The organism is Salipiger mucosus DSM 16094 (assembly GCF_000442255.1).
Taxonomy (GTDB): domain Bacteria; phylum Pseudomonadota; class Alphaproteobacteria; order Rhodobacterales; family Rhodobacteraceae; genus Salipiger; species Salipiger mucosus.
Window position 1 is genome coordinate 54,870 of sequence record NZ_KE557279.1, and the last position, 56,431, is coordinate 111,300.

Genomic DNA, 56,431 nt, shown 5'->3' on the forward strand with positions numbered 1-56,431 from the left:
CCTCGTGATTCCAATGCGCTAACTTGAAGGGATGATCAGTCCCATACCCCGACCGGCGTTGTTGCGCAACTCTCGGCTGAGGCGTGACTGCCCTTCCCCCCTGACGTTATGCCACGCGGACGATCTCGGCGGTACCGAGGGCGTTGAAGCGGTTCATGAGGGCGATGCGGATGTGGATTTCGGCTGCCTGGCGAGGGGCTCTGGCCATGATCCGCTCGCCGAGGGCTTTCAGGCAGCGCAGACCCGCCTCGATACGGCTGCGGACGTGGTATCCGGTCCAGCGTTTCCAGAACGCCTGCCCGTAGTGTCGGATCGCGCGCAGTGTCTCGTTTCGGGCGCGTACCGCAGGGCAATCGTCTTTCCGCAGGCAGCCTTTTTCCGGATCGGAATGATCGGAGCATCTTCACGCTCGATGATGGCCTTGTGGCAGCGGCGCGTGTCGTAGGCGCCGTCGGCGGTCACGGTGCCGATCTGCTCATCTTTTGGGATCTGACCGAGCAGGCCGGGAAGCACCGGGCTGTCGCCGTCGCGGCTGGGGGTCAATTCCAGGGCGCGGATGTCGGACGTGGCCGGGTCCATGGCCAGATGCACCTTGCGCCATTGGCGCCGGCCCTGTGGCCCGTGTTTTCGGGTCTGCCATTCGCCATCGCTCAAGAACTTGATCCCGGTGCTGTCGATCAGAAGGTTCAACGGACCTGCGACACGGCGATACGGAACCTGAACAGTCTGCTTGTCCGAGTCCCACCGCTCGCCGTCGCGGAGCCACATGCCGTTCAGGTTCATGCCCTTCTTGCTGGGGACTCCCGGTTCGTGATCCGGGTTAGCGATCTGTGAAAGGTCGGCGTATTCGAGGAAAACGACCTCGCGTCGGGAGAGTTAACGTCAGGTCGAGAGATGATTTGGCTCTAGTTGCACGAGATGGGAAATAATCTCCTTGGTGGCGACTATAAATTTAAAAGATATTTTAGCCTCGCGCTGCCAGTGTCGTGTTCGTGCCCGCTCCCCCGGTTGGCGCGCAAGGGTTCCCGGGCGCCGCTCCTCCCGCCCGGGAACCCTGACCGCATCACGTCGTCATCCGCATCTCGTCTAGCCAGTCCGCGTAGTGCTGCATCATCCGCGTCCGCCCCTTCCAGGTCCTCGGCCGAGTTATAGGCCCGCCGGACGTTGTTCTTGTCCTCGTGCGAGAGTTGCTTCTCGATCCACCGCTCGTCCCACCCCTGCTCGTTGAGGTTCGTCGAGGCTGTCTTGTGGAACCCGTGCGGGACGTGCTTGCCCTTTTAGCCGAGCGACTTCATCGCCGCCTCCATGGTGTTCTCCGACATCACCGGCCCGGTGCGGCCCTGGGCAGGGAACATCAGGTCGCCTTTATGCCCGGTGAAGGAGCGGAGGAGCTTGAGCGTCGCGAGGCTCTGCGTCGCCAGCGGGACGATATGCTTGCGCTTCCGCTTCATCCTCCCGGCGGGCACGACCCACAAGCCGTCTTCCCACGAGATTTCGTTCCACGTCCCGAACCTCAGCTCCGAGGAGCGCAGCCATGTCAGAGCGGTGAGCTTGAGGGCACATTGCGTGATGAAGCCGCCCGGGCAGTCCCAGACGGCGCGCATCAAGACTTCCACCTCGTCGCGCTCCGTGACTGCGGGGAAGCCCTGCTTCTTCGGCGCCACGATCGCGCCCTAGAGATCAGCGGCGACATCCCGGTCGCAGTCGCCGGTCGCGATGCCGCAGCGCAAAACACAGCTCGCCGCGCCGCGTACCCTACGGGCGTTCTCATACCGCTGGGCTGCATCCTCTTCGCGCAGGACTGGCGCCTTTCCTGATCCTCCTTACCTCCAGTCGAACTGGCAGGCCTCGCCTGGATCGAAGGTTAGTGGGACATAGGCGGCCGCAGACGCCTCCCGTTCCTCCCTGTTCCACGACGCTGCATATCGCCGAACTGCATCATAACCGCCGTCGTATCCGCGGGCCCGCAGCTCCTCGAAGATCCGGATAAGGGTCAGCCTCTCACGCTTCGCCTTCCGGGCATTTGCCGCCAGCATGTCATCGAGCTCACCCGTCCAGGGGCCGATCTTCGGCAGCGGCTGGATCATGCGCTCGTAGGTCAGTTCGGTCGCCCCGGACCGGATCACCTTGCGCACCGTGTTCCGCGAGACCCGTAGTTCGCGGCAGATCTGCTTGATCGACTTGTTCGGCATTGGCCTCGGACCAATGGCGGCTCAATGCCTCAATCCTGAAAATACGCCCGCCGCATCTTCGCAATCGTCTCCACGACCAACATCCCACACCGTGTTCCCCGATGACTTCGGGGGCATCATCCACGTCAGTGTAAGGGGGGCATTTTGGGACGCCGATCACCCCTCTAAGGGGTCAATTTTGCACGCCTGTTCACAGGAAGGTCTTTCGTAGCTTCTGCTCCAGCGATGTGATCGTGCGGGGGTTGGCCCCCTCGGCGCGGCGCTTCTCCATGAACTCGGAACACAGGTCGAACCAAGACTTCTCGGCGGCTTCCTCCTCCCCATCCTCGACCGCTTCGGGGTCGATGCCCCGCAGGACCATCCTCTTGATCTCGTCGCGCTGTTCGCGCGCGTCGGCCAGCTTGACGAGAGGATGGGGTCCGAGGGTCCGCTTTCTCTACGCACCGTTGAAACGGTAGCTGAGCTTCCACGAGCGAGCGCCGGAAGGGGTGACCTCGATGGAGAGTCCCTCTGAGTCGGCCTTGGAGTAGCGGGTGGATTTCGGTTCCAGTTTGCGGTTGACGGCTTCTGTGAGCATAAGTTTCTGTCTTTCTTTTGAGAATCCCGATTTTGTTGCCCCGACAGCGCCTACCCGGCTCGGGGTAACGCGGGGGTAACAGGTGACCCCGCGACAGGTCGCGACAAAAGGTGACAGTAAGGTGATATTCCCGAAAACAAGGCGCGCGAGCGCGTCTCGTCCTGAACTTTCGGGTTATGTCAGGGGTGGATGGCGGAGACGAAGGGATTCGAACCCTCGAGACCCTTCCGGGCCTACTCCCTTAGCAGGGGAGCGCCTTCGACCACTCGGCCACGCCTCCGTCGACGCGTATAGCCAAGGAAACACGGGGGTTACAAGGCGAAACTGCCCTCATCGTCAAAAATCTCCCTTCCGTCAAAAACCGCTTCAAGAGGCACTGAGAGGCACCAAGTTTGGGCAAGATCTGGTCAATTTCCCTTACAGCGAAAGCGCCCTCGAACGCGTCAAGCGTTTTGTGAGGCCGCGCAGGCCGAACGTGCCCTTGAATCTGCCAAGGTCGTTTCCGGCCGGGTCTGCACGATCCGATCTCCTTTCCAGAAGGAGGTTGGGACATGAAGACCAACAGCAAGGACCCGGGTTCTGCGAGCGCCGAAGAGCTCGCTATGTATTGGAGACTGCCCTCGGCCAGGGCTGCCCGTGAGCTCGCGCGGAAAATCGGCGTCCGCAACGTCGGCGGCCGATACGCGTGGTCTTCCATTTGGGCAGCCGAGGGGCTCGCGCCACCTCCACGATCGCGCTGGGACGAACTGAAGCTGCCACACTGCACGGCGGACGACGTCGCAGGCATCCTCGGGGAGTCGCCGCGCTCCGCCAGGCGACGCGGGTTGGCGAAGCCAGATGCGAGCTTTCCCGACCCTATCCCGCTACGGAAAAAGCCGATGCTCTGGCGAAGGGCACAGCTACGCGCCTGGCAGGCAGGATTGCCTGGGCCTGACTACAAGCGCGCCTCGACGACAGCGATGCTCTCGCCTGAAGCCTCGAAGCCCCGGCAGCGCAAGCCCGCGTGGAAAGTATTCGATCCGTGGGCTGCAGCACGATCTGCGGCCACCGGGAACGATTAGGCTCAGGACCCATTGATTTGGTTGGGCGATCGTGATTCACCGCTCGAAAATGAGCGGTGAACCTGTCTGATCTTTTCTGGTTGAGCGATGCGCAGATGGCGCGTCTTGAGCCTTACTTTCCGAAGTCGCATGGCAAGCCCCGGGTCGATGACCGGCGGGTTCTGAGTGGCATTATCTTCATCAATCGCAACGGCTTGCAGTGGCGCGACGGTGAGGCTCGAACCGCCACCGGTTCGAGGCCGACCCGAACGGGGAGTATGGCGCCCACAAGACACTCTACAACCGCTGGAAACGATGGAGCGATAAAGGCGTCTTCGCCCGGATCATGGCGGGGCTGGCCGCCGAGCGCGGCGAGGAGATGACTGTGATGATCGACGCCACCCATCTGAAGGCCCATCGCACGGCGTCCAGCCTGGGCGTTAAAAAGGGGGGCGTGGACGCCTGATTGGCCGAACCAAGGGCGGTATGAACACGAAGCTGCACGCCATCTGCGACAGATGAGCCATGTCGCGCCATTGGTCCGAGCGACAATGGAGAATGCCGGCCCATCGACCTGTTCCTGACGAAGGGTCCCGTCAGCGACTACATCGGGGCGCGTGCGCTCGTCAGCGGGCTGCCCAACGTCAAGTGGCTTCACGGAGATCGCGGCTACGATGCCGACCGGTTCAGAGAAGCCTTGCAGGACAAGAAGATATGTCCTTGCATCCCGGGCCGGAAGAAACGGAAGACGCCCGTCCGGCCCCCTTTCGTGACATTGCTGCGCAATGCACTGCCGGGCAATGGACAAGCGGCGGTACAAACGCCGTAATCGCATCGAGATCATGTTCGGCAGGCTCCAGGACTGGCGGCGCGTTGCAACGCGGTACGACCGATGCCCGAAGACCTTCTTCTCGGCGATCGCACTCGCCGCAACCGTCATCTTCTGGCTGTGAGCGGGAACGAGTCCTGAGCCCCGGCAATGCTGGCAAGGACTTGTCAATTCCAGGCCGGCATCCAGAAACGTCCTCTATTTCCAGTGATTTAAAGTCCTCAAGCAGGCGGACCACCTTCGACCACTCGGCTACGTCTCCGCTGATCCGTCTTGGGGGCAGACGCGGAGAAACAAGCCGATAATGGGGTCATGTTCGATTCCGCGGATACGGCGCGGGACGCCGTCGCGGAAAGCGCGAGGGCCGCGCCGGGGATGACCGGCGCGGCCCTGCGGGTACAGGCGGACGCCAGCCCAATGGTCGGCGTCCGTCCGCGCCGGGTCAGTCGGCGGCAACCGCCTCCTGGCGCTGCTCGCCGAGCTTGTCGATTCGCAGCTCCATCACGTCGCCGGGCTTCACGAAGCGCTGCGGGTTCATGCCCATGCCCACGCCCGACGGGCGTGCCCGTCGGCGATGATGTCGCCCGGCATCAGCTTCATGAACTTCGACAGGTAGCTGACGATCTCGGCCACGCCGAAGATCATGTCCGAGGTGTCGCTGTCCTGAACGGTCTTGCCGTTGAGATCGAGCGAGAGCTTGAGCGCCTGCGGGTCGCCCACCTCGTCCGCGGTCACGAGGTACGGACCGCAGGGGCCGAAGGTGGGGGCCGACTTGCCCTTGATCCACTGGCCGCCGCGCTCGATCTGGAAGGCGCGCTCGGACATGTCGTTTATGACGCAGTAGCCCGCGACGTAATCGAGGGCGTCGGCCTCGGAGACGTAGAGCGTCTCGCGGCCGATCACCACGCCCAGCTCGACCTCCCAGTCGGTCTTTTCCGAGCCGCGCGGGATGACGACCGGATCGAAGGGACCCGACAGCGCCGAGGTCGCCTTGTTGAAGACGATCGGCTCCTTCGGCGGCTCTGCGCCGGTCTCGGCCGCGTGCTTGGCGTAGTTCAGGCCGATGCAGAAGAAGTTCGGCACCGAGGCGAGGCAGGCGCCGACGCGCTCGTCCGCCGACAGCTCGGGCATGGCCGACAGGTCAAGCGCGCGGATGGCGTCCAGCGCCTCCAGCGACACGCCCTGCCCGGCAAAGTCCGGCACCACGCCGGAGACGTCGCGGATCACGCCGCCGTCATCCAGAACGGCGGGTTTCTCGGCGCCGGGAGCGCCCACTCTGAGAAGCTTCATGTCTGTCCTTTCTGCTTCGTTCCCTCCGGCGCCTCGGCTTCCGCCTTGCGCGCCGCGTTGTCGGCTTCCATCGCCGCGACAATGTCTTCGGCGAGGTTGCCCAGATGCTGGTCCAGCGCCACCTCGACCGCCACGGGGTCGCGGTCGCGCAGGGCCGTCATGATTGCGCTGTGGTGGCTGACCACCCGTTCGCGGTTGCGCCGCATGGTGGCCGACAGGAACCGCGCACGCCAGAGCCGCGCAAGGTAGGAGCGGTGGGTGTCGGCCAGCGCCGCGTTGTGCGCGGCCTCGGCGATCTTGCGGTGGAAGGCCATGTCGATCTCGAAGAGATCGAGCGCATCGGCCGTGTCGTAGGCTTCGGCGATCTGCTGGCTGAGCGAATCGAGTTCGTCGAGATCGGCCTCCGTCGCCTCGTGGCAGGCGATCTGCGCCGAGAGCTTCTCGAGCGCGAGCAGCACAACCACCTGGTCGTGGACTTCCTTGACGGTGGGCTGTGCCACGACCGGGCTGCGCGACGGGCGGAGGACGACCAGGCCCTCCTTGGCGAGGATGCGGATCGCCTCGCGCATGGGGGTCCGGCTCACGCCCAGTTCGGCCGCGTTGTCGCGTTCCTTGATCGTGGTATCCGGGGGCAACTTGCCCCGCAGGATATCGCGCCGAAGCTGGTCGGCGATATGCTCCGGCAAGGTGCTGTCAGACATCCAAAGGCGCTCCGTGTCCAAGACTTGCTTGGAGTTACTAGAGGTCCCCGCTGAGGGGAAGGAGACCTTGGCATGATGTTTTTGGTATACCAAAAATCGTTGATTGTGAAGCCCCGATTACCTTAGCGTCACGATCGGACGGCATGCCAGATGCCGTCCGGCGCCAAGGGAGGGCGCCGGTAACAGACTGCAAGAACGTCTCGGGAGGAGACCACATGTCATTGAAACTCTTTTTGAAAGGTGCCGCGCTCGCCGCGGTGGCCGCCACCCCCGCCCTGTCGCAGGAGGTCACCCTGCGCATCCAGACGCACTATGCGACCGAGCATCCCTCCGGGAAGATGGCGGCCCAGTTCGCCGATGACGTCGAGACCATGTCGGGCGGCGAAATCGACATCGAGATGTTCTACTCGTCCTCGGTCGTCGCCTCGACCGAGACCTTCGACGCGGCCATCAACGGCATCCTCGACTGCGACATGACCTCGGGCGCCTACCAGACCGGCAAGAACGCCGGCTTCCAGTTCGTCGGCGACATCATGGGCGGCTACGAGACTCCCTGGCAGCAGCTTTCGTGGCTCTACTACGGCGACGGCATGGCAGCCGCGCAGGAGCTCTACAACGCGCAGGGCATGCAACTGATCGGCTGGTGGCTCTACGGACAGGAATCGCTGTCGTCCTCGACCCCGATCGCGGGCATGGAGGATCTCGAGGGCTGGAAATTCCGTTCGCCCCCGGGCATGGAAACCGAGATCTTCGAGGAACTCGGCGCATCGCCCATCGTGATGGACTTCACCGAGATCTTCACCGCGCTCGAGACCGGCATCATCGACGGCGCCGACGCCTCGGGTCTCTACAACAACGTGGGCCTGGGCCTCTACGACATCGTGAGCCACGCCACCTACCCCGGCTTCCACTCGCAGCCCTCGGACCACCTGGCGTGCAACCAGGCCGTCTGGGAAGGTCTCAGCGAAAAGCACCAGCGGATCATCGAGACCGCGATGCAGAAGCTGACGCTGCAGGTCGCGCTGTCGATGGAGAAGCGCAATGCCGAGGCCGCGGCACAGCTGCAGGAGCAGGGCGTGACGCTGCATGACTGGTCCGCCGAGGATCGCGCGGCCTTCCGCGAGGCGGCGCAGTCGGCCTGGGACAGCTGGGCGGAGCGTACCCCCGAGGCCGCGTCGCTGGTCGAGAGCCACAAGACCTACATGCGTCAACTCGGCCTGATCTCCGACTGATCGCGGCCGGTCCGCGTTTCGCGACACCACATGCGGCGGCGCCCGAATCGGGCGCCGCCGTTTCCGTTTGGCAGATTCGCACCGCGCGCTTCGGAAGGGGATTCGCCGGGTGCGCTCGCCCCTGAAGAACGCTGCGACGCAGCAATCGTGCCCATGACGCCCCCTGCCCCGCGACCCCGCGCCGCAAGCTACGCCCGATCCGTCCCAAAAGCCTTGAATCAACGGCTTGACAGAATCGAAGCACCACAAAATCGGATTTGGTATACCAAAAAACCGTTGAAAGGACCGCACCGACTGCGCTAGCGTCCCCTTCGATGGTATACCATCTGGCGCATTGAGGGAGCGCCACGGAACCGGGGCGCGTGCCCCCTTCAGGGAGGAAACCTATGAAATTGAAGTCCGTTCTGAAAACCGCCGCCTGCGCCGCTGTCGTCGCAGTGCCGGCCATGGCGCAGGATGTCACCCTGCGCATGCAGACGCACTACGCGACCGAGCACCCCACGGGTCAGGCGCTGGCGCGTTTCATCGACGACGTCCAGACCATGTCCGACGGCAATATCGCCATCGAGATGTTCTATTCGTCCTCTGTCGTCGCAACGACCGAAACCTTTGACGCTGCCATCAACGGCATCGTCGACTGCGACGCCACCGGCGGCGCCTACCAGACCGGCAAGAACCCGGCTTTCCAGTTCGTCGGCGACCTGATGGGCGGCTACGACACGCCGTGGCAGCAGTACAGCTGGCTGTACTACGGCGGCGGCTACGAGGCGGCACAGAAGCTCTACAACGAGCAGAACATGCAGCTGATCGGCTGGTCGATCTACGGCCAGGAATCGCTGTCCTCCTCGACGCCGATCGCCGGCCCCGAGGATCTCGAAGGCTGGAAGTTCCGTTCGCCCCCGGGCATGGAAACCGAGATCTTCGAAGAGCTCGGCGCATCGCCCATCGTGATGGACTTCACTGAGATCTTCACCGCGCTGGAAACCGGCATCATCGACGGCGCCGACGCGTCCGGCCTTGCCAACAACGTGGGCCTCGGCCTTTACGACATCGTGAAGCACGCCACCTACCCGGGCTTCCACTCGATGCCGGCCGACCACCTGGCCTGCAACAAGGACGTCTGGGACGGCCTGACCGAGGCGCAGCGCCGGATCATCGACACCGCCTGGCAGAAGCTGTCCTTCCACATTGCCCTCTACAACGAGAAGGCAAACTCGGAAGCGGCCGCACAGCTGCAGGAGCAGGGCGTGACCCTGCACGCATGGTCCGACGAAGACCGCAAGGCCTTCCGCGAAGCCGCTCAGGTTGCCTGGGAGCGCTGGGGCGACAAGAACGAACAGGCCCGCGCAATCCTCGAGAGCCACAAGGCGTACCTCACGGACCTCGGCCTGCTGGGCAGCGACAGCTGATTCACGGCAGCGTCTGAACGCTGGCCCGAAACTCTGCGGCGGGCCCCCTAGGGGGCTCGCCTTTTTTGAACCAACCAAACCCGAGCATCGCCTTGGCGGGGAGCCCGAGCATGGAAGACACATCTCAATCGCAGTCCGTCTGGCTGGGATCGCTACGCGGTCCGGTCAGGCTGATCGCGATCGCGTTCGCGGTCGTGACGGCACTGCTCTTCATCTACCTCGTGGCCATGAAAATCATGGACCCGGAAAACGCATATGGCATGCACGAGATGATCCGCCCGGCAGGCCGGCCCATCGTGCAACTCATGCTGGCGGCCATCACCGGCACGCTGCTGTTCACCTCGATCTACCTGTCGGACCACATCGGCGCCATCGAGCCCGAACCGCACGGGTTCTTCGACATCCTGTCGCTGGTCACCTCGCGCCTGGCGATGATGGCCATCGCCATCATCGTGCTGGTGATGTTCTACGAAGTGGTCTCGCGCTACGTCTTCGAGGCGCCGACCCTCTGGGCGAACGAATTGTCGCTCTGGATCGCGGCCTTCGTGTTCCTCTTCGCGGGTCAGTACGCGATGCAGCAGCGCAGCCACATCCGCATCTACGTGATCTACGACATCATGCCACGCTGGATGCAGAAGACGGCCGACGTGATCTCGGTCCTGCTGATCGTGGGCTTCTGCGTGACGCTGGTCTGGGGCGGCTACAACGACGCCATGACCCGCTTCCTGCGCATGGAGACCTTCGGCACCGCGTGGGATCCGCCGATCCCCGGCATCGTGAAACCGGCGATCCTGATCATCATCGTCCTTGTGACCATCCAGTCGATCTCGAACCTGATCGCCGACTGGAACAAGGCGCCCGAGCACCATTCGCCCGCAGACGAGATCGACGAGACCGAGATCGAGAACCTGCGCCGAACCCTGGGAGAAGATAAATAATGGATATCGGGACACTCAGCCTGATCCTTCTGCTGGGCATCTTCGCCCTGCTGGCCATCGGGATGCCACTGGGCTTTGCCTCGGCCTTCCTCGCCGCGGTCACGCTCATGCTGAAGTTCGATGCGAGCATCCTCTTCGGCGACTTCGGCCGGGGGCCCTTCTCGGTGCTCGGCCAGGCCGTCTACCGGCAGATGACGAACTACGTGCTCATATCGGTGCCGTTGTTCATCTTCATGGCTGCCTTGCTGGAACGATCCGGCATCGCGAAGGACATGTACACGTCGCTCAACATGTGGCTGTCGCGGACCCGGGGCGGCATCGCCTTCGTGACCTCGATCATGGCCGTCATCATGGCCGCGATGTCCGGCATCATCGGCGGTGAAGTCGTGCTGCTGGGCCTCATCGCGCTGCCGCAGATGCTGCGGCTGGGCTACAACCAGAACCTCGCCATCGGCACGATCTGCGCCTCCGGCTCGCTCGGAACCATGATCCCGCCGTCGATCGTCCTGATCTTCTACGGTCTCGTCACCGAGACCTCGATCAAGGCGCTGTTCACGGCGTCGTTCCTGCCCGGCTTCATGCTGGCGACCTTCTTCATCATCTACATCTTCATCCGGACGCAGATGAACCCCGACGAGGCGCCGCTTCCGCCGGCCAAGGAAGGTGACCCGCAGGGCGGCGAAAAGGGCATGATGTTCCTGGGCTTCCTGTCGCGCTTCGGCATGTGGATCGTCGGCGTCATGATCCTGCGGGCCCTGTTCTTCACCGTCACCGGAGCCAACACGGTGCAGGAAGGCGTCGATCCGATCCTTCTGGGCATGGTGTCGGACATCCCCTGGCTGATCGGCGCCTTCGTGCTTTTCACCGCCATCGTCTTCCTGCTGGTGGGCCGCGAACGCACCGCCAAGGGCTGGGAGATGGGCAAGGGCCTCATCGCCCCCGTCGTGGTGATCGGCGTGGTCCTCGGCTCGATCTACGGCGGCATCACCGGCATCACCGAGGCGGCCGGCATGGGCGCCGTGGCGGTCTTCGTCATCGGCCTGCTCCGCCGCGAGATGACCTTCGACGTGGTCTGGGACAGCCTGATGCGCACGCTGCGCTCGACCGGCACGATCATCTGGGTGACCATCGGTGCCGCGGCACTGGCAGCGGCCTACACCCTGTCGGGTGGCCCGACCTACGTGGCCAACCTGATCGTGGGAGCCGAGATGCCGACAATGGGCGTGATCCTGGTCATGATGGTCATCTTCCTCATCATGGGGATGTTCATGGACTGGATCGGCATCGTGCTGCTCATCATGCCGGTGTTCCTGCCAATCGTGCTGCGGCTTCCGTCGGAAGAGATCGGTTTTCTCGCGTCGATCGACGCACGCTATATCCCGATCTGGTTCGGTGTGGTCTTCTGCATGAACATGCAGGTGAGCTTCCTGTCGCCGCCCTTCGGTCCGGCGGCCTTCTACCTGAAGTCCGTGGCCCCGGCGCACATCTCGCTCACCGACATCTTCCGCGGCTTCCTGCCCTTCATCGGGCTGCAGCTCCTGGCACTGACCGTGCTGCTGTGCTGGCCGCCGATCGTGACGCTCTTCCTCTGAGCGGCACCTGACAAGATCCCGCCGGGGCGCGCCTGTCGCGCCCCGGCGTCGCGCTTGCCGGAGCGCATGCCAATCCGGCCCCTCTTTCCCGCTCGGGCCCGCCCGCCCTGCCGCGGCCCGCCCGAGCCCCGCCACGCCAGACACCGTTTCCGGTAAGCCAGGAGGCTCCCATGAAGACCATTCGCCTGTCCGAGGACGACAACGTCGTCACCGCCGTCGCACCGCTCGAGGTGGGCGACGAAGGCGCGACCCAGCTGATCCCGCGCGGCCACAAGATGGCCGCCGAAGACATCCCCAAGGGCGCCCCGGTGCACAAGTACGCCCAGCTCATCGGCTATGCGGCCGAGGACATCGCCAAGGGCGCGCACGTCCACACGCACAACCTCGAGTTCCGCAACGTCGATGCCGAGTACGAGTTCGGCACCAACCTGCGCCCCGCGCCCGAGCCCGCGACGCGCGATACCTTCATGGGCTACCGCCGCGACACCGGCCGGGTCGGCACGCGCAACTACATCGCGATCCTGACCTCGGTGAACTGCTCGGCCACCGCGGGCCGCATGATCGCGCAGCATTTCACGCCCGAGCGGCTCGAGGCCTATCCCAACGTCGACGGCGTCGTCGCCTTCGTCCACGGCACCGGCTGCGCCATGGGCGGCGACGGCACCGGTTTCGAGTTCCTGCAGCGCGTGCTGTGGGGCTATGCCCGCAACCCCAACGTCGGTGGCGTGCTCATGGCCGGTCTCGGCTGCGAGGGCATGCAGATCGACTGGCTGGTCGAGGCCTACGGCCTGACGCCCGGCCCCCTCTTCCAGACCATGAACATCCAGGACGTCGGCGGCCTCCGCAAGACGGTAGAGGCCGGCATCGCCCAGGTCGAGGCCATGCTTCCCGAGGTCGACAAGGCCCGGCGCGAGGAATGCCCGGTCTCTGACCTGATGGTGGGCCTCGAGTGCGGCGGCTCGGACGCCTGGTCGGGCATCACCGCCAACCCGGCGGTGGGCCACGCCTGCGACCTGCTGGTCGCCCAGGGCGGTACCGGCGTGCTCTCTGAAACCCCCGAGGTCTACGGCGCCGAGCACCTGCTGACCGCGCGCGCGGCCGACCCCGCCACCGGCGAGAAGCTGATCGAGCTCATCCGCTGGTGGGAAGGCTACACCGAGAGGGCCGGCGGCTCGATGGACAACAACCCCTCGCCCGGCAACAAGAAGGGCGGCCTGACCACCATCCTGGAAAAGTCGCTTGGCGCCGTGGCCAAGGGCGGCACCACGCCGCTCATGGGCGTCTACAAGTACGCCGAGCCGGTGACGGCCAAGGGTTTCACCTTCATGGACAGCCCCGGCTACGATCCGGCCAGCGTCACCGGCATGATCGCCTCGGGCTGCAACCTGGTGTGCTTCACCACCGGCCGCGGCTCGGCATTCGGCTCCAAGCCCAGCCCCTGCATGAAAGTGGCCTCCAACGCCCAGCTCTTCGAGAAGCAGACCGAGGACATGGACGTGAACGCGGGCCGCATCCTCACCGAGGGCGCCAGCGTCGAAGAGGTCGGCCGCGAGATCTACGAGATGTGGCTGCGCATGGCGAGCGGCGAGATGACGAAGTCCGAGGCGCAGGGCCTGGGCGACTACGAGTTCGTGCCCTGGCAGGTCGGCGCGGTGATGTGATGCCGACCTGCGACCTCACGTCCGCCGGGCCCCTTCGAGGGGTCCGGCAAGCTCCCTTGCTCGACTTTGCGCACAGCCGCACCGGGGGGCACTCATGAGTGCCCCCCTGCCCCTCTGTGTGGTCGGCGGCGGCTCGATCGGCATGCGCCACATCGAGCTGACGCAGACCTCCGAGCAGACCCGCCTCACCGCCGTCGTCGAGCCCGTTGAGGCCCGCCGCGCCGAGCTGCGCGACATGGGCCTTCCGGTGGTCGCCACGCTCGACGAGGTGCCGGGCGACACCCGCGGCGCCGTGGTCGCGACTCCCACACCCGACCATGCCACCAGCGGCGCCTCGGCGCTCGCACGCGGCATGGCGGTGATTGTCGAGAAACCCGTCGCAGGCACGCTCGACGACGCCCGCACGCTGGTGGCTGCCGCCGACCGCGCAGGCCTGCCGCTCTTCACCGGGCACCACCGCCGCTGCCACCCCTTCTCGCTGCAGGCCCGCGAGGCGCTGGCGCAGATCGGCACACTCGTGGCCGTGCAGGGCTGCTGGTCGCTCCGAAAGCACGACAGCTACTACGAGGCCGAGTGGCGCCGCAAACCCGGTGCCGGCCCGCTGATGACCAACCTCAGCCACGAGATCGACCTGCTGCGCTTTTTCGTAGGCGAGGTCGAGGAGGTCACAGCGCTGCTCTCCTCTGCGGCCCGGGGGCACGAGATCGAGGATACGGCGGCGCTCGCCTTCCGCTTCGACAGCGGCGCACTGGGTTCGTTCCTGATGTCCGATGCCGGCGCTTCGCCCTGGTCCTTCGAGGCCGCAAGCAACGAGAATCCCGCCATCGCCGGCTCGGGGCAGGACTACCTGCGCCTGATCGGCAACGAGGGGGCGCTGGAGTTTCCCTCGCTCACGCGCTGGGGACGCGGCGCACCGGGCGAGATCGAATGGAGCAAACCGCTCGCCCGGACCCCGGGGCCCGAGCTGGCCGCGGTCGACCCGCTGCTCGCGCAGGTCGAACGCTTTGCCGCCGTTGTCGCGGGCGGCAGTGACGACGTGCTCTGCACCGGCGCGGACGGAATCGCCGCGCTCGAGATGACACTGGCCGCCGCCCTCTCCAGGCACCGCGGGCGGCCCATCCGCCGGGGCGAGGTCCCCGGGGACTACAACGGAACCTGAAGGAGGAAACGAGATGAGCCAACCGACAATCGGATTCATCGGAATGGGCCTCATGGGCCGCGCGATGGTCGAATGCCTGCAGGGCGCGGGCTACGCCGTGACCGTGCTGGGCAACCGCGACCGCACCGGCATCGAGGAGGCGCTCTCGCGCGGGGGCTCGGAAGCGGGCAGCGCCCGCGAGCTGGCAGAGAAGAGCGATATCGTTATGCTCTGCGTCGGCACATCGGAGCAGGTGGAAAGCCGGATCTACGGCGACGACGGTGTGCTCGCGGGCACCCGCGAGGGGCAAGTCGTCATCGACTTCGGCACCTCGCTGCCCGCCTCGACGCTCGAGATCGGCGCGGCCCTCGCCGAGAAGGGCGCGACCTACCTCGATGCACCGCTGGGCCGAACGCCCGCGCATGCCAAGGACGGCAAACTCAACATCATGTGCGCCGGCGATGCCGACACCTACGCACAGGTCAAGCCCGTGCTCGAGGTGCTGGGCGAGAACGTCTTCCACCTCGGCAAGCTGGGCAACGGGCACACCATCAAGCTCATCAACAACTTCTTCGCCATGACCACGGCCTGCGCCATGTCCGAGGCCTTTGCCATGGCCGACGCGGCCGAGATCGACCGCGACCAGCTCTACGGCGTCCTCGCGGCCGGTCCGAACCATTCCGGAATGATGGATTTCATCCGCAACTACGCGATGGAGGGCAAGATCGATCTGGCCTTTTCCGTCGCCAACGGCAAGAAGGACGTTGGATACTACCGGCAGATGGCATCGGACTTCGGCGCGACATCGCGCATGTCGGGCTGCGCCGACGAGGCGCTGGCCGAAGCGGTGGGCAACGACTTCGGCGGCCACAACGTGCCGGAAATGGTCGATTATTTCGCGAAACACCTGAAAGGCTGAACCACATGAGACTGCAGGGCAAACGCGCCTTCATCACCGCCGCGGGCCAGGGCATCGGTCGCGCCGTCTCCGAGGCCTACATCCGCGAGGGCGCCACCGTGACGGCGACCGACCTCAAGGCGGATCTGCTCGAGGGTCTCGAGTGCGAGACCTTCGCGCTCGACGTCACCAACAAGTCGGCGCTGCAGAAAGCGGTCGAGACGGCCAAGCCCGACATCCTCGTCAACTGCGCGGGCTTCGTGCACGCGGGCGAGATCGCCGAGGCAACCGACGGCGACTTCGACATGGCCTTCAACCTCAACGTCCGCGCGCAGTTCCACTCGATGCAGGCCGCCCTGCCCGGCATGGTGGAGCGCGGCGGCGGCGCGATCGTCAACGTGGCCTCGGTCGCGGGCTCGATCCTCGCCGCACCCGGCCGTTTCATCTACGGCGCCTCCAAGGCGGCGGTGATCGGCATGACAAAGTCGGTGGCCAAGGACTACGTCCAGCGCGGCGTGCGCGTGAACTGCATCTGCCCCGGCACGGTCGAAAGCCCCTCGCTCAAGCAGCGGCTCGAGGCCACCGGCGACTACGAGGCGGCCTACGCCGCCTTCGTCGCGCGTCAGCCCATGGGCCGGATCGGCCAGCCCGAGGAGATCGCGCATCTCGCCGTCTACCTCGGATCGGACGAGGCCAGCTTCACCACCGGCGTGGCCCACGTGATCGACGGCGGCTGGGCGAACGGCTGATGTCCGTAGCCCCGCGCGAAGACAAGACGGCGCTCGGCCTCGCTTTCATGGCGCTGGCGGTGACGGGCTTCACCTGCATCGACAGCTCGGCCAAGTGGCTGATCGGCGCCGGCCTGCCGGCGCTGCAGGTGGTCTGGTGCCGCTACGCCGGCCACTTCCTGATCGCCCTGCTGGTCCTCGCCCCCGCCGAGGGGGCGGGCGTCTTCCGCTCGGCGAACCCCTGGAAGCAGTTCTTCCGCTCGGCCTTTCTCATGGGCAGCACGATGTTGAACTTCATCGCGCTCAGCTACCTGCCGATCACCGTGACGACGACGATCATGTTCGCGGGCCCCATCGTGGTGACGCTGCTGGCGATCCCGGTGCTGGGAGAACGCGTGGGCATCCACCGCATCGTCGCGGTGCTGGTCGGCTTCGGAGGCGTGCTCGTGGTCATGCAGCCCTGGGGCGCCGAGTTTCATCCGGCCATGCTGCTCTCGCTGGGCGCACTCACCTGCGCGGCCTCCTACTTCATCATGACCCGCCTGCTGGCGGGACGCGAGAGCAACGCCACCTCGCAGCTCTGGGGCGCCGCTGTGCCGACCGTGGCGCTCGCACCCTTCGTGCTGCCCAACTGGGTCATGCCGGACGGCTGGGGCGTGATCGTGATGATGGTCATGATCGGCGTCTTCGGCTCCACGGCACATATCGTGGCGACCACGGCGCACCGGCTGGCCGATGCCTCGATCCTCGCCCCGGTGGTCTACCTGCAGATCTTCACTGCGGCGCTGGCCGGCATCCTGGTCTTCGGCGAGTGGCCAACCGCCTGGACGCTGCTGGGCGGTCTCATCATCATCGCGGCCGGCCTATACATCTGGCACCGCGAACGCCGCCAGGGAACACCGCCAAACCCGCACCCGCCGGTCAGCCGCTGACCCTGCAGCGCGCGCCTATGGCGCGCAAGGGTCGGTTTGCGCTGGGGCCGCGCAGGCCCCGGGGCTCTGCCCCGGACCCCGGGATATTTCGAGGCCAGAAGAAGGGCCTGCGCGGGCTCTTCTTCTGGCCGTCAAATATCCCCGCCGGAGGCACGGGGGCGGAAGGCCTCCGTCACCCCCTGCCGATGTATGGCATCGCCGAGGCCATCACCGTCACGAACTGAACGTTCGCGTCCAGCGGCAGCGAAGCCATGTGCTTGACCGTCGAGGCCACGTGCTTGGCATCCATGACCGGCTCGACCGCGATCTCGCCGTCGGCCTGGGGCACGCCCTGGGTCATCTTCGCGGCCATGTCGGTCAGTGCATTGCCGATGTCGACCTGCCCGCAGGCGATGTCGAAGGCGCGGCCGTCGAGGCTCAGCGAGCGCGTCAGACCCGTCACGGCGTGCTTGGTCGTCGAGTAGGGGGCCGAGCCCCAGCGCGGCACGTGCGCCGAGACGGACCCATTGTTGATGATCCGGCCCCCCTGCGGATCCTGCCGGCGCATCTGGCCGAAGGCCGCGCGGGCGCAGAGGAACATGCCGGTGATGTTGATGTTGCAGATCGTGAGCCAGTCCTCGACCGGAACCTCGTCGATCATTCCCGACTTCACATTGACACCGGCGTTGTTGAAGAGCGCGTCGATGCGCCCCCAGGTGTCGGCCGCCTTGGCGAAGCCGGCCTCGACCGCGGCCTCGTCGGTCACGTCGAACGGAAGCACGAGCGCGTTCTCGTGGCCCTCGGCGGTTTCCTTCAGCGGCTCCTCGCGGCGGCCGACGAGGCCGACATTCCAGCCCTCTTCGAGAAAGGCACGCGCGGTGACACGACCGATGCCGCTGCCGGCGCCGGTGACGATGATGCTCTGGGGCATGAAAATTCCTCCCTAAATCGTGGCGCGGCCCCCGTCACCGGGGGCCGCCTGTCCGTCTGTCAGTGGTTGTCGCGCGGAAGCTGGCGGGCGACCTTCTGGTAGGCCGTCGCGAGTTCGAGACAGCCCCCCTCGGCGAGCTGGCCCACTTCCTTGCGGTAGATTTCCTCCCAGGGCGTCTGGCTGACGATCTCGGGCGGGGTCCAGTCGGCCTTGCGCCGCTCCCACTCCGCGTCGTCGACCAGCGCGTCCATGCTGGAGGTGTTGAGATCCAGCCGCACCGTGTCGCCGGTCTGCAGGTAGGCGAGCCCTCCGCCCACGACCGATTCCGGCGAGGCGTTCAGGATCGAGGGGCTCTCGGAGGTGCCCGACTGGCGCCCGTCGCCCACGGTCGGCAGGTGGTTGATGCCCTGCCGGATCAGCGCGTCCGGCGGCTGCATGTTCACCACCTCGGCCGAGCCGGGGTAGCCCACGCAGCCCACGTTGCGGATGAAGAGCACCGTCTTCTCGTCGATATCGAGCGAGGCGTCGTTGATGCGGTCGTGGTAGTCCTCGGGGCCCTCGAAAACCACGGCGCGGGCCTCGAAGATGCCCTCCTCGCCCGGTGTCGACAGGAAGCGCTGGCGGAAGTCGTCCGAGATCACGCTGGTCTTCATGAGCGCGCTGTCGAAGAGGTTGCCCGAGAGCACCTTGAACCCCGCGTTGCTACGCATCGGCGCGTCGTAGGTCTTGATCACCTCGGTATCGAGGCTCTCGACCCCGGCGAGGTTGATGCCCATGGTCTGGCCCGAGGCAGTCATGACGGTCGGATGCAGGCGGTTCGCCTTCATCAGCTCGCCCATCACGGCCGGCACGCCGCCCGCTCGGAAAAAGCTCTCGCCGAGGTATTCGCCCGCGGGCTGCATGTTCACCAGCAGCGGCACGTCGAAGCCGACGGTTTCCCAGTCCTTGACGTTCAGATCCACGCCCGCGTGGCGCGCGACGGCCTGCAGGTGCGGCGGCGCGTTGGTCGAGCCGCCGATCGCGCCGTTCACGATGATGGCGTTCTCGAAGGCCTCGCGCGTGAGGATGTCAGACGGCTTCAGGTCATCGAGCACCATCTGCACGATGCGCTTGCCGGTCTCGTAGGCCATGGCCATGCGCTCGCGGAAGGGCGCGGGAATGGCCGAGCTTCCGGTCAGCGTCATGCCAAGGGCCTCGGCCATGGCATTCATCGTCGAGGCCGTGCCCATGGTGTTGCAGTGCCCCAGCGAGGGTGCCGAGGAGCAGACGCGCGAGATGAACTCGTCGTAGTCGATCTTGCCTTCGGCCAGCAGGCGCCGGCTTTCCCAGACAATGGTGCCCGAGCCCGCGCGCTTGCCCTTCCACCAGCCGTCGAGCATCGGCCCGCCGTTGAGCGCGATGGCCGGCAGGTCGACCGTGGCCGCGCCCATGAGCATGGCGGGCGTTGTCTTGTCACAGCCGGTGGTCAGCACCACGCCGTCGATCGGGTAGCCGTGCAGCACCTCGACCAGCGACAGGTAGGCCAGGTTCCGGTCGAGCGCCGCGGTCGGCCGCTTGCCGGTTTCCTGGATCGGGTGCACCGGAAATTCCATCGGAATGCCGCCCGCCTCGCGGATGCCGGCCTTGATCCGGTCCATCAGGAACACGTGGATCTTGTTGCAGGGCGCGATGTCCGAGCCGGTGTTGGCGATGCCGATAACCGGCTTCTCCGACTGCAGCTCCTCGCGGGTGAATTCCTGGTTCTGGTAGCGCTCCAGATAGAGCGCGGTCATGCCCGGGTTGTTCGGATTGTCGAACCATTCCTGCGAACGGAACCGCTTGTTGGCACGCGTGTCGGTCACGTTGATCGTCCTCCCTTTCAGGTGCGAGTCATGGGTCGCACTCGATCTTGCTGCAGCTTCACAATTTGGTATACCAAATGCAAGAGCATTCCAACCGGGAGGAGGACGGATGCGATTCACCGCCTTTGCAACCGCGCTCGGCCTCGTGGCCGGCGCCCTGCCCGCCACCGCGCAGAGCATCGAGATCGACGGCACCCGCGTGGCCGAGTGCCTGTCCGGAGAGGCCGCGCAGGCCGAACCGGGCCAGTGCATCACCGAGGCCCACGCCGGCTGTCTCGGGCTGTCGCCGGACGAGGCGCCGCAGGCCGCGACGCTTTGTTTCGTCGAGGCCAAGCAGCAGTGGGGCGCGCTGGTGTCCGAGCGCATGAAGGCCCTGGGCGAGGAGGTCGCGCCCGAGGCGCTGACCCGCCTGCAGATCAATGCGCGCTACGACCTGCTGTCCGACATGCTGCAATGCGAGCGGGTCGAGGCGCTGGCCAAGGCCGGCGAGGCCAGCGCCGAGCAGATCACGCTCGGCCGTGCGCGCTGCGAGGCGACGGCGACCGGGTTCCTGTTCGCGCGTCTCACACGGGCCGGCGGTGACAGCGCAGAGATCGAGACCAGCGACGACAGCGGCGCCGACGAATGAGTCGCGCCGCCTTCTGGCAGGGCTTCCGCGACTGTTCGCCCTTCATCGCGGTGGTCGTGCCCTTCTCGATGCTCTTCGGCGTCGTGGCCCGTGACGCGGGCCTCGACCTTCTGCAGGTCATGGCCATGTCGGTGCTGGTGATCGCGGGCGCCTCGCAGTTCACCGCGCTCGCGCTGCTGCAGGAGCACGCACCGGTCTTCGTGGCGCTGCTGGCCGCGCTGGCCGTGAACCTGCGCATGGCGCTCTATTCCGCCGCTCTGGTGCCGCACCTGGGGCACGCGCCGCTCTGGCAGCGGGCGCTCATGGCCTATCTCATGGTCGATCAGGCCTACGCCGTGGCCAACAAGACCTTCGAGGAGCGCCCCGAGATGAGCCGCGCCGACAAGGTGGCCTACTACTTCGGCGTCATGGTTCTGATCTGCCCCTTCTGGTACGGCTGCACCTTTCTCGGCGCCCTGATCGGCACCGCCATTCCGCCCGAGCTTTCGCTGGATTTCGCCGCCCCCGTCTGCTTCATCGCGCTGACCGCGCCGCTGCTGCGCAGCCTCGCGCATGTCGTGGCGGCGGGCGTCTCGGTGATCTGCGCCGTGCTCTTCGCGGCCTTCCCCGCCGGGCTGGGGCTGATCGCGGCGGCCATCGTGGCCATGCTCGTGGGCGCGCAGGTCGAGCTGTTCCTCAATCGTCGCAGGGAGCGCCTGGCATGATCTCGGATGCGGCCTTCTGGACGCTGACCGCCCTGCTGGGCATCGGCACCTTCCTGATCCGGTTCTCCTTCCTGGGCTTTCTCGGCCGCCGGCAACTGCCCGACTGGGTGCTGCTGCACCTGCGCTACGTCGGCGTGGGCGTGCTGCCGGCCATGGTCACGCCGCTGGTGCTCTGGCCCGCCGCCACCGGGGGCGAGACCGACCCTGCCCGGCTGGTCGCCGCGCTGGCCACCTTCGTGGCAGCGCTGCGCGTCTCGGTCACCATGGCCTTGGTGGCGGGCATGGGCACGCTCTACCTGATGCAATTCCTGCTGTCCTGAGGAGGACCCGATGATCGAAGAACCGCCCCTGCTGACCATCCGCAAGGACTTTCCCCGCCCGACGGCCGCCCAGGTCGACGCCTTCCGCGGCGTGCCCACGGGCTTCGTCTGCGACGCGATGGACGGCACCGGGGCGCTCTCGCTCTCGATCCGTCCCATCGGCGACGGGCGCGACATCGACTGCACCGCCTGCGGCCCGGCGATCTGCGCCGACAACGGACCGGCCGACCTGCTGGCGACGCTCGCCGCGCTGCACCACGTGCAGGAGGGCGACATCCTCGTCGCCGGCGCCGACGCCCACCAGGGCTGCGCCGCGGCGGGTGACCGGGTCATGGGGATGCTGCGCAATCGCGGCGGCGCGGGCTTCGTCACCGACGGGCCGATGCGCGACTACGCGGGCATCGTCTCGGTCGGCGTGCCCGCGTGGTGCACCGGGCTCACGCCCGCCTCGCCCTTCGCCAAGGGGCCGGGCACGGTGGGCCGCTCGGTGCTGATCGGCGGTCGCGAGGTGCGCTCGGGCGACATGATCGTCGCCGACCGCGACGGCGTGGTCGTGGTGCCCTTCGAGCGTATCGACGAGGTGATCGACCGTCTCGCCCGCGTGCGCGAACTCGAGGAGGCGCTGGACGCCGACGTCGAGAAGGGCTTTTGCGAGCCGCTCGATTTTGCCGAGATGATCGCCGACAAGCGCGCCGTCTTCGTCGACTGACGGACGGCTGCCCCCGGCCCAGCCTTGCCCCGCATCGGGGCGCCGGGGTCCGGGGCGCCACGCCCTCCCCCCATGAGCGAGTCCGGGGGGAGGGTCAGGGAGGGGCCGCGCGTCTCCTCCGCGCACGGCCCGCGCCGCTCCGTTGAGGGCGGGCGGCGGTCCGGGTCAGGCTCTCAGGCGAAGGCGCTCCGCGCGCCACCCGAGGCCTGGGTCTTGAAGATCGACGAGGAATCCGGCGCCGGCGGCACGGGCATCCGCACCGGGACGTTTTCCAGCAGCGGCTCGTTGCAGGGCTCGCCGATGATCTGGCGCGACTTCAGGTCCTCCCAGAACTTCCGCTGCCCCAGCGCGTGGTAATAGCTGCCCGCGCCGAGGATCGGCCAGGCGTCGGCCCGCGCGATCTCGTAGAAGAGGATCAGCCGCGCCCGGTCGCTGACGTTGGGCGCCGAGCCGTGCAGCGTGCGGGCGTGGTGCACCGTCATGCTGCCCGCCTTGCCGGTCAGGGTCACCGCCTTGTCGTGGTGGAAGTCCGGATCGTCAGGGTCGACCGCCCCGCAGAAGACGCCGTTGTTGTGGTGGCTCAGAATCGGCCCCTTGTGCGAGCCGGGGATCACCTTGAGCGGGCCGCGCTCCTCGGTCACGTCTTCGAGCATCAGGCCGAAGGCCAGAACGTTGTCGTTGGTATGCGGGTAGAAGGCCCAGTCCTGGTGCCATTCCACCGCCGCGCCGCCGCCCGGCGCCTTGGTGTTCAGCTTGGCGGTCAGCAGCGTGGCGCTGTCGCCCAGCAGATCGCGCAGCACCTCGGTCACGCCCGAGTTCTTGAGGATCTGGTCGTAGTAGGGATCCACCTTGTGCGGCAGCTTGATCCGGGTGAGCCGCGGCGTCTCGCGCGAGTGGCCCTTGTCGAGATCGTAGACGTCGGTGTTCTCGGTCACGTCCCGCGACTGGTCGATCAGGTCGTAGGTGATCTCCTGCAGCTTCATCAGCTCGTCTGACGTCAGCACGTCCTCGACCATCAGGTAGCCGTTGTCGTCGTAAAAGCCCTTCTGCTCCGGGGTCAGCATCGCGTCTCCTCCCTCTTGCGACTCGATGGTATCGATACCATCGCTTGCTTGGTATCGATACCACCGGTATTCAACCCCGGTCAAGCGCGGAAAGGGGACGTCGTGGGCGAAACGCGGAAATGGGTGACGATGGGCGACGTGGCCGCCCGCGCCGGCGTGGGCAAGATCACCGTCAGCCGCGCCCTGCGCACGCCCTCCAAGGTCAGCCCGGCGACGCTGGAAAAGGTCCGGGCGGCGGTGGCCGAGCTGGGCTACGTGCTGGACGAGACCGCGGGCGCCCTCAGCTCGCAGCGCTCGCGCATCGTGGGCGCGCTGGTCTCGACGCTCGAGGATTCGGTCTTCGCCTCGACCGTGCGGGGCCTGACCGAGGGGCTCTCCGAAGGCGGGCTGCAACTGCTGCTGAGCGCCACGCAGTACGACCCCGAGACCGAGGCCGCGCTGATCCCCACGATCCTTGGCCGCCGCCCGGAGGCGCTGGTTCTGACCAGCGCCGACCACACGCCGGCGGCGCGCGACATGCTGAACCGCGCGGGCATCCCGGTGCTGGAACTCTGGGAACTGCCGGATCACCCGGTGCACACCGCCGTGGGCTTTTCCAACCGCGCGGCGGGCGCCGCGATCACCCGCCACCTGGTCGAGACCGGGCGGCGCAACATCGTCTTTCTCAAGGTTGACCGCACGCACGACGCCCGCGGCGCCCTGCGCATGGCGGGTTTCCTCAACGAAAGCGCGGGCCTGCCCGGATCCCAGACGCACCACGTGCCCGAGGCCCCGGGCGCCACCGCCCCGGACTACGGCGCGCAGGGGCTGCGCGAGATCCTCGAGCGCCTGCCCGAGACGGACGCGGTGATCTGCACCAGCGACATCATCGCCTCGGGCGTTCTCTGCGAGGCACAGCGGATGGGGCTGGAGGTGCCGGGACGGCTGGCCATCGCCGGCTTCGGCGATTTCGATATTTCGGGCGACTCCGGGCTCGCCCTGACCACGCTGAAGATCGACGGCTACGCCATCGGGCGGCGGGCCGCCGAGCTGATCCTCGCCCCGGGCGCGATGGAGCCCCTGCGCATCGACATGGGCTTCACCCTGGTGCGCCGCGCCACCACCTGAGGCGGCGCGGCGCAAATCTATTCGAAGCGAATTGCAAATTCCTTGCCAAGGAATTTGGCGCCGGGCCTCAGCCGGTCTTCTTCGCCTCTTGTTCCATGTCGATGCCCGACAGCCGCGCCATGTGGTCGCCGATCATGGGCACGTAGTCGTCGCCGCAGCCGATGGCCTCGACATGGGCGAAGTACTGCCGCGTCGCCGAGGCGATCAGGCTCAGCGCACCAGCGTCCGCCGCCATGGCGTTGGCATAGCGCACGTCCTTCGAGGCATTGGCAACCGAGAACTTGTGCGCATCGCGGTTGCGGTCGACGGTGTAGCTCATGAAGGTGTCGAAGAAGCCGTTGCCCAGCCGCGACGAGCCGATCACCTGCCGCACCGTTTCCGGCGGCAGGCCGACCTTGGCGGCCAGCACGGTCGCCTCGCCGTAGAGCGCGGCGTAGCTCATCGAGATCAGGTTCATGATGAGCTTCATCTTGTGACCCGCGCCGGTCGGACCCACGCGGTTGATGTTGCCCGCCCAGCACTCGATCACGGGCTTCACCTTGTCGAAGGCCGCGTCAGAAGCGCCGACCATGGCGTCCAGCGTGCCTTCCTCGGCCTCCTTCGGCGTCCGGCCCAGCGGAGCATCGACGATCTCGCCGCCCTTCTCGGCCAGTTCCTCGGCCAGCTTCATGGTCGAGACCGGATCGGCCGTCGAGGCATCCACCACGATCAGCCCCGGACGGGCCCCTGCGAGGATGCCGTCCGCGCCATGGTAGGTGTCCTCGATCTGCTTCGAGTTGCCCAGGCACAGGTGGATGATGTCGCACTGCTCGGCCATCTCGCGCGGGGTCGCGACCTCCTGCGCCCCCTGCCCCACGAGGTCCTCGACGGGCGTGCGATTGCGGTTGCCCTTGACCCGGAGCGCATAGCCGCCCTTCAGGATATTCGTCGCCATGCCGTGGCCCATCAGGCCCACGCCGATGAATCCGATCACCGGTTTGTCGCTCATCTCGTTTCCTCCCTCAGAGACTTGCCGTGATGCCGCCGTCGACGAACAGGGTCTGCCCGTTCACGAAATTCGACGCCGGCGCGCTCAGAAAGACGCAGGCGCCGACCAGTTCCTCGACCTCGCCCCAGCGGCCCGCGGGGGTGCGCTTTTCCAGCCAGGAGGTGAACTCGGGGTCGGCGACCAGCGCCTCGTTCAGCGGTGTCTTGAAATAGCCGGGCGCAATGGCGTTGCAGTTGAGCCCCGTGCGCGCCCAGTCCGTCGTCATGCCCTTGGTCAGGTTGGCGATGGCGCCCTTGGTGGCCGTGTAGGGCGCGATGCCCGGCCGGGCGAGCGAGGTCTGCACGCTGGCGATGTTGATGATGCGGCCCGCGCCGCGCCCGATCATGTGCCGTGCGCAGGCCTGCCCGACGTGGAAGGCCGAGTAGACGTTGGTCTTCATCAGCCGGTCGAAGGCCTCGGGCGGGAAATCCTCGAGCGGCGCGCGGTGCTGCATGCCGGCATTGTTCACCAGGATGTCGATTGCGCCCTCGTCTGCCTCGTAGGCGTCCACGGCGGCGCGCACGCCCTCGTGGTCGGTCACGTCGAAGGGCAGCTCGTCCACCGTCAGCCCCTCGTCGCGCAGGGCCTGCGCGGCCTCGGCCAGCCGTTCGGCGTTGCGCGCGTTCAGCACGATGCGCGCGCCGGCCTGCCCCAGACCGCGTGCCAAGGCCAGTCCGATTCCCATCGAGGAACCGGTGACGAGCGCGCGGCGCCCGTTCAGATCGAAGAGTGCCATGTATCCTCCCTGTCTGCCCCGTGCGGGCCCTGGCGGCCCATTGACATTCCGGGGCTGGATCGTTTCGATGAAAATGGTATACCAAAACAGCGGCGATGCAAGCGGGAGACCTGCTGCCGCGCCTGGGAGGGACGACTCATGACCGCAGCGAACGCCGGGCCGCCGCGCCGCGGAAAGGATGTGACGTGCTGACGTTTGCCGTGGCGGTGATCCTTCTGATCATCACGCCCGGTCCGGGCGTGCTGTCCATCGCGGGCGTGGGCGCAGCCTATGGCTGGCGCGACGGGCTGCGCTATGGCGCGGGTCTTTTCGTCGGGTCGAACCTGGTCGTGGCCGCGGTCATCACCGGGCTGGCCGCGGTGGTCCTGTCGGCCCCCACCGTCCGCGTGGTCCTCATGGTCGCCTCGGTCGCCTACCTTCTCTACCTCGCATCCCGCGTCGCCTTCGCCGGAAGCCGGATCGCCTTCATCGAGGCCAAGTCCGCACCTGGCATCCGGGCCGGCATCCTCTTGCAGGCGATCAATCCCAAGGCCTACGCAGTGAACACCTCGCTGTTCACGGGCTTCGGCTTCGCTCCGGGCGATCTCGTCTTCGAGACGGTCACCAAGGTCATCATCCTCAACGTCATCTGGCTGCCGATCCACCTGGGCTGGCTCTGGGCCGGGGTGACGCTGCACCGCCTCAACCTCAGCTATCGCACCCAGCGCATGATCAACTACGGCATGGCCGCGGCCATGGTCGCGGTGGTGGTGCTCGCGCTGCTGTCGACGGCGATGGAGGCGCAATGAGGATCACCGGGATCGAGACCCTTCGAATTGCCGAGCGCGCCAACCTGCTGTGGCTTCTGGTGCACACCGACGAGGGCGTGACCGGGCTGGGCGAGACCTTCTACGGCGCCCGCGCGGTCGAGGCCCATGTCCACGAAACCCTTGCGCCCCTGATGATCGGGCAGGACCCGTCGCGGATCGAACATCTCGCGCAGCGGGCCGAAGGCTATCTCGGCTGGCGTTCGACCGGTGCCGAAACGCGGGGCAATTCCGCCTTCGACATCGCGCTGCACGACCTTCGGGGCGAAGGCCATGGGCCGAGCCCGTCCGCGCAGCTTCTGGGCGGGTTCACCCGCGACAGCATCCGCACCTACAACACCTGCGCCGGCCTCGACTACATGAAGGAGGACGCGGGCCAGCAGACCGGCAACTACGGGCTTGGCTCGGGCGGCCCCTTCGACGATCTCAACGGCTTCCTGCACCACGCCGACGAGCTGGCCGAGAGCCTGCTCGACGAGGGCATCACGGCGATGAAGATCTGGCCCTTCGACATGGCAGCCGAGGCCAACGAGGGCCAGCACATCAGCGCGGCCGAGCTGAAGACCGCGCTCGAACCCTTCGAGAAGATCCGCCGCGCGGTGGGCGACCGCATCGATATCATGGTCGAGTTCCACTCGATGTGGCAACTCACCCCGGCCAAGCGCATCGCTCGGGCGCTCGCGCCCTACGGCACCTACTGGCATGAGGACCCGATCCGCATGGACAGCCTCGAGCTGCTGCGCGACTACGCCTCCGCCTCACCCGCGCCGGTCTGCGCCTCGGAGACGCTGGGCGGCCTCGGCGCCTTCCGCGACCTGATGGCGACCGGCGCCGCGGGCATCGTCATGCTGGACCTGTCCTGGTGCGGCGGCATCACCGCCGCGCGCAAGGCCGCGACGCTGGCGGAGGCGCACAAGCTGCCCATCGCCCCGCACGACTGCACCGGTCCGGTGGTGCTGGCCGCCTCGACGCACCTCAGCCTCGCCATGCCCAACGCGCTGGTGCAGGAAAGCGTGCGCGCCTACCTGCGCAGCTGGTACGGCGACATCGTCACGCAACTGCCCACCGTTTCGGACGGCCGGATCACCGTGCCGCCCGGCCCCGGTCTCGGGATGGACCTGCATCCCGATCTCGACCGCCGCTTCACGACACACCGCAAGATCACGAGGGAAGAAGACCTATGAAATACACCGGCTGCTGGCCCGTCGTCCCGACGCCGTTCCACGATGATGGCACGCTCGACCTCGAGGGCATGAAGCGCGTGCTCGACTGCACCATCGACATGGGCGTCGACGGCATCTGCATCCTCGCCAACTTCTCCGAGCAGTTCCTGATCTCGGACGAGGAACGCGCGACCCTGACGAAGCTCTGCGTCGAGCATGTCGCCGGCCGCGTGCCGGTGATCGTCACCATCTCGGCTTACGCGACGCCCATCGTCGTGGAACGCGCACAGTTCGCCAAGGACCTCGGCGCCGACATCGTCATGATGATGCCGCCCTACCATGGCGCCCTGATGAAGGGCACGGCCGAGCAGACCTTCGAGCAGTTCCGCCAGGTGGGCGAGGTCGGCATCCCGATCATGCTGCAGGACGCCCCGCTCTCGGGTGTCGACCTGCCGGTGCCGCTGCTGGTCAAGATGGCGCGCGAGATCGAGATGCTGAAGCTCTTCAAGATCGAGTGCCCGCAGGCGGCCGCCAAGCTGCGCACGCTCATCGCCGACGGCGGCAACGCCATCGAGGCGCCCTTCGACGGCGAGGAGGCGATCACCCTGCTGGCCGACCTCGACGCCGGCGCCACCGGCTGCATGACCTCGGCCATGATCCCCGACCAGATCCGGCCCATCGTGGTGGACTTTCTCGCCGGCGAGCGCAAGAAAGCCATCGACGGGTATGCCCGCGTGCTGCCCGCCATCAACCACGAAAACCGCCAGTGCGGCTTCCGCTCGGCCAAGCACGCGATGCAGGTCGGCGGCGTCATCAAGTCGGCCTTCTGCCGTCACCCGATCGCGCCGCTGCACCCCGACACCGCCTCGATGCTGATCGAGCTGATCGAACCGCTGGACCCGCTGGTGCTCAACTGGGGCAAGTGATGGACGCATTGAAAGACCTGGCGGAGGCCCTCGGGCCCCGCTTCACCACCTCGGAAAGCGCGCGGGCCCAGAATGCCCGCAACGAGGCGCATTTCCCGGACGCCATGCCCGACGCCGTGGTCTGGCCCGAGACGACCGAGGACGTCGCGCTCACGGTCAGGACCTGCGCCGCGGCCGGCATCCCGATCACGCCGCTGGGCGTGGGATCGTCGCTCGAGGGCCAGCACCTCGCGGTGAAGGGCGGCGTCAGCCTCGACTTCTCGCGCATGAACAAGGTGCGCGCGGTCAACGCCGAGGACCTGAACGCGGTGGTGCAGCCCGGCGTGACGCGCACCCAGCTCAACGACGAGTTGCGCGCGACGGGCCTCTTCTTTCCCATCGACCCCGGCGCCGACGCCTCGCTCGGCGGCATGGCCGCGACCCGCGCCTCGGGCACCATGGCGGTGCGCTACGGCACCATGCGCGAGAACATCCTCGCGCTCGAGGCGGTCATGGCGGACGGCACGGTGATCCGCACCGGCACGCAGGCGCGCAAGTCCTCGTCGGGCTACGACCTCACGCACCTGCTGATCGGCTCCGAGGGCACCCTCGGCATCATCACCGAGCTCACGGTCAAGCTGCAGGGCCAGCCCGAGGCCACCGCCGCCGCGACCTGCCGCTTCGACAGCGTCGAGGATGCGGTGAACTGCGTGATCCTGACCATCCAGTGCGGGCTGCCAATGGCCCGGATCGAGCTGGTGGACGAGATGATGGTGCACGGCTTCAACGAGATGGCCGAGGCCGGCCTGCCGGAAAAGCCGCACCTCTTCCTCGAGTTCCAGGGCACACCCACCGGCGTCACCGAGCAGGCCGCCATGTTCCGCGAGATCGCCGAGGATTTCGGCGTGCAGGACTGGAAGGAGGCCACCGCCACCGAGGACCGCACCGCGTTGTGGAAGCTACGCCACGGCGCTCATTACGCCACCGCGGCGATCCGGCCCGGCCCGCAGTTCCGCACGCTGGCCACCGACGTCTGCGTGCCGATCTCCAAGCTGGCGGAGGCGGTCACCACGGCACAGGACATGGCCCGCAAGATGGGCGTGATCTGCACCATCGTCGGCCACGTGGGCGACGGCAACTTCCACTGCGGCGTGCGCTTCGACCCGGATGACCCGAATGAGGTGCAGACGACGCAGGACTTCGCTGGAAAACTGGCCGAGTTGGCGCTAACGCTCGGCGGCACGGTGACCGGCGAACACGGTATCGGCCTGGGCAAGCAGAAGTACATGTCCGCCGAGCACGGTCCGGCGCTGGCCTACATGCGGGCGGTCAAGGCCGCCTTCGACCCGCAGGGCATTCTCAATCCGGGCAAGCTGCTGCCGCCCGGCAACTGACATCAACAGGAGGCGCAGATGCTCCCCCGCTCCAATCCCCATCCCGACGGCATCTTCGTCGGTCGCGTCTGGCGTCCCGGTCTGGGGCCCGCGCTGGTCACGCTGCGCGGCGAGACGCTGCTCGACATCACCGACCCGGCGCATCCCACCATGCGCGACCTGCTGGAACTCGACGATCCGGCCTCCACGGTGCGCAGCGCGACCGGCGAGGAGATCGGCACGCTCGCGGACCTCGTGGCAGGCTCGACCGAGGGCGCGCCCGAAGACAGCCTCCGCCTGCTGCCACCCTGCGACCTGCAGGCGGTCAAGGCCAGCGGCGTGACTTTCGCCGCCTCGATGGTCGAACGCGTGATCGAGGAACAGGCCGCCGGCGACCCCGACGCCGCCGAGGCGATCCGCGCGCGCGTCAAGTCGGTCATCGGCGACTCGCTTTCCGGCATCGAGCCCGGCTCGGACAAGGCCATGGAGGTCAAGCGCGTGCTGCAGGCCGAGGGCATGTGGTCGCAATACCTCGAGGTGGGCATCGGCCCCGACGCCGAGGTCTTCACCAAGTCGCAGCCCATGGCTTCGGTCGGCTGGGGCGCTTCGGTGGGCCTGCACCCCGTCTCGAAGTGGAACAACCCCGAGCCCGAGATCGTGCTCGCGGTCAACTCCAGGGGCAAGATCCTTGGGGCCACGCTCGGCAACGACGTGAACCTGCGCGACGTCGAGGGCCGCTCGGCCCTGCTGCTGGGCAAGGCCAAGGACAACAACGCCTCCTGCTCCATCGGCCCCTTCCTGCGGCTCTTCGACGAGGCCTACGCGCTCGACGACGTGCGGCAGGCCGAGCTCACGATGACCGTCACCGGCGAGGACGGCTTCACGCTGAACGGCTCCTCCTCGATGAGCCAGATCAGCCGCGACCCCGCGGACCTCGTGACCCAGTCCATCGGGCGGCACCACCAGTATCCCGACGGGTTCATGCTGTTCCTCGGCACGCTCTTCGCGCCGACCGAGGACCGCAACGCGCCGGGCCAGGGCTTCACCCACCACATGGGCGACGTCGTGAGCATCGCAGAGCCCGCCCTGGGCGAGCTGGTGAACACCGTCCGGCTGTCGACCGAGGCGCCCGAATGGACCTTCGGCACGGCTGCGCTGATGCGCAACCTCGCCGGGAGGGGCCTGCTGTGACGACCTTCCTCGCGCTCGGCGAATGCATGGTGGAGCTTTCGGAGGCCGGCGACGGCCTCTACCGCCGTGGCTTCGCCGGCGACACCTTCAACACCGCGTGGTACGCCCGCCGCCTGCTGCCGGAGACCTGGACGGTCAGCTACGGCAGCTGCGCGGGCGAGGATGCCGTCAGCGACGAGATGCTGGCCTTCATGGAGCGTGAGGGCATCGACACCTCGACCATGCGCCGCCTGCCGGACCGCACCGTGGGCCTCTACATGATCTCGCTGAAGGAGGGCGAACGCAGCTTCTCCTACTGGCGCAGCCAATCGGCGGCGCGGATGCTGGCCGAGGACCTGACCTGGCTCGACGGCATTCTCAAGGGCCGCGAGATGATCCATTTCTCGGCGATCACGCTGGCGATCCTGCCGCAGAAATCGCGGGAATACTTCTGCGGCGCCCTCGCCCGCGCCCGGGCGCGAGGCGCCATCGTGGCCTTCGACACCAACCTGCGTCCGCGCCTCTGGGACAGCCCGCAGGCCATGCGCGACGGGCTCGAAATGGGCGCGCGCACCTCGGACATCGTGCTGCCCAGCTTCGACGAGGAGACCGATCTCTTCGGCGATGCGAAGCCCGAGGACACGGTCGAGCGCTACCGCGCGCTCGGCGCCGATCTCGTCGCGGTCAAGCAGGGCGGCGGCGACCTCGTGCTCTGGCAACGCGAAACCGGCCACGGGCGCGTGCCGCCCGAACACGTGCCCCAGGTGGTCGACACCACCGCCGCAGGCGACAGCTTCGGCGCGGGCCTGCTCGCGGGCCTCGCGCGCGGCGAAGCCCCGATAGACGCGGCACGAGGCGCCATGCGGCTGGCCGCAAGGGTCATCCAATCGCGCGGCGCGCTGGTGCCGGAGATTTTCAAGGACCACGGAGGAGCGTCATGAACATTCTCATCATCGGCGGCGGCGGTGTCGTCGGACAGAAACTGGCGAAGAAGCTGCTGGAGCGCGGCCAGCTCGACGGCAAACCGATCGACAAGCTGACACTGGCCGACATCTCGGACCCCGCCCCGGTCGAGGGCGCCGAGACGACGACCTGCGACATCTCGGATGCCGCCTCGGTCGCCAAGGCCATCACGCCGGAAACCGACGTGATCTACCTGCTCGCGGCCATCGTCTCGGCCCACGCGGAAGAGGACTTCGACGCCGGCTACCGCATCAACCTCATGGGCACATGGAACGTGCTCGAGCGTGCGCGCGAGCTCGGGACCTGCCCCAAGCTGGTCTTCACCTCCTCGATCGCCGTCTTCGGCGGCGAGGCGCCGGACCCGCTGGGCGACTGGTCGGTGCTGAACCCGCAGGGTTCCTACGGCACGCAAAAGGCCATGGGCGAGCTGCTGATCAACGACTTCTCGCGGAAGGGCTTCGTCGACGGCCGCGGCTTCCGCCTGCCCACGATCACCGTGCGTCCGGGCAAGCCCAACCGCGCGGCCTCGAGCTTCATGTCCTCGATCATCCGCGAGCCGCTGAATGGCCAGGAGGCGATCTGCCCCGTGGGCGAGGACTTCCTGCACTACTACCTGAGCCCGCGGAAGTGCGTCGAGAACCTCATCAAGGGCGCCGAGATCCCGGCCGAGGACCTCGGCCAGAACCGGTGCATGCTGATGCCGGGCCGCACCTGGGCGATCAAGGACCTCGTCGCGGCGCTGGAAAACGTCGCCGGCCCCGAGCCGGTGAAGCTCATCAAATGGGAGTCCCAGCCCGACATCGAGGCCATCGTGAAGGGCTGGCGCTGGGACATGCACGCCGACAAGGCGCTGAAGCTGGGGCTCGAGGCCGATGCCAGCTTCGAGGACAACGTCCGCGCCTACCTCGAGGACGACAAGCCCGCCGCGTGACCGGAGGGGCAGCCCCGCCCCTTCTTCTTGTTCCAAATACGCAAACAACGGCGCCGCCCCGGCTTTTCGCCCGGGGCGGCGCCCAAAAGTCTTCGAAGACTTCTGCAAATTCCTCGAAACGGAATTCACGCCTCAGTTCACCGGCGTGACCAGCTCCTTGCCCTCGAGGAACGCTGAGATGTTGGCGCGCTGCAGCTTGCCCATCTCGGTGCGCGTCTCGCGCGTGGCCGAGGCCTGGTGCGGCTGCAGCACCGCGTTGTCGAGCTTCAGGAACCGCGGATCGGGGTTCGGCTCGTTCAGGAAGACATCCAGCGCCGCGCCCTCGATGCCCCCCGTCTCGAGCAGGTCCAGCATCGCGCCCTCGTCGATGGTGGTCCCGCGCGAGATGTTGACGATCACGCCCTTGGGTCCGAGCGCCTCGAGCACCTCGCGGCTCACGTAGCCCTCGGTTGCCGGCCCGCCGACCAGCGCGACCACGAGGTAGTCCACCGATTTCGCCAACGAGACCGGGTCGGCGTGGTACGTCCAGCCGGGCGTCTCCTTCTCCGAGCGCGCGTGGTAGTGCATCTCCATCTTGAAGCCGGCCAGCCGGTCGGCGATCTCGCGGCCGATGCGGCCCATGCCGAGGATGCCCGCGCGCTGTCCGCTCATCTTGCGCTGCAGCGGGTGCGCCCCCTCGCGGCCCCAGGCGCCCGAGCGCAGGCGTTCTTCTGCCCCGCGCATGTCCCGGCAGTAGTCCAGCAACAGCGCAACCGCGAGGTCCGCCACGTCGTCGTTCAGCACGTCCGGCGTGTTCGTCACCTTGATCCCGCGCGCCGAGGCGGCATTGACGTCGATGGCGTCGTAACCGACGCCAAAGTTCGCGATGAGACCCAGGTTCGGGAAGGCGTCCATGGCTTCGCCGCCGAACGGTGTATGGCCGAAATAGGCCACCGCCTTGACCTGCGCGCGCTGATCCTCGGGCAGCGCCAGCGCCGCCTCCAGCGTGTCCGCGCCGGGCCAGCCCAGCTCGGCCACGGCCTCGCGGCTCATCTGCTCGATCCCGTTGATCGTCAGAACCTCACTCATTCTCGTCTCCTTCCGTCAGGCCAGCGCCGCACGCAGGGGAGCGAGCCAGCCCAGCCCGTCCTCCGTACGGCCTGACCGTGGCTTGTATTCCGCACCGACCGGCGCGCTCCATCCCGCTTCGGCGAAACTCGCCAGCAGGCGCTCGAAACAGATCTCGCCGCCATCGGGTTCGCCCCGGTCCGGCACCGCCGCGATCTGGACGTGGCCGACCATCGGCAGGTGCGTCTTGAACCGCTCGGTCAGGTCACCCTGCATGATCTGCGTGTGATAGCAGTCGAACATGATCTTCAGGTTGTCGCGGCCCAGCGCCTCGACGATCTCGGCGGCATGTTCGACATGGGCCAAGTGGTAGCCCGCAACGTCGCGCCGGTTGATCGGCTCGATGAGCACCGACATGCCCTTCGCGCCCGCGAGATCGCAGGCATGACGCAGCGTCTCGCGATAGGCGCGTTCCGCCGCGTCCCCGCCGTCTGTGCGGCCGGCCATGACATGCACGTTGGCCGCGCCGATCTCGGCGCCGTAGTCCACGGCCTGCGCCACCGCCGCGCGCGCCTCGTCGGCGCGGTCCGCCAGCGCCGCCAGCCCCGAAGTCCCCGGCCGAGGGATCGCCCGGCACGGTGTTCAGCCCCAGCATGGCAAAGCCCGTCTCTTCCAGGGCCGCGCGCACCTCGGCGGCAGGCACCTCGTAGGGGAAGTGGCATTCCACGGCGTCGAACCCGTCGCGCTTCGCCGCGCGGATGCGGTCCGGGATCGCGAGATCGGTGTAGAGAAAGCCGATATTGGCGGAAAATTCCATCAGTCCCACTCCACGTCGAATTTGTCGACCACGCGGCGCACCTGCCCATCGGTCAGCATCCGCGGGTTCGCGCCCTTCAGCAGGAGCGCCAGTTTCGAGGTCTCTTCCAGCTCTTCCATGGCGTAGACCGCCGCCTCGAGATCCTTCGAGGCCACGACCGGCCCGTGATTGGCCAGCACCACCGCCGAGCGTTTGCCCGCCAGCCCGCGCACCGCGTCGCCCATGGCCGGATCGCCCGGCACGAAGAAGGGCAGCAGCCGCACCTTGCCCAGCCGCATGACGGCATAGGCCGTGAGCGGCGGCAGCATGTTGTCAGGATCGATGTCCGGCATCATCGACCAGGCCACGGAGTGCGTCGAGTGCAGGTGCACCACGGCGCCGGCCGTGCTGCGCGTCTCGTAGAAGGCCGAGTGCAGCGGCATCTCCTTGGTCGGCTTGTCGCCCTCAATGTGGTTTCCGTCGGCGTCGAACTTCGACAGACGGGCGGGGTCAAGAAAGCCGAAGCTCGCGCCGGTCGGCGTGACCAGCAGTCCGCCGTCCTCGGTGCGGGCCGAGATGTTGCCCGAGGCGCCGCCCGTCAGACCGCGCTGGTAGATCGAGGCCGCCTGCCGGCAGATCGCCTCTCGCAGTGCCGTATCGCTCATGCGTCGTGCTCCATCACCCGGGCCGCCTTGGCGAAGAAGTCCTCGGCGCCGAAGTTGCCCGACTTGAGCGCCAGGACGAGGTCCTCGCCCGCGCGCATCACCGGCACGCCGGGGTCGATCTCGGGCCCGATCTCGAGCGCGTCAGGCGCCAGCGCCTCGACCACCGCGCCCGAGGTCTCGCCCCCCGCCGAGATGAGCCGCGTCACCCCGCCGGCGACCAGCGCCTTGGCGAGTTGGGCAAAGAAACCCTCGAGTGCGGCCGCCACCTTTTCACGGCCATGCGCTTCCTGTGCGGCCCGCACAGTGTCGGGTTCGGCGGAGGAATAGACCAACGGCATCCTGTCCTGCGCAAGCGCCCAGTCGGCCACCTCCTGCGCGGCGAGCCCGCCCAGCACCTGCTCGGCCGTGACTTCGCGCGAGGGCCCCTCGTGCGCAGCCACCTGCCCTCGCGTTGCGTTCGAGCAGGAGCCCGAGAGCGCGGCCACCGGCCCGCCCTGCCCGCGCCAGCGCCCGGCTTTGCCCGAGAGGGTGAAGTTGCCCGGCAGGCCCATGGCGATGCCCGAACCGCCGGTCAGCAGCGGTACGCCCGCCAGCGCCTTGCCCCAGGCCATGAGATCGCCGTCGCGGATCGCATCGGCGATGACGAAGCGCCGCCCGGCCACCGCCTCGGCCTCCAGTGCAGCGCGGATCTCGTCGGGGCCTTCCCAGACGGTGGGCGCGGCCACGTGGCCGACCTCGCCGGACACCTGCGGCGCCAGGACCCGCCGAAGGTCGGGATCGGTCATCGGCGTGAGCGGATGGTTCTCCATCCCGGACTCCGACAGCAGCCGGTCGCCCACGAATAGGTGCCCCATGTAGATCGTGCGCCCGGTCGTCGGGAAGGCCGGGCAGAAGATAACCGACTGCGCGCCCAGCTTGTCGGCCAGCGCCTCGGCCACCGGGCCGATGTTGCCTTGGGCCGTGGAGTCGAAGGTCGAGCAGTACTTGAACAGGAACTGCGTGCAGCCCTGCGCGCGCAACCACTCAAGCGCGGCGAGCGACTGGGCCACCGCCTCCTCGACCGGGATGGAACGTGACTTGAGCGCCACGACGCCCGCCTCGACCTCGGGGTCGGCGGGGCCGTCGGGGACGCCCACGTATTGCACGGTGCGCATGCCCTGCTTGACCAGCGTGTTGCCAAGGTCGCTCGACCCGGTGAAGTCGTCGCCAATACAGCCCAGCAGCATCACGCGTCTCCCGGCAGCTTGAGGCCCGCGGCGCGGGCGTAGACCTTGACCACGGCGGCGTCGTCGATATTGCCGTCGCCCTCCTCGGCAGCGGTGCGGAACTGCGCCAGCGCCGCCTGCGTCATGGGCACCGGCAGCTTGGCCTCGGAGGCGATGTCATCGACGATGCCGAGATCCTTGGGCCAGATGTTGACCGTGGAGCGCGGCGTGTAATCCGCCTCGACGATGTGCGGGCCCCGGTTCTCGAACATCCAGCTGGTGCCGGCCGAGACCGAGACCACCTCGAGAATGCGCTCGGACGGCAGGCCCTGGCTGATGCCCAGCGCAAAGGCCTCGCCCATGGCGGCGAGGTGCACGCCGGCCAGAAGCTGGTTCACCGCCTTCATCGCGCTGCCCGCGCCGGCCTCGTCCCCCATGCGATGCACGGTCGAGGCCATTGCGTCGAGCGCGGGGGCAGCGGCCTTGAAGGCTTCGGGCGCGCCGCTCGCCATGATCGACAGGTCCCCCTGTGCCGCACGGCCCGCGCCGCCCGAGACCGGCGCGTCCACGTAGTGCAGCCCGCGCGCGGCGGCGGCATCGGACAGTGCGCGGGCCTCGGCCGGAGGAATGGTGGCGCAGGAAACAATGACCGAGCCTTTCGCCATGTGCTCGGCGGCCCCGCCGGGCGCGAAGAGCACCTCGCGCGTCTGCGCCGCATTCAGCACCACGCTGACCACGATCGACGACGCGCCGGCCGCCTCGGCCATTGTGCCGCGCCGTCCGCCCTCGGCGGCGAAGGCATCCATGCGTTCGTCGGAGATGTCGAGGCCGTAAACCTCGTGCCCGGCGCGCAGGATCGACTGCGCCATGCCATTGCCCATCGAGCCAAGCCCGATCACGGTGATCGTCGCCACGAGTCTCCCCCCTCTCGTCAAAATGGTATACCAAATGGAGGATGGAGGCCGGGGCCTTTGCTGTCAATGGCAGGTGAGCCGGAAACCGGGCGCGGAACGCCAAGAAAATCCACACGAACTTTCGGGCCCGCCGGCCGTGCCGACGGGCCCCGGCGCCCCGGGTCCGTTACGTGCAAGTCACGGAAAATTCGTACGAATTTTCCGCCTGCCCGTCAGGTATTGAAGAGGAAGTGCAGGACGTCGCCGTCCTTGACCTCGTAGGTCTTGCCCTCGGCGCGCATCTTGCCCGCCTCCTTGGCGCCCTGCTCGCCCTGGCAGGCGACGAAGTCGTCGTAGGCCACGGTCTCGGCCCGGATGAAACCCTTCTCGAAATCGCCGTGGATCACGCCGGCCGCCTGCGGCGCCAGCGTGCCGCGCGGGATCGTCCAGGCGCGCGCCTCCTTGGGGCCGACCGTGAAATAGGTCTCGAGGTTCAGCAGATCGTAGCCCGCCTTGATGAGCCGGTCGAGCCCGGCCTCCTCCAGTCCCAGCTCCGACAGGAACATCTCGGCCTCGTCGGCCTCGAGCTGGCTGATCTCTTCCTCGATCTTGGCCGAGATCACGACGTGCGCGTTGCCCTGCTCATCGGCCATTTTCGCGACCTTCTCGGAGAGCGCGTTGCCGGTCGCCGCCTCGGCCTCGTCGACGTTGCAAACGTAGAGTACAGGCTTCGACGACAGCAGCTGCAGCATGTTCCAGGCCTTGCGATCGTCGGGCTCGACCTCGACCATGCGGGCGGGCTGGCCCTCTTCGAGCTTGGCCAGCGCGGCCTTCATCAACCGCTCCTGCTGAACGGCTTCCTTGTCGCCGCCGCGCACCTTGCGAGAGATGTTCTGCAGGCGCTTTTCCAGCGACTCCATGTCCGCGATGATGAGCTCGGTCTCGATGGTCTCGGCGTCGGAGACCGGGTCGACGCGGCCATCGACGTGGGTGACGTCCTCGTCCTCGAAACAGCGCAGCACGTGGGCGATGGCATCGACCTCGCGGATGTTGGCCAGGAACTGGTTGCCGAGGCCCTCACCCTTCGAGGCGCCCTTCACGAGGCCCGCGATGTCGACGAAGGTCATGCGCGTCGGGATGATGTTGGCCGACTTCGCGATCCCGGCAAGCGTGTAGAGCCGGGTGTCCGGCACCGCGACCTCGCCCACGTTGGGCTCGATCGTGCAGAACGGGAAGTTGGCAGCCTGCGCCGCGGCGGTGCGGGTCAGCGCGTTGAAGAGGGTCGACTTGCCCACGTTGGGCAGACCCACGATCCCCATGCGAAATCCCATCTTATCCTCCTGCGGCTGACGGACGGCGCGTATCTAGTCCCGCGGCCCGGCGCTTGCAAGCGATTGCGCGGGCATCCCGGGCACGGCCCGGCTCCAGAACCGCCAGTTCAGCAGGACCGCCGCCACGCCCAGGCCGATCACCAGCCCGAACCAGACGCCCACCGCGCCGAACCCCGCGGGGAAGCCCAGCCCCCAGGCCACCGGCAGGCCCAGCCCCCAGTAGGCGACGCCTGCCATGACCATGGGCACGCGGGTGTCCTGCAGACCGCGCAAAAGGCCCAGCGTCACGACCTGCGCGGCATCCACCAGCTGGAAGAGGGCCGCCACCATGAGCAACGCGGCCCCGGTCTGAAGGATTGCAGCGCGGTCCGGATCGTCGCGCGACAGGAACAGGCCCACGAGCCACTCGGGCACGATGACGAAGGCCGCCACCGTGGCGATGACCGCAACGCCCGAGAGTGCCAGCACCGCGACCGCGCCCCGCCGCAGGCCCAGCCCGTCGCGCCGCCCGCGCGCCTGCCCCGCGCGCACCGTCGCCACGTTGGCGAGACCGAGGTGCACCATGAAGGTCAGCGCCGAGATCTGCAGCGCGATCCCGTGGGCGGCCAGCGGCACGGTGCCGATCCAGCCGATCAGGATCGCCGTCGCGGCAAAGAGCCCGACCTCCGCCAGCGTCGTGAACCCGATGGGCCAGCCAAGGGCGAAAACCTCGCGCAGCATCTCGGTGTCGGGCCGCCAGAAGCGCTGCCAGAGCGGGTATTGCGGCAGGCGCAGCCGGGCATAGGCCACCACCCCCGCGAGCGCCACGCCATGCGACAGCAGCGAGCCCAGGGCGGCGCCCTGCAGGCCCAACTCGGGCAGGCCCCAGTGGCCGAAGATCAGCCCGTAGTTGGCGAACCCGTTGACCACCGCCGAGGCCACTGTGATCCAGAAGACGACACGGGTGTGCTCGAGCGCGGCGAGGAAGCTCTTCAGCACCATGACGCCAAGCGCGGGCAGCAGGCCCCAGCCGGCGATCCGCAGGTAGACCTGCGCGTCCTGCGCGACCTGAGGCGTCTGCCCCAGCGCCCGCAGCAGCGGGGCCGAAGCCCACATTGCCGGCATGGTCAGCGCGAAGAACCCGATCGAGAGCCACAGCCCCATGCGCGTGGCGCGGCGGATCTGCCGCTCGTCGCCCTCGGCGTCATACTGCGCCACCATGGGCATCACCGCCCAGGCGAAGCCCGAACCGAAGAGGAAGAGCGTCGAGAAAAGCGTCATGGCCAGCGTCAGCGCCGCCAGTTCCGGCACGCCGTAGCGGCCCATCATGATGGTGTCGGTGAGCCCGATCGCCATCTGCGCCACATGCCCGCCGACCAGCGGCAGGCCCAGCACGAGGATGCGTCTTGCGTGGGCGGGATATGTGAGGGGCTGCGACATCCCGCCGCATCTAGTCCTGCCCCGCGACCGGGGCAAGGGCCGACCGCGCATGGCGACCCTGCGTCAGAGCCATGGCCAGAGAAGCTGCGCCGCGAGCAGGGCCACGACGCCGCCGGCCAGCATCTCGATCATGGCCATGGCGCGGGCCGTGCCCGGCCCGCCGGCCAGCCGCGACAGCGCACCCTCGCGCAGCGTGACCGAGGCCAGCGCCACCACGACGGTCACCGAGGCCGTGCCAAGCCCCATCGCGAAGGCGCCGAGAATGCCCGCGAAATCGGGCCCCATGCGCCAGGTCAGGATCAGCAGGAACAACGCGCCGGTGCAAGGCCGCAGCGCCACCGCGCCCACAAGCGCCAGGGCCTCACGGAACGACTGTACCCTTGCCGCCTGTTCCGGCGTCGGGCCATGGGCATGGCCGCAATGCGCACAGACACCGTCGTCGTGGTCATGGTCGTGATCGTGACCCGCCACGACCCGCCGCCTGCGCCACAGCTTGCGGGCGCCCCGCAACACGAGCCAGAACCCGATGAGCGCGATCGCGGCGTAGCTTGCCGGCGCGAAGAGCCGCTCGGCGGCCTCGGTCATGCGCTCGCGGCCCCAACCCAGGATCATGACCCCGGCGTAGACCAGCAGCACCGCCGTTGCAGCCTGCGCGAGGCTCGAGACCAGCGCCAGCATCGAGAGCCGAACCAGCGGCACGCGCCGGGCCACCCCGTAGCCGCCGATCAGGAGCTTGCCGTGCCCCGGCCCGGCGGCGTGGAAGAAACCGTAGGCGAAACAGACCGATAGAAGCGCGAGCAGCGCGCAGGGCTCTCCCGCGCGGAGAGCGCGCAGCCCGCCGGCCATCGCCGTTTGCGCCGCGCGCTGGCCATCGGCCGCGACCCGGGCAACCTCGGCCGCCCCGCCGAAGCCCCAGAGCCAGAGCGCCGCGCCCGCGACCCCAAGCGCGGCGATCAGGAGGAACGGTCGCACGAGATCCGGATGCGTTCGGCGTAGTGGATGCCCACTTCCAGCACCTCGAACTGGTCCTCTGGCACGGTCTCAAGCGCGCGCTCGACCTGTTCGGCCGCCGCGTCCGGGTCGGGCGCCTCGATCTCGGCGCGGCAGGGCTCGGGCAGGTGCACGCCCCCGCTGACCTCGTAGGCCGTGTAGTAGGTCGGATCGTACTGCAGCACCCTCAGCCCGTCAGCCGGCGCGGCCTCGACCGCGCGGCGGTGGGTGGCGGTGATGCGCCCCTCGTCCACGGAGAGGCCAACCGAGGTCGGCGGCCCCAGCTCGAGCTTGCGATCACCTGCGTAGACGTAGAGATCACCCTCGAACCCCTCGTACCAGTTGTCCAGATCGAAGCCGCGGAGCGTTTCGAGTTCGTCATCGGTCAGGACCCCGTCGCCGTCAGCATCGAGCCCCATGTCCTCGAGGATCAGCAGCGTGAAGAAATCGTCGTAGCGCCAGGTGACCTCGACCGCGACGACTTCCTGCGCATCATCGACATCGAAGCGCAGCGTGGTGTCCACGAAGACATGCGGATGTGCCAGCGCCGGCCCGGCGATCTGCAACGTGGCGATGAAGAGAGCGATACGGATCATGATCGCCGAGACCCTACCGGCTGTAGTGGACATTTCAAGCTGAGGTCGGGCATGCTGGGCGGCAATACGCCAATTCCTTTCCATTACGACCCTTTGCGATTCCATTTGCCGGAGACGCGTCTTGACCGCGTATCATATTGACCTGAGCGAATTTGCTCCCCGGGCCCGTGCATTCCTTGAAGAACTCGAGGCCCAGAACACCCGCGCGTGGTTCCGCGCGAACAAGGCCCGCTACGACGCCGAACTCAAGCGCCCGGCCGAACGGCTGCTGCACCAGGTCGCGGCGGCGCTCGCGAAGGACGCTGGGCAGCCTGTCCGGTCGAAACTCTTCCGCCCGCATCGCGACGTGCGCTTCAGCGCGGACAAGACGCCCTACCACGCCCACCTGCACGCCGCCTGGTCCGTATCGGACGGCCGTGGCTGGTATTTCGGCCTAGCGCCCGGCTATGCCACCGCGGGCGCCGGGATCATGCGCTTCGACACAGAGCAGATGGCGCACTGGCAAGAGGCGGTGCGCGGCGATACCGGAGCGTCTCTCGAGGGCCTGCTGGCGGAGATGGGCGCACGCCTCGACCCGCCGGCGCCGGATGCCGGGTCTGCGCCGGACGACGAAGCCCATCCCCGGGCCGACCTGCTGAAACGCACCGGCCTCGTGGTCTGGAAGGACGACCTCTTCGAGACGCTCTCCCCCGATCCGACCGCGGCGCTGACCGGGACCTTCGCGCGGATGCAGCCGTTGCAACACTGGCTGGCAAGCAACCTCTGAACGTGCGGCGCAGCATCCCCCGGAGATCGAACGCGCCTCGCTCAGCCCGTGGTGTGACGCGTGCCGGGATGCAACGCGGTGCCCAGGATGTGGTCCGAGCGATGGATCACGTGCCCGGCCCCGCCCACGATGAGCGGATCGCTCGGCCGGGCGATGCGACGGTCCTTGCCGGGGTAGTCCAGCGACGACAGGGCATGGCGCATGCATTCCAGCCGCGCGCGCTTCTTGTCGTCGGATTTGACCACGGTCCAGGGCGCGTCGGCGGTGTCGGTGTAGAAGAACATCGCCTCCTTCGCCTCGGTGTAATCGTCCCACTTGTCGAGGCTCGCCTTGTCGATGGGCGAGAGCTTCCACTGCTTGAGCGGATCGGTCTCCCGGCTCTTGAAGCGGCGCTTCTGCTCCTCGCGAGTGACCGAGAACCAGAACTTGAAGAGCTTGATCCCCGACCGCACGAGCATCCGCTCGAGCTCGGGCGTCTGGCGCATGAACTCGAGGTAGTCGTTGGGCTCGCAGAACCCCATGACGCGCTCGACCCCGGCCCGGTTGTACCACGAGCGGTCGTAGAGCACGATCTCGCCGGCAGTGGGCAGATGCTCGATGTAGCGCTGGAAGTACCACTGGCCGCGCTCGACATCACTGGGCTTGTTCAGAGCGACAACGCGGGCGTGCCGGGGATTCAGGTGCTCGGTAAAGCGCTTGATCGTGCCGCCCTTGCCGGCCGCGTCGCGCCCCTCGAACAGCAGCACGAACTTCTGCTGCGTCTGCTGCACCCAGAGCTGGACCTTCAGCAGCTCGGCCTGCAACTGCGCCTTCTGCCGCTCGTAGCTGCGGCGCGAGAGCTTGGTGTCGTAGGGATATTCGCCCGTCTCGAAGGCGCGCCGGATCTCGTCGGGCGTGGGCGCATGGCGCCGCGCCGGACCGTCGGGCCCGTTCGCGGTCCCGGTGCCTCCGGTCGCGGTGCCTCCGGTCGCGGGGCCAGCTACTGCGGGTGTCGGTTCAAGGGCGGAAGTCGGCGGGTTCGAGGTCATGGCATCCCCTTCTGGGCTGAACGGTACGAGCCTTGGGCGATAAGGCTGACCCGCGCCTTGACACGGGTCAAGGCGCGACGCGCGATCACAGGCCCGACTCGTCCCGCCAGGAATGGCGCGGTGCGAATCCGACCAGCCGCCGCGCCTTTTCGATGCAATAGAAAGTCTCGCGCTCGGACATCTCGCGCCGCACCGGCACGCCCTCGTAGAAGCGCGCGCGCAGCTCCGCGTTGGTCGCACCGACAGAGAGGTCGGGATTGGCAACGTTGAAGACCTCGTAGCCCAGCCCGTCGGTGCGCAGGCAGCACTCGACCATCTGCGCGAGGTCGCGCACGTCGATGTAGGCGAAGATGTTGCGCCGCCGCAGCGCCGGGTCCTCCAGGTAGGCGGGAAAGTCGCGCGCGTATTCGTGCGGCTCGATCACGTTGTTGATGCGCAGGCCGTAGATGTCGCCGCCCGACCGCCGCTGGAAGCCCCGCGCGGCCGCCTCGCCGGCCACCTTGGACATGGCATAGGCGTCTTCGGGCACGGTCGGATGCGCCTCGTCCACCGGCAGGTAATCGGGCTTGCGCTCACCCCGGGCGAAGCAGATGCCGTAGGTCGTCTCCGAACTGGCAAAGATGACCTTGGGAACGCCCAGCGTCACCGCGGCATCGAGCACGTTGAAGGTCGACAGGGTGTTGACCCGCCAGGTCTCGGCATCGGGCCGGACCAGGATGCGCGGGATGGCCGCGAAATGCACCACAGCATCGAAGCCCGGCCGCGCGTCCACCTGGTCCAGCTCGTCGAAGCCCGCAAGCCCCGTCATCGCGCCCCAGACCTGGCCCGCGTCGGTCAGATCGACATTCAGGTCCGTCACGCCCTCCAGCCCCAGCGGCACCAGGTCGGCGTTGACCACCCGGTGTCCCTGCGCCGCGAGATGCCGCACGACGTGCTGACCGGCCTTGCCCGAGCCTCCGGTAAACAGGATGCGCATGATCTCCTCCTCTGCTGCACTGTCGCCCCGAAACCTAGCATGCCGCGCCGGGCGTCCAGAGCCCGCATTGATCCGTTGATTTTCCCCGCCGCTTCCGGCAGATCACGCCGAAGCAGAGGGAAAGGGACAGCATGACTCGCATCGACGCAACGTTCGCCGCGCTGCGCGCCGAAGGCCGCAAGGGCTTCGTCGCCTACGTCATGGCGGGGGACCCGGACTACGAGACCTCGCTCGAGGTCGTGCGCGGCCTGCCCGCCGCCGGCGTCGACGTGATCGAACTTGGCCTGCCCTTCACCGACCCCATGGCCGACGGGCCGACGATCCAGCTTGCCGGCCAGCGCGCGCTCGAGGGCGGCATGACGCTCGAGCGTACCCTGGACCTCGTCCGCGCCTTCAGAGAGGGCGACGACAAGACGCCCATCGTGTTGATGGGCTATTACAACCCGATCTACAATCGCGGCGTGGAGCGCTTCCTCGAGGACGCCAAGGAGGCCGGCATCGACGGCCTCATCATCGTCGACCTGCCGCCCGAGGAAGACGAGGAGCTCTGCCTGCCGGCCCAGGCCGCCGGGCTGAACTTCATCCGCCTCGCGACGCCCACCACCGACGACAAGCGCCTGCCCAAGGTGATGCAGAACACGTCCGGCTTTGTCTACTACGTCTCGATCACCGGCATCACCGGCTCGGCCGAGGCGCAGGCCGCCGACGTCGGCCCCGAAGTCGCGCGCATCAAGGCGGTAACCGACCTGCCGGTGATCGTGGGCTTCGGCATCCGCACGCCCGACGCCTCGGAAAGCATCGCCTCGGTCGCCGACGGCTGCGTCGTGGGCTCGGCCATCGTCAGCGAACTCGCCTCCGGCAAGCCGGTCTCCGAGGTCCTGTCCCTTCGTCAAGTCGCTGGCGGACGGCGCCCACCGCGCCTGACCCCCACCCAGGCAAAAGGGGCGCCGGCCCTCCGGCCCGCGCCCCCTGCTTCTTCTTGTTCCCAAATACGCAACCGGCCCGCCGTCACGGCATCGATCGCCGGCAGGACGGCGCCTGCCGGTAGTGGCCGGTCACTCGGCCGCACGCACCGCCGGGTCCTCGAGCCCCGCGCCCTCGTCGAGCCCCAGCATGATATTGAGGTTCTGAACCGCGGCCCCCGAGGCGCCCTTCCCGAGATTGTCGAGCACCGCCACCAGCGTCACGGCCCCGCTCTCGGGGTTGCCGTGCACCGACAGCTCCAGCCGGTTCGTCCCGTTGAGCGCCTGCGGCATCACCCGGGGCGCGTGCCGCTCGGCCGGCACCACCGATACGAAGCGCTGGCCGTCGTAGGCCGCGCGCAGCAGCGCCTCCGCCTCGGCCATGCCCTCGCTCCCGAGCCCGGGAAACTGCACCGCCACCGCCATGCCCTGCGCGTAGTGCCCCACCGCCGGCACGAAACCCGGCGCAGCGCTCAGCAGACCGTGGCGGGTGATCTCGGGCAGGTGCTTGTGCCCCTGCGCCGCGCCGTAGAGGAAGGCACCGCTGGTCTCGCCGTTCTCGAACTCGGCGATCATCGCCTTGCCGCCGCCGGTATAGCCGGAGACGCCCGAGATCGCCGGCCGCGCGTCCGCCTCGATCAGCCCGCCGGCAACCAGAGGCCGGATCAGCGCGATCGCGCAGGTCGACCAGCAGCCCGGGTTCGCCACGTGGCGCGCGGCGGCGATGGCCGCATGCTGGCCCTCGGCCATTTCCGGAAAGCCGAAGACCCAGTCCGGATCGACCCGGTGCGCCGTCGAGGCGTCGATGATCCGCGTGCCATGCCGCTCGGCCAGCGCCACGGTCTCGCGGGCGGCATCGTCGGGCAGGCACAGGATGGCGACCTCTGCCTCGGCCAGCGCCTCGGAGCGCGCGGCGGGGTCCTTGCGCCGCTCCGGGTCCACGGCGACCAGCGCGATGTCGTCGCGGCGCGCGAGGCGCTCGCGGATCTGCAGACCCGTCGTGCCGGCTTCGCCGTCGATGAACACCTTTTTTCGCCATGTCGCGTCTCCTTCGCTTCTGGCGCCGCACATAGCAGAGCCCGCCGCGAAAGGAAACGTTCCCGCGAAGCCGCACTGCGCGCATCCGCGCGATTGCGAAATGCCCGCGGAGGCGGTAAGAAAACCTGACCAGTCCGGCCTGAGAGGGAGCCAGCCATGCCCGTCATCACCGAAATCGAGGACCTGCGCCGCAAGTACAAGTGGCGCGTGCCCAAGATGTTCTACGACTACTGCGAGTCGGGCAGCTGGACCGAACAGACGTTCCGGGAGAACACCGCCGATTTCAAGGATATCCACCTGCGCCAGCGCGTGGCCATCGACATGACCGGCCGCAGCACCAAGACGCAGATGATCGGCCAGGACGTGGCCATGCCGGTGGCGCTCGCCCCGGTGGGGTCGACGGGCATGCAGCACGCCGACGGCGAGATCAAGGCGGCCAAGGCGGCCGAGAAGTTCGGCGTGCCCTACTGCCTCTCGACCATGTCGATCTGCTCGATCGAGGACGTGGCCGCGAACACCGAGAAGCCCTTCTGGCTGCAGGTCTACACGCTGACCGACGACGACTTCATGCAGCGTCTCTTCGACCGCGCGAAGGAGGCCAAGTGCTCGGCCGCGGTCATCACCGTCGACCTGCAGCTGCTGGGCCAGCGCCACAAGGACCTCAAGAACGGCCTCTCCGCCCCGCCGAAGCTCACGCCCAAGACCCTGGCCGACATGGCCTGGCGCGTGCCGTGGGGTCTGGAGATGCTGCAGACCAAGCGGCGCTTCTTCGGCAACATCGTGGGCCACGCCAAGGGCGTCGGCGACGCGGCGAGCCTGATGGACTGGACCCACAACAACTTCGACCAGGCGCTGAACTGGGACCGCATCCGCGAGTTCCGAAAGATGTGGGACGGCCCGCTCATCATCAAGGGCATCATCGACCCGCGCGACGCGCTCGAGGCCTGCAACGTCGGCGCCGACGCCATCGTCGTGTCGAACCACGGCGGCCGCCAGCTCGACGGCGCGCTCAGCTCGATCCGCGCGCTCGGACCGATCATGGACGCGGTGGGCGACAAGATCGAGGTTCACCTCGACAGCGGAATCCGCTCGGGCCAGGACGTGCTCAAGGCCGTGGCCATGGGCGCCAAGGGCTGCTGGATCGGCCGCGCCTACGTCTACGGCCTCGGCGCCATGGGCGAACAGGGCGTGACCAAGGCGCTCGAGGTGATCCACAAGGAGCTGGACATGTCCATGGCGCTCTGCGGGCACACCGACATCAACACGGTCGACCGCGACATCCTCATGGTGCCCAAGGGCTTCTCGGGCGACTGGGAGTGAGCGCCGGTCCGGGCCCCCGGGCCCGGGCCGAATCGCTCCACGTGGCGCGTTTGTAGGCGCCAACGGGCGTTGGCCCCATGCCGCCCGCGCCTTTGGCGCGGCACATGCTCTGGGACAGCGCCCCTGCGGATCAGGGGGCCTGCCCCGAGTCTCGCCTCGGAAGATAAATGCAGGACAGACCTTTCCCCTCCCCCTCTGAAGGGGGAGGGTCAGGGAGGGGGACGGGCAAGGGACCGAAACCCGCCCCCCGCACCTCAGTCCGGCAGCGCGCCCGGCCAGAGCCGCAACGCCTCCGCCGCGGTGTAGCGCCCGAGCCGCACGTCCTCGGCCACCGATGCCGGATCGCGCTCGGAGGGCGGACCGTAGCCGCCCCCGCCCGGCGTGCGCACCCGCACGCGGTCGCCGGCCGCCAGCGGGATGTCCTGCGCCTTGGACAGATGCTCGGGCACCACCGTCGCGCCGCCGTGCGTGACCTCGACACGGTTCACGCCCCCGTCGCCGCCGCCAAGCGCGCCCTGCGGACCGAAACGTCCGTGATCCATCACGAAACTCGCGCGCGCCGTGCCCTTCAGCAGCTCGACCTCGTAGTCGAGCCCGAAGCCGCCCCGGTGCCGTCCCGCACCGCCCGAGCCCTCGTGCAGCGCGTACCGATGATAGAGAACGGGAAAGGCCTGCTCCATGATCTCGACCGGTGGCGCCTTGGAGATGCCGATGGTCGAACAGCCGTTCGAGATCCCGTCGCCCCCGGCCCAGCCGCCGTAGCCGCCGCCCGAGATCTGGTACATCACGTAGGACCGCCCCTCCTCGGGCACCTCTCCGCCCAGCGCGAAGTTGCCGGACGACCCGGCCGGTGCCGCGGTCACGCGGTCGGGCAACGCCTCGACCAGCGCGGCGAAGACCGCCTCGGCGATGCGCTGGCTCACCTCCGCCGCGCAGCCGGAGACCGGCCGCGGGTACTGCGCATCGAGAAAGGTTCCCTCCGGCCGCACGATCTCGAGCGGCTCGAAGGCCCCCGCACTGATCGGCACGTCGGGGAAAATGTGCCGCATGGCCAGGTAGACCGAGGAATGCGTCGTCGCGAGCACCGAGTTCATCGGCCCCGCGCAGGGCGGCGAGGAGCCTGCAAAATCGAAACTCAGGCGCTCACCGTCCGCGGTGATCGCCAGCCGGATCTCGAGCGGCTCGTTCACCACCCCGTCGCTGTCGATATAGGCGGTCGAGCGATAGACCCCCGGCGGGATCGCCCCCACGTAGGCCCGCATCTGTTGCGCCGCACGATCGCGCAACTCGCCAATGGCCTCGCGCACCGTTTCGTCGCCGTAGCGGTCCAGCAGCCGCTCGAGCCGCGCCTGGCCCACGTAGAGCGCCGCCGCCTGCGCCTTGACGTCGCCGATGCGCTGATCGGCCACGCGGATGTTGGAGCAGATGATGCCGTAGATCTCCGGATCGAGGACGCCTTCCTTGAAGAGCCGCACCGGCGGCAGCCGAAGCCCTTCCTGCTCGACCGCCGTCGCGCTGGCCGAGAACCCGCCGGGCACCGCGCCACCGGTATCGGGCCAGTGGCCGGTGTTGCTGAGCCAGCAGAAGATCTTGCCATTTCGCCAGACAGGCATGGCAAAGCGCACGTCCATGAGGTGCGTGCCCCCGAGGTAGGGATCGTTGACGATGTAGATGTCGCCCGGCTTCGGCGCCGCCGCCTTCCCTTCGCGGATCATCTCGATCAGCGTGGCGGTGGAATACTGCATCGTCCCCACGAAGACCGGCAGCCCTTGTGAGCCCTGCGCGATCAGGCTGCCGTCCACCGCGGAGTAGATCCCGTCCGAGCGGTCGTTGGCCTCGGCGATCACCGGCGAAAAGGCCGCGCGCGAGAACGAAAGGTCCATCTCGTCGCAGACCTGCTGCAGACCCGACTGGATGACGGTGAGGGTAATCGGATCGAGCGTCATGAACATGCTCCGGCGGCGGCAAGGAACAGCGGGCGGCGGTTTGCGTATTTTGGGAAAGATGAAGGTTGCTCGCCGCAGGCTCCTTCATCTTTCTCCAAATACGCAAAAGCGGTCTCGGGGCAGCCCCTCCGGCTGCGGGCGGCGCGCGGCGTCATGTCCCGGCCCCCAACTTCACGATCAGGTTGCCGTCGGCGTCCTGCTCGGCCCGATCTCCGGGCTCCAGCACCAGGGTGCAGTCCATCTGCTCCACGATGGCCGGCCCGCTCAGCGCAGCATCGGCCGGCAGGTGGTCGCGCCAGTAGACCGGCGTATCGGTCCAGCCGTCGAAAAAGACCGGCCGCGTGCCTGTCTGTGCTTCGTCCAGAGTGCACTTGCGGCCCGTAGCGTCGATCAGCGCCGAGAGATCGACCTCGGGGCGACGGCCGATCACCGAGGTGTTCACGTTGACCAGCGAGGCGCGGATCTCGGGCAGCTCGACCTGGAAGCGGCGGAAATAGGCGGCCTCGAAAAGGCTTTGGAGGTCCTCGCGCGAGGGCATGTCCGACGGCAGCGGCACGCGCAGGAGATGGGTCTGGCCGATGAACTGCATGTCGACCGAATGCACCACGCGCTCATCGGCGATCTCGACACGCTCGCGTCCGATGGCGGCGCGGCCCTCGGCCACCTGCTCCGACAGGATGGTCTGAACCTCCTCCATGTCGCAGGCGTCAAGGGAGGTGTTCAGCGTGTGCACATAGTCGTGGCGCAGGTCCGCCACGATGCAGCCGAGCGCGTTGGTGATCCCCGGACGCGCCGGCACCAGCACGCGCGGTACGCCCAGCTCGCGGGCGATGGCGCAGGCGTGCAGCGGCCCGGCGCCGCCGAAGGCGAAGAGCGCGAAGTCGCGCGGGTCCTCGCCCAGAGAGATCGAGACCATGCGCACCGCGTCGGCCATCTTCGCCGTGGCGATGCGCAGCACCGCCGCCGCCGCGTCCTCGGCATCGAGTCCCAGTGGCGCGCCGAGTGTGTCGGCGAAAACCTCGCGGATCGTCTCCATCGAGACGCCGCCTGCACCGGTGTTGAGACGCCCAGGGTTCATCCGCCCCAGCAGCATGTTGGCGTCCGAGATCGTCGGATCGGTGCCGCCCTTGCCGTAACAGATCGGCCCGGGCGTAGCGCCCGCGCTGTCGGGGCCCACCTGCAGCAGACCCGCCGCATCCACCCGCGCGATGGACCCGCCGCCGGCGCCCACGGTGCGCACGTCGACCATGGGCACGTGGATGGGCATGGCGTATTCGATCTCGATCTCGTGGCTGACCGCCGGGTCCGCACCGCAGATCATGGCCACGTCGGTCGAGGTGCCACCCATGTCGTAGGTCAGCAGGTCCGGGATCCCCGCGCGGCGTCCGGTATAGGCGGCCGCCATGACACCGGAGGCGGGACCGGACATGACTGTCTTGGCGGCCTCCTCGGCGACGATCCGGGCGGAGACCATGCCGCCGTTGCCGTTCATCACCAGCAGGTCGCGGCCGTAGCCGCGCTCGGACAGCCGGTCGGCCAGGCGTTCGACGTAGCGGCGCAACAGCGGCTGCACCGAGGCATTGACCGCCGCCGTCACGCCGCGCTCGAATTCGCGGCTTTCCGACAGAAGCGCGTGGCCCAGGGTGATGTTGCCGTCGGGCCAGACCTCGCGCGCGATCTCGCCCGCGCGCAGCTCGTGCGCGGGGTTGGCGTAGGCGTGCAGGAAGTGGATCACCAGCGCCTCGCAGCCCGCGTCCCGGAGTTGCTCCAGCGCGGCGCGCAGGACCTCCTCGTCGAGCGGGCGATACACCGACCCGTCGGCCAGCATCCGTTCGGGCACTTCCAGCCGCAGGTCCCGCGGGATGAGCGGGCGGAAGTCGCCCGTCATCCCGTAGGCCTGCGGCCGGGTGCGGCGGCCCAGTTCCAGCACGTCGCGGAATCCGTGAGTGGTGACGAGGCCCGTCTTGCAGAGCCGCCGTTCGAGGACCGCGTTCGTGGTGGTCGTGGTGCCGTGCACGATGAGGTCGAGCGCCGCGGCGTCGACCGAAGCCGCATCGAGTGCCGCGAGCACGCCCGTCGCCTGGTTGTCGAGCGTCGTCGGCACCTTGGCGAGCTTCACGGCCCGCGCGCGGCTGTCGTAGTGGACGAGGTCGGTAAAGGTCCCGCCCACGTCGATGCCGGCGAAGCTGCCGGTCAGGTCGTCTGTCATGCGCCCCTCGCAAGGATCGCCGCGCGCACCCGGTCCGGGGTGGCGGGCAGGTCATGGATACGCGCGCCGCAAGCGTCTGCGATGGCGTTCAGGATGGCCGGCGCGGTCGGGATCAGGCAGTGCTCGCCCAGCCCCTTGGCGCCGTAGGGTCCGTGCGCGTCCCCGGTCTCGAGGATCAGGCTCTCGACCTCGGGCACGTCGCCGATGGTGGGAATGAGGTAGTCGTGCAGGTTCTCGGTGCGCCCGGGGAGAAACTCCTCCATCAGCGCGAGGCCGATCCCCTGCGCGACGCCGCCCTCTATCTGGCCCTCGACCAGCAGCGGGTTGATCGCGCGGCCGACGTCGTGCGCGGCGGTAATGCGGTGCAGGTGGACCGTGCCGAGGTCGAGATCGACCTCGAGCTCGCAGATCTGGGCGGCCGTGCCGAAGACGGCATAGGGCACGCCCTGCCCGTTCTCGTCCAGCGCCTGCGTCGGCGGGTCGTAGCTTTCCTGCGCCTCGAGGGCATAGCCCTCCGCGACCTCCAGCGGCACGCGGCGGCGCTCGGAGCCCTCGTGCAGCAGGATCTCGCCCGCGCCCAGCTCGATCCGCGCGTCGGGGCCGACGTTGCCCAGCCGCAGGATCTGCGCGCGCAGAGCCTCGCCGCAGAGCCGCGCGGCATTGCCGGAGATGAAGGTCTGCCTGCTGGCCGAGGTCTTGCCCGCGTCCGGCGTCACGTCGGTGTCGGGACCGACGATCTCTACGGCCCCCAGCGGCACGCCCAGCGCCTCGGCGAAAATCTGGGCGATCACGGTGTTGGCGCCCTGCCCGATGTCCATGGCGCCCTGGTGCAGGCGCAGCGCGCCCTCCGGGGTGATGCCGGCGCGGATCGTCGAGGGGTTGGGAAGCGCGGTGTTGCCGCAGCCGTACCAGCCGCCCGCCACGCCCACGCCGCGCTTGCGGCGCGGGTTGGCGGCGTTGAACGCGGTCGCCTCGTCCAGCGCGCGGGTCCAGGCCGGCGCCAGAGCCTCGTAGCAGTCGACGATGCCCATGCCGCTTTCGAAGACCTGGCCGCAGACCGTGGCATCACCGTTGCGCAGCGCGTTGCGGCGGCGGAATTCCAGCCGGTCGAGGCCCAGCCGCTCGGCCAGAATGTCGAAGAGCTGCTCCTGCGCCACCGCCGACTGCGGCACGCCGAAGCCCCGAAAGGCGCCCGACGGGGCGCAGTTGGTGTGAACCCCGGCGCTCCTGGCCTCGTAATTCGGCACGAGGTAGGGCCCCGAGGCGTGGATCGGCACGCGGGTCGCCACCGTCGGGCCCCAGCTCGCGTATGCGCCTGTGTTGAAGGTGCCGTCGAAGCGCATGCCCGTCAGCCGCCCCTCGGCGTCGGCGCCGATCTCCATGTGGATGCGCGAGGGATGGCGCTTGGTGGTGCTGGCGATGGATTCGGTGCGCGTGTAGGCGATGCGCACCGGCCGGTCGAGCCGCCAGGCCGCCAGCGCGGCGTAGGGCTGCGCCGAGAGGTCGAGCTTGGAGCCGAAGCCTCCGCCGGTCGCCGTCGGCACGATGCGGACCTGTTCGGGGTCCAGCCCCAGCAGTCCGGCGAGTCCCGCGCGGTTCATGTAGGGCGCCTGCGTGCAGCAATGCACCTCGATGCGGTCGCCGGTGCGGCGGGCATAGGCCGCCTCGGGCTCGATGTAGGCATGTTCGATGAAGCCGGTCGAGAAGTCGCCCGCGACGACATGCGCCGCCCCGGCAAGGCCGGCCCCGGCATCGCCGCGCGCCACGCGGCCGCGCGACATGACGTTCCCTGCGCGGTCGGAGTGCATCTGGTCCGCCGTGAGCGCTTCCTCGGGGGTGAGCGCGGCGGGGCGCTCCTCCCATGTCACCGGAAAGGGCGCGGCGGCCGCAAGCGCATCGGGCGTGCCGACGATGCACGCGACGGCCTCGCCCTTGAAACGCGCCTCCTGCTCGGCGAAGAGCGGCTGATCCTCGAAGCCCGGGATCACGCCGAAGACATTGGCGCCGGGCACGTCCGTCGCCGTGAAAACACCATCCAGCCCGTTTGTTTCGCGATAGCTTTCGAGATCGCCGAATGTGAAGCCCGCGCGGTGGTGCGGCGAGCGGATCACCCGCGCCACCAGCGCGTCGGCGGGCGCCACGTCGTCGCCGAAGCGTTCGACGCCCGAGACCTTGGGCCAGCCATCCACCCGCGCCACGGGGGCGCCCACGCCGCCCTCGGCCAGCGGCGCCTCGGTCGAGGCGTCCAGCACCGCGGCAATGATCTTGCGATAGCCCGTGCAGCGGCAGAGCACGCCACCCAGTGCGTCGGAGACCTGCTGCTCGCTCAGCGGCCCGCCCTCGCGGAGCAGCGCCACGGCCGAGACCATCATCCCCGGCGTGCAGATCCCGCATTGCGCTGCCTGGTGGCGCTGGAAGGCCTGTGCCAGCCGCTCGGCCAGCGGGTCGGCCTCGACCAGTCCCGCCTGCGTCTCGACCACGCGGCCCTGTGCGTGCCCGGCTGCGGTGATGCAGGCGCAGACCGGGGCGCCGTCCATCAGCACGGTGCAGGCGCCGCAATCGCCGGCATTGCAGCCGATCTTGACGTCTCGCGCCCCGGCCGCCTCGCGCAGGATCTCCGACAGCCGGGCCGTGGCGGCGCCGGGAACCGAAACCTCGGCCCCGTTGAGCGTGAACCCGATGTGCCCGGGGGGCGCGTCAAGCGACATGATCGACCTCCATGGACCGCGCCAGAGCCCGCGCGACCAGCGTGCGCACCGCGTCCTGCCGGTAGCCGGCGCTGGCGCGTACGTCGTCGATGGGTGTGAGCTCGGCGAAGGGATATTGTGAAACGATCTCCGGCAGGTCGGATGCAGGCCTGCCGCAGAGGGTTGCTTCAAGGTCCTGCAGCCGCCGCGCCACGGGCGTGCAGGCACCGACGGCCACCGCGGCGCGTTCGATGCGCCCGGCGCGGACCTCGGTCACGGCCGCGACCATGGCGATGGAAATGACCAGGTAGGCCCGCGCGCCCAGCTTCAGGAAGGCAGCGCCGCCCTGCGCCTCGGGGACATGCACCGCCGAGACCAGCTCGCCCGGCTGCAGCGCCGTCCTGCGCGGCCCCTTCAGGAAATCCGCCAGCGGCAGGTGCCGTGTGCCCTGCGGCCCGGCAATCTCGACCGTGGCATCGAGCGTCAGCAGCGGCGGGACCCCGTCGGCGGCGGGCGAGGCGTTGCAGAGATTGCCCGCCACGGTGCCTGTATTCTGGATCTGCACCGAGCCCACCTCGCGTGCGGCGGCCTTCAGCCCGTCGAAGACCGGCGGCAGATCGGCCCGCAGCACCTCGGTCCAGGTTGTCGCCGCGCCGATGCGCCAGCGCCCTGCACCCTTCGAGATGCCGCGCAACTCGGGCAGGCCCGAGACATCCACCATGCAGTCCGGCGCCGGCCCGTCGCGCAGCCCGGGATAGACGTCGGTGCCGCCCGCGAGCACCACCGCATCGCTCGCGCCAAGCAGCGAGAGCGCGTCCGGCAGCGATTCGGGGCGATGGAGAGTCATTGGGCACCTGTCGATATTTCGTTCGTATGCAAACGAACACACCTCACCGTAGTGAGCGGTCTTCGCCGCTGTCAATCCGGCTGTTGCGGGCAAGTGCCGCTCGGCCGGACCGATGATGAAATTCTCATCCATCTCTCGTCAACGCCCCGGTGCGCGATACGCGGGCATTGACAGACCGGCAGGCACCGTGCGTTCG

Annotated in this window: 47 protein-coding genes, 1 tRNA gene and 7 pseudogenes; 26 read left to right on the forward strand and 29 right to left on the reverse strand. The window is 68.1% G+C overall.

The genetic code is table 11. The features are described 5' to 3' along the window. Window positions 1–106 precede the first annotated feature (106 nt). From SALMUC_RS17560 to SALMUC_RS17575, 6 genes and pseudogenes are all read right to left on the reverse strand, one after another. A pseudogene (locus SALMUC_RS17560) lies at window positions 107–723 on the reverse strand (IS5 family transposase); the annotation flags it as partial. A gap of 221 nt (window positions 724–944) precedes the next feature. Then, window positions 945–1,664: pseudogene (locus tag SALMUC_RS31715) on the reverse strand (tyrosine-type recombinase/integrase). Between the two features lie 9 nt (window positions 1,665–1,673). Then, on the reverse strand, window positions 1,674–1,799 hold the full coding sequence (locus SALMUC_RS31865; protein WP_425414316.1) for a phage integrase central domain-containing protein: 126 nt from the start codon (window positions 1,797–1,799) through the stop codon (window positions 1,674–1,676). A gap of 30 nt (window positions 1,800–1,829) precedes the next feature. Beyond that, a pseudogene (locus SALMUC_RS17570) lies at window positions 1,830–2,275 on the reverse strand (IS21 family transposase); the annotation flags it as partial. A gap of 107 nt (window positions 2,276–2,382) precedes the next feature. Further along, window positions 2,383–2,610: pseudogene (locus SALMUC_RS29970) on the reverse strand (hypothetical protein); the annotation flags it as partial. Between the two features lie 349 nt (window positions 2,611–2,959). Then, window positions 2,960–3,049, reverse strand: a tRNA-Ser gene (locus SALMUC_RS17575). Window positions 3,050–3,320: 271 nt separating this feature from the next. Between SALMUC_RS17575 and SALMUC_RS29975 the strand changes: the two genes are divergently transcribed. Both SALMUC_RS29975 and SALMUC_RS29080 read left to right on the forward strand, forming a co-directional pair. After that, window positions 3,321–3,830, forward strand: coding sequence for a hypothetical protein (locus tag SALMUC_RS29975; protein WP_156883555.1), 510 nt, complete (start codon window positions 3,321–3,323; stop codon window positions 3,828–3,830). Window positions 3,831–3,892: 62 nt separating this feature from the next. Further along, window positions 3,893–4,762: pseudogene (locus SALMUC_RS29080) on the forward strand (IS5 family transposase). A 318-nt stretch (window positions 4,763–5,080) separates the two neighbouring features. On the opposite strand, the pseudogene SALMUC_RS17590 reads toward SALMUC_RS29080, so the two are convergent. Together SALMUC_RS17590 and SALMUC_RS17595 are read right to left on the reverse strand one after the other, a co-directional pair. After that, window positions 5,081–5,928 (reverse strand): annotated as a pseudogene (locus SALMUC_RS17590) (fumarylacetoacetate hydrolase family protein). Further along, a complete protein-coding gene (locus SALMUC_RS17595) occupies window positions 5,925–6,629 on the reverse strand; it encodes a GntR family transcriptional regulator (protein WP_020040415.1) in 705 nt (234 codons plus the stop codon). Before SALMUC_RS17595 ends, SALMUC_RS17590 begins: the two are co-directional and overlap by 4 nt. A gap of 215 nt (window positions 6,630–6,844) precedes the next feature. On the opposite strand from SALMUC_RS17595, the gene SALMUC_RS17600 reads away from it, so the two are divergent. From SALMUC_RS17600 to SALMUC_RS17640, 9 genes are all read left to right on the forward strand, one after another. Next, entirely contained in the window at window positions 6,845–7,861 is a 1,017-nt protein-coding gene (locus SALMUC_RS17600; protein WP_021120577.1) for a TRAP transporter substrate-binding protein, read from the forward strand. 386 nt (window positions 7,862–8,247) lie between these two features. Next, window positions 8,248–9,270, forward strand: coding sequence for a TRAP transporter substrate-binding protein (locus tag SALMUC_RS17605; protein WP_020040413.1), 1,023 nt, complete (start codon window positions 8,248–8,250; stop codon window positions 9,268–9,270). Window positions 9,271–9,380: 110 nt separating this feature from the next. Beyond that, window positions 9,381–10,208, forward strand: coding sequence for a TRAP transporter small permease subunit (locus SALMUC_RS17610; protein ID WP_020040412.1), 828 nt, complete (start codon window positions 9,381–9,383; stop codon window positions 10,206–10,208). After that, a complete protein-coding gene (locus tag SALMUC_RS17615; RefSeq protein ID WP_020040411.1) occupies window positions 10,208–11,800 on the forward strand; it encodes a TRAP transporter large permease in 1,593 nt (530 codons plus the stop codon). Before SALMUC_RS17610 ends, SALMUC_RS17615 begins: the two co-directional genes overlap by 1 nt. A gap of 170 nt (window positions 11,801–11,970) precedes the next feature. Further along, window positions 11,971–13,461, forward strand: coding sequence for a UxaA family hydrolase (locus SALMUC_RS17620; RefSeq protein WP_020040410.1), 1,491 nt, complete (start codon window positions 11,971–11,973; stop codon window positions 13,459–13,461). 94 nt (window positions 13,462–13,555) lie between these two features. Further along, on the forward strand, window positions 13,556–14,620 hold the full coding sequence (locus SALMUC_RS17625; protein ID WP_037372209.1) for a Gfo/Idh/MocA family protein: 1,065 nt from the start codon (window positions 13,556–13,558) through the stop codon (window positions 14,618–14,620). A gap of 13 nt (window positions 14,621–14,633) precedes the next feature. Beyond that, window positions 14,634–15,518: an NAD(P)-dependent oxidoreductase gene (locus SALMUC_RS17630; protein WP_020040408.1), complete on the forward strand. Its 885-nt coding sequence runs from the start codon at window positions 14,634–14,636 to the stop codon at window positions 15,516–15,518. Between the two features lie 5 nt (window positions 15,519–15,523). After that, entirely contained in the window at window positions 15,524–16,246 is a 723-nt protein-coding gene (locus SALMUC_RS17635; protein ID WP_020040407.1) for an SDR family oxidoreductase, read from the forward strand. After that, complete coding sequence (locus SALMUC_RS17640; protein WP_020040406.1) at window positions 16,246–17,157, forward strand: DMT family transporter; 912 nt, start codon at window positions 16,246–16,248, stop codon at window positions 17,155–17,157. Before SALMUC_RS17635 ends, SALMUC_RS17640 begins: the two co-directional genes overlap by 1 nt. A 172-nt stretch (window positions 17,158–17,329) precedes the next feature. Here the strand turns inward: SALMUC_RS17640 and SALMUC_RS17645 are convergent, their stop codons facing one another. Continuing rightward, on the reverse strand, window positions 17,330–18,067 hold the full coding sequence (locus SALMUC_RS17645) for an SDR family oxidoreductase (protein WP_020040405.1): 738 nt from the start codon (window positions 18,065–18,067) through the stop codon (window positions 17,330–17,332). A 59-nt stretch (window positions 18,068–18,126) separates the two neighbouring features. Then, on the reverse strand, window positions 18,127–19,908 hold the full coding sequence (locus SALMUC_RS17650; protein ID WP_020040404.1) for an IlvD/Edd family dehydratase: 1,782 nt from the start codon (window positions 19,906–19,908) through the stop codon (window positions 18,127–18,129). 109 nt (window positions 19,909–20,017) lie between these two features. On the opposite strand from SALMUC_RS17650, the gene SALMUC_RS17655 reads away from it, so the two are divergent. The 4 genes from SALMUC_RS17655 to SALMUC_RS17670 are packed head-to-tail and all read left to right on the forward strand — an operon-like array spanning window position 20,018 to window position 22,269. Further along, window positions 20,018–20,536, forward strand: coding sequence for a hypothetical protein (locus SALMUC_RS17655; protein WP_020040403.1), 519 nt, complete (start codon window positions 20,018–20,020; stop codon window positions 20,534–20,536). After that, on the forward strand, window positions 20,533–21,240 hold the full coding sequence (locus SALMUC_RS17660; RefSeq protein WP_020040402.1) for an AzlC family ABC transporter permease: 708 nt from the start codon (window positions 20,533–20,535) through the stop codon (window positions 21,238–21,240). The genes SALMUC_RS17655 and SALMUC_RS17660 overlap by 4 nt, the downstream gene beginning before the upstream one ends. After that, complete coding sequence (locus SALMUC_RS17665) at window positions 21,237–21,560, forward strand: AzlD domain-containing protein (RefSeq protein WP_020040401.1); 324 nt, start codon at window positions 21,237–21,239, stop codon at window positions 21,558–21,560. Before SALMUC_RS17660 ends, SALMUC_RS17665 begins: the two co-directional genes overlap by 4 nt. Before the next feature lie 10 nt (window positions 21,561–21,570). Further along, a complete protein-coding gene (locus SALMUC_RS17670; RefSeq protein ID WP_020040400.1) occupies window positions 21,571–22,269 on the forward strand; it encodes an RraA family protein in 699 nt (232 codons plus the stop codon). A 173-nt stretch (window positions 22,270–22,442) separates the two neighbouring features. Here the strand turns inward: SALMUC_RS17670 and SALMUC_RS17675 are convergent, their stop codons facing one another. After that, window positions 22,443–23,333 (reverse strand): phytanoyl-CoA dioxygenase family protein, encoded by an 891-nt coding sequence (locus SALMUC_RS17675; RefSeq protein ID WP_020040399.1) that lies wholly within the window; start codon window positions 23,331–23,333, stop codon window positions 22,443–22,445. A 102-nt stretch (window positions 23,334–23,435) separates the two neighbouring features. Between SALMUC_RS17675 and SALMUC_RS17680 the strand changes: the two genes are divergently transcribed. Further along, the gene (locus SALMUC_RS17680; RefSeq protein WP_021120578.1) at window positions 23,436–24,440 is read left to right on the forward strand and encodes a LacI family DNA-binding transcriptional regulator; all 1,005 of its coding nucleotides are present in this window, start codon (window positions 23,436–23,438) and stop codon (window positions 24,438–24,440) included. 67 nt (window positions 24,441–24,507) lie between these two features. Here SALMUC_RS17680 and SALMUC_RS17685 read toward each other — a convergent pair whose 3' ends face one another. After that, entirely contained in the window at window positions 24,508–25,428 is a 921-nt protein-coding gene (locus SALMUC_RS17685; protein ID WP_020040397.1) for an NAD(P)-dependent oxidoreductase, read from the reverse strand. 13 nt (window positions 25,429–25,441) lie between these two features. Next, window positions 25,442–26,203 carry an SDR family oxidoreductase gene (locus SALMUC_RS17690; RefSeq protein WP_020040396.1) on the reverse strand — a complete coding sequence of 254 codons (762 nt, stop codon included), beginning with the start codon at window positions 26,201–26,203 and terminating at the stop codon, window positions 25,442–25,444. A gap of 185 nt (window positions 26,204–26,388) precedes the next feature. Here SALMUC_RS17690 and SALMUC_RS17695 point away from each other — a divergent pair, with 185 nt between their 5' ends. Genes SALMUC_RS17695 through denD form a run of 7 tightly spaced genes read left to right on the forward strand, consistent with a single transcriptional unit; the run spans window position 26,389 to window position 33,514 of the window. Then, window positions 26,389–26,991, forward strand: a complete 603-nt coding sequence (locus SALMUC_RS17695; RefSeq protein ID WP_020040395.1) for a LysE family translocator — start codon at window positions 26,389–26,391, stop codon at window positions 26,989–26,991. Then, the gene (locus SALMUC_RS17700) at window positions 26,988–28,193 is read left to right on the forward strand and encodes a mandelate racemase/muconate lactonizing enzyme family protein (protein WP_021120579.1); all 1,206 of its coding nucleotides are present in this window, start codon (window positions 26,988–26,990) and stop codon (window positions 28,191–28,193) included. Before SALMUC_RS17695 ends, SALMUC_RS17700 begins: the two co-directional genes overlap by 4 nt. Next, complete coding sequence (locus SALMUC_RS17705; protein ID WP_020040393.1) at window positions 28,190–29,098, forward strand: dihydrodipicolinate synthase family protein; 909 nt, start codon at window positions 28,190–28,192, stop codon at window positions 29,096–29,098. The genes SALMUC_RS17700 and SALMUC_RS17705 overlap by 4 nt, the downstream gene beginning before the upstream one ends. Then, complete coding sequence (locus SALMUC_RS17710; RefSeq protein ID WP_020040392.1) at window positions 29,098–30,471, forward strand: FAD-binding oxidoreductase; 1,374 nt, start codon at window positions 29,098–29,100, stop codon at window positions 30,469–30,471. Before SALMUC_RS17705 ends, SALMUC_RS17710 begins: the two co-directional genes overlap by 1 nt. 18 nt (window positions 30,472–30,489) lie before the next feature. After that, window positions 30,490–31,641: a fumarylacetoacetate hydrolase family protein gene (locus SALMUC_RS17715; RefSeq protein ID WP_020040391.1), complete on the forward strand. Its 1,152-nt coding sequence runs from the start codon at window positions 30,490–30,492 to the stop codon at window positions 31,639–31,641. Beyond that, window positions 31,638–32,561: a sugar kinase gene (locus tag SALMUC_RS17720; RefSeq protein ID WP_020040390.1), complete on the forward strand. Its 924-nt coding sequence runs from the start codon at window positions 31,638–31,640 to the stop codon at window positions 32,559–32,561. The genes SALMUC_RS17715 and SALMUC_RS17720 overlap by 4 nt, the downstream gene beginning before the upstream one ends. Further along, complete coding sequence (gene denD / locus SALMUC_RS17725) at window positions 32,558–33,514, forward strand: D-erythronate dehydrogenase (protein WP_020040389.1); 957 nt, start codon at window positions 32,558–32,560, stop codon at window positions 33,512–33,514. The genes SALMUC_RS17720 and denD overlap by 4 nt, the downstream gene beginning before the upstream one ends. A 132-nt stretch (window positions 33,515–33,646) precedes the next feature. Here the strand turns inward: denD and SALMUC_RS17730 are convergent, their stop codons facing one another. The 9 genes from SALMUC_RS17730 to SALMUC_RS17770 all read right to left on the reverse strand — a co-directional run bounded on the left by SALMUC_RS17730 (window position 33,647) and on the right by SALMUC_RS17770 (window position 42,456). Further along, window positions 33,647–34,582: a 2-hydroxyacid dehydrogenase gene (locus tag SALMUC_RS17730; protein WP_020040388.1), complete on the reverse strand. Its 936-nt coding sequence runs from the start codon at window positions 34,580–34,582 to the stop codon at window positions 33,647–33,649. Between the two features lie 15 nt (window positions 34,583–34,597). Further along, window positions 34,598–35,122 carry a TIM barrel protein gene (locus SALMUC_RS17735; protein ID WP_020040387.1) on the reverse strand — a complete coding sequence of 175 codons (525 nt, stop codon included), beginning with the start codon at window positions 35,120–35,122 and terminating at the stop codon, window positions 34,598–34,600. A 255-nt stretch (window positions 35,123–35,377) separates the two neighbouring features. Continuing rightward, window positions 35,378–36,022 carry a 3-oxo-tetronate 4-phosphate decarboxylase gene (gene otnC, locus SALMUC_RS17740; RefSeq protein ID WP_021120580.1) on the reverse strand — a complete coding sequence of 215 codons (645 nt, stop codon included), beginning with the start codon at window positions 36,020–36,022 and terminating at the stop codon, window positions 35,378–35,380. Next, the gene (otnK, locus tag SALMUC_RS17745; protein WP_020040385.1) at window positions 36,019–37,248 is read right to left on the reverse strand and encodes a 3-oxo-tetronate kinase; all 1,230 of its coding nucleotides are present in this window, start codon (window positions 37,246–37,248) and stop codon (window positions 36,019–36,021) included. The genes otnC and otnK overlap by 4 nt, the downstream gene beginning before the upstream one ends. Beyond that, entirely contained in the window at window positions 37,248–38,141 is an 894-nt protein-coding gene (ltnD, locus tag SALMUC_RS17750) for an L-threonate dehydrogenase (protein ID WP_020040384.1), read from the reverse strand. Before ltnD ends, otnK begins: the two co-directional genes overlap by 1 nt. A 212-nt stretch (window positions 38,142–38,353) precedes the next feature. Next, window positions 38,354–39,451: a redox-regulated ATPase YchF gene (gene ychF, locus SALMUC_RS17755; RefSeq protein WP_020040383.1), complete on the reverse strand. Its 1,098-nt coding sequence runs from the start codon at window positions 39,449–39,451 to the stop codon at window positions 38,354–38,356. A gap of 33 nt (window positions 39,452–39,484) precedes the next feature. Then, window positions 39,485–40,870 carry an MATE family efflux transporter gene (locus SALMUC_RS17760; RefSeq protein ID WP_020040382.1) on the reverse strand — a complete coding sequence of 462 codons (1,386 nt, stop codon included), beginning with the start codon at window positions 40,868–40,870 and terminating at the stop codon, window positions 39,485–39,487. Window positions 40,871–40,933: 63 nt separating this feature from the next. Further along, complete coding sequence (locus SALMUC_RS17765) at window positions 40,934–41,842, reverse strand: nickel/cobalt transporter (protein ID WP_020040381.1); 909 nt, start codon at window positions 41,840–41,842, stop codon at window positions 40,934–40,936. Beyond that, window positions 41,824–42,456, reverse strand: a complete 633-nt coding sequence (locus tag SALMUC_RS17770; RefSeq protein ID WP_020040380.1) for a DUF1007 family protein — start codon at window positions 42,454–42,456, stop codon at window positions 41,824–41,826. Before SALMUC_RS17770 ends, SALMUC_RS17765 begins: the two co-directional genes overlap by 19 nt. Window positions 42,457–42,577: 121 nt before the next feature. On the opposite strand from SALMUC_RS17770, the gene SALMUC_RS17775 reads away from it, so the two are divergent. After that, entirely contained in the window at window positions 42,578–43,222 is a 645-nt protein-coding gene (locus SALMUC_RS17775) for a TIGR02453 family protein (protein WP_020040379.1), read from the forward strand. Window positions 43,223–43,263: 41 nt separating this feature from the next. Here SALMUC_RS17775 and ppk2 read toward each other — a convergent pair whose 3' ends face one another. Both ppk2 and SALMUC_RS17785 read right to left on the reverse strand, forming a co-directional pair. Continuing rightward, window positions 43,264–44,250 (reverse strand): polyphosphate kinase 2, encoded by a 987-nt coding sequence (gene ppk2, locus SALMUC_RS17780; protein ID WP_020040378.1) that lies wholly within the window; start codon window positions 44,248–44,250, stop codon window positions 43,264–43,266. 85 nt (window positions 44,251–44,335) lie between these two features. Beyond that, window positions 44,336–45,226: an NAD-dependent epimerase/dehydratase family protein gene (locus tag SALMUC_RS17785; RefSeq protein WP_020040377.1), complete on the reverse strand. Its 891-nt coding sequence runs from the start codon at window positions 45,224–45,226 to the stop codon at window positions 44,336–44,338. 131 nt (window positions 45,227–45,357) lie between these two features. On the opposite strand from SALMUC_RS17785, the pseudogene trpA reads away from it, so the two are divergent. Beyond that, window positions 45,358–46,150, forward strand: a pseudogene (trpA, locus tag SALMUC_RS29085) (tryptophan synthase subunit alpha). Between the two features lie 131 nt (window positions 46,151–46,281). Here the strand turns inward: trpA and argC are convergent. Next, window positions 46,282–47,214 (reverse strand): N-acetyl-gamma-glutamyl-phosphate reductase, encoded by a 933-nt coding sequence (argC, locus tag SALMUC_RS17795; protein ID WP_020040374.1) that lies wholly within the window; start codon window positions 47,212–47,214, stop codon window positions 46,282–46,284. Window positions 47,215–47,382: 168 nt separating this feature from the next. Here argC and SALMUC_RS17800 point away from each other — a divergent pair, with 168 nt between their 5' ends. After that, window positions 47,383–48,546 carry an alpha-hydroxy acid oxidase gene (locus SALMUC_RS17800; protein ID WP_020040373.1) on the forward strand — a complete coding sequence of 388 codons (1,164 nt, stop codon included), beginning with the start codon at window positions 47,383–47,385 and terminating at the stop codon, window positions 48,544–48,546. Between the two features lie 254 nt (window positions 48,547–48,800). On the opposite strand, the gene SALMUC_RS17805 is transcribed toward SALMUC_RS17800, so the two are convergent. From SALMUC_RS17805 to SALMUC_RS17820, 4 genes are all read right to left on the reverse strand, one after another. Further along, the gene (locus SALMUC_RS17805; protein ID WP_037372247.1) at window positions 48,801–50,492 is read right to left on the reverse strand and encodes a hydantoinase B/oxoprolinase family protein; all 1,692 of its coding nucleotides are present in this window, start codon (window positions 50,490–50,492) and stop codon (window positions 48,801–48,803) included. A 151-nt stretch (window positions 50,493–50,643) separates the two neighbouring features. Continuing rightward, window positions 50,644–52,701, reverse strand: a complete 2,058-nt coding sequence (locus SALMUC_RS17810) for a hydantoinase/oxoprolinase family protein (RefSeq protein WP_020040371.1) — start codon at window positions 52,699–52,701, stop codon at window positions 50,644–50,646. Next, window positions 52,698–55,409, reverse strand: a complete 2,712-nt coding sequence (locus SALMUC_RS17815) for a molybdopterin-dependent oxidoreductase (RefSeq protein WP_020040370.1) — start codon at window positions 55,407–55,409, stop codon at window positions 52,698–52,700. Before SALMUC_RS17815 ends, SALMUC_RS17810 begins: the two co-directional genes overlap by 4 nt. After that, entirely contained in the window at window positions 55,399–56,235 is an 837-nt protein-coding gene (locus SALMUC_RS17820; RefSeq protein WP_020040369.1) for an FAD binding domain-containing protein, read from the reverse strand. The genes SALMUC_RS17815 and SALMUC_RS17820 overlap by 11 nt, the downstream gene beginning before the upstream one ends. Between the last annotated feature and the right edge of the window lie 196 nt (window positions 56,236–56,431).

Bases quoted from the DNA above. Each gene is read 5' to 3' on its own strand.
- SALMUC_RS17705 (WP_020040393.1), top strand. From the start codon at position 28,190: ATGAAATACACCGGCTGCTGGCCCGTCGTCCCGACGCCGTTCCACGAT.
- SALMUC_RS17595 (WP_020040415.1), bottom strand. From the start codon at position 6,629: ATGTCTGACAGCACCTTGCCGGAGCATATCGCCGACCAGCTTCGGCGC.
- SALMUC_RS17620 (WP_020040410.1), top strand. From the start codon at position 11,971: ATGAAGACCATTCGCCTGTCCGAGGACGACAACGTCGTCACCGCCGTC.
- SALMUC_RS17625 (WP_037372209.1), top strand. From the start codon at position 13,556: ATGAGTGCCCCCCTGCCCCTCTGTGTGGTCGGCGGCGGCTCGATCGGC.
- SALMUC_RS17700 (WP_021120579.1), top strand. From the start codon at position 26,988: ATGAGGATCACCGGGATCGAGACCCTTCGAATTGCCGAGCGCGCCAAC.
- SALMUC_RS17685 (WP_020040397.1), bottom strand. From the start codon at position 25,428: ATGAGCGACAAACCGGTGATCGGATTCATCGGCGTGGGCCTGATGGGC.
- SALMUC_RS17690 (WP_020040396.1), bottom strand. From the start codon at position 26,203: ATGGCACTCTTCGATCTGAACGGGCGCCGCGCGCTCGTCACCGGTTCC.
- SALMUC_RS17670 (WP_020040400.1), top strand. From the start codon at position 21,571: ATGATCGAAGAACCGCCCCTGCTGACCATCCGCAAGGACTTTCCCCGC.
- SALMUC_RS17710 (WP_020040392.1), top strand. From the start codon at position 29,098: ATGGACGCATTGAAAGACCTGGCGGAGGCCCTCGGGCCCCGCTTCACC.
- ychF (WP_020040383.1), bottom strand. From the start codon at position 39,451: ATGGGATTTCGCATGGGGATCGTGGGTCTGCCCAACGTGGGCAAGTCG.
- SALMUC_RS17615 (WP_020040411.1), top strand. From the start codon at position 10,208: ATGGATATCGGGACACTCAGCCTGATCCTTCTGCTGGGCATCTTCGCC.
- SALMUC_RS17635 (WP_020040407.1), top strand. From the start codon at position 15,524: ATGAGACTGCAGGGCAAACGCGCCTTCATCACCGCCGCGGGCCAGGGC.
- SALMUC_RS17675 (WP_020040399.1), bottom strand. From the start codon at position 23,333: ATGCTGACCCCGGAGCAGAAGGGCTTTTACGACGACAACGGCTACCTG.
- otnK (WP_020040385.1), bottom strand. From the start codon at position 37,248: ATGCTGCTGGGCTGTATTGGCGACGACTTCACCGGGTCGAGCGACCTT.
- denD (WP_020040389.1), top strand. From the start codon at position 32,558: ATGAACATTCTCATCATCGGCGGCGGCGGTGTCGTCGGACAGAAACTG.
- SALMUC_RS17785 (WP_020040377.1), bottom strand. From the start codon at position 45,226: ATGCGCATCCTGTTTACCGGAGGCTCGGGCAAGGCCGGTCAGCACGTC.
- SALMUC_RS17645 (WP_020040405.1), bottom strand. From the start codon at position 18,067: ATGCCCCAGAGCATCATCGTCACCGGCGCCGGCAGCGGCATCGGTCGT.
- SALMUC_RS17805 (WP_037372247.1), bottom strand. From the start codon at position 50,492: ATGACGCTCGATCCGATTACCCTCACCGTCATCCAGTCGGGTCTGCAG.
- SALMUC_RS17660 (WP_020040402.1), top strand. From the start codon at position 20,533: ATGAGTCGCGCCGCCTTCTGGCAGGGCTTCCGCGACTGTTCGCCCTTC.
- SALMUC_RS17600 (WP_021120577.1), top strand. From the start codon at position 6,845: ATGTCATTGAAACTCTTTTTGAAAGGTGCCGCGCTCGCCGCGGTGGCC.
- SALMUC_RS29975 (WP_156883555.1), top strand. From the start codon at position 3,321: ATGAAGACCAACAGCAAGGACCCGGGTTCTGCGAGCGCCGAAGAGCTC.
- SALMUC_RS17810 (WP_020040371.1), bottom strand. From the start codon at position 52,701: ATGACAGACGACCTGACCGGCAGCTTCGCCGGCATCGACGTGGGCGGG.
- SALMUC_RS17815 (WP_020040370.1), bottom strand. From the start codon at position 55,409: ATGTCGCTTGACGCGCCCCCCGGGCACATCGGGTTCACGCTCAACGGG.
- SALMUC_RS17630 (WP_020040408.1), top strand. From the start codon at position 14,634: ATGAGCCAACCGACAATCGGATTCATCGGAATGGGCCTCATGGGCCGC.
- ppk2 (WP_020040378.1), bottom strand. From the start codon at position 44,250: ATGACCTCGAACCCGCCGACTTCCGCCCTTGAACCGACACCCGCAGTA.
- otnC (WP_021120580.1), bottom strand. From the start codon at position 36,022: ATGAGCGATACGGCACTGCGAGAGGCGATCTGCCGGCAGGCGGCCTCG.
- SALMUC_RS17605 (WP_020040413.1), top strand. From the start codon at position 8,248: ATGAAATTGAAGTCCGTTCTGAAAACCGCCGCCTGCGCCGCTGTCGTC.
- SALMUC_RS17770 (WP_020040380.1), bottom strand. From the start codon at position 42,456: ATGATCCGTATCGCTCTCTTCATCGCCACGTTGCAGATCGCCGGGCCG.
- SALMUC_RS17715 (WP_020040391.1), top strand. From the start codon at position 30,490: ATGCTCCCCCGCTCCAATCCCCATCCCGACGGCATCTTCGTCGGTCGC.
- SALMUC_RS17730 (WP_020040388.1), bottom strand. From the start codon at position 34,582: ATGAGTGAGGTTCTGACGATCAACGGGATCGAGCAGATGAGCCGCGAG.
- SALMUC_RS17760 (WP_020040382.1), bottom strand. From the start codon at position 40,870: ATGTCGCAGCCCCTCACATATCCCGCCCACGCAAGACGCATCCTCGTG.
- SALMUC_RS17820 (WP_020040369.1), bottom strand. From the start codon at position 56,235: ATGACTCTCCATCGCCCCGAATCGCTGCCGGACGCGCTCTCGCTGCTT.
- SALMUC_RS17800 (WP_020040373.1), top strand. From the start codon at position 47,383: ATGCCCGTCATCACCGAAATCGAGGACCTGCGCCGCAAGTACAAGTGG.
- SALMUC_RS17655 (WP_020040403.1), top strand. From the start codon at position 20,018: ATGCGATTCACCGCCTTTGCAACCGCGCTCGGCCTCGTGGCCGGCGCC.
- SALMUC_RS17610 (WP_020040412.1), top strand. From the start codon at position 9,381: ATGGAAGACACATCTCAATCGCAGTCCGTCTGGCTGGGATCGCTACGC.
- SALMUC_RS17640 (WP_020040406.1), top strand. From the start codon at position 16,246: ATGTCCGTAGCCCCGCGCGAAGACAAGACGGCGCTCGGCCTCGCTTTC.
- SALMUC_RS17665 (WP_020040401.1), top strand. From the start codon at position 21,237: ATGATCTCGGATGCGGCCTTCTGGACGCTGACCGCCCTGCTGGGCATC.